The following is a 55,125-nucleotide window of genomic DNA, read 5'->3' on the forward strand; positions in this document are numbered from 1 at the left end:
GGCGCGGGCGGACACGATGGCGCGGGGGTCGCGGGGAGCGGGCGGCTGCGGCATCCGGGTCATGCGTCGATGCTGGCACGCGCCGCCGACAGGGCGTGATGCCCCGCCGAGGACCGCGGAGCGCGGCATCCGCCGTGTCCGCGTCGGCGCCCCGTGCGAAGCTGGAGGGGTGACCGCTGTCGCCGCCGCCCCCTCCGAGGTGCGCACCCACCCGATCGCACTCGTCCCTGCCGTACTCGTGTGCTCGGCCGCGGTGCTGCTGTTCGGGTTCCAGTTGCGCCTGCCGGGGTACGCGATGCTCGTCGTCGGCCTGTTCGTGGCATGGCTCGTCGACCGGTCCGGCCGGACGGAGCGACTGCTGCCCGACCTGGCGCTCATCGCGATCGGGCAGGCGATCATCTCGACCATGTCGCTCGAGGCGCAGCTCTCGGACGAGGCGATGCTGCGCTTCACGGTCGTGCTGGGCGCGGCGGTCGTGGTGCCGTTCGCGATCTCGCGGTTCCTCTACCGCGAGCGGACCATCCGCTTCCCATGGCGCACGGGCCGGCGGTGGACGCGCACGCAGTGGCTCTACCTGATCTTCGTGACCTTCGCCGGCTGGCTCATCCTGCCGTTCTACTTCATCACCTCGGGCGTCTACCAGAACTGGCCGACCGTGACCGAGCCGAACGAGATCGCGCGCCTCTTCGTCGGCGTGAACGCCGTCGGCACGTGGGACGAGCTGTTCTTCATCTGCACCGTGTTCGCGCTGCTGCGACGGCACTTCCCGACGTGGCAGGCGAACCTGCTGCAGGCGATCGTCTTCGTCTCGTTCCTCTGGGAGCTGGGCTACCAGTCGTGGGGTCCGCTGCTGACGATCCCGTTCGTCCTGATCCAGGGCTACACGTTCAAGCTCACCAAGTCCCTGACGTACGTGCTCGTCGTGCACCTGCTGTTCGACGCGATCGTGTTCTGCGTGATCGTGTACGCGCACAACGGCTGGCCGGCGATCTTCCCGCTGGTACCTGCCGGGTAGTGCGCCTGCCGGTTCGGGCCCGTGCGCCGATGACGGATGACGCGGCGAGGCTGCCCGAACCGGCTCATGCCCGCCGCCGCGACGGTGCGACGGCGCGCACCGAGCCCGCTCCGAGCGCCATCGCGCCGGCGACGGCGGACGCGCACACCGCCCACTCGAGCGGACCGGGGGCGTCGGGCGGCGTCTCGAACACGTCACCGGCGGCGCTGCGATAGAGCGCGGCATCCGCCCCGACCGCGAGGTCGTCGCTGCGCACGTCGGCGGTGGTCCCATCGGGCAGTTCGACGACGACGTACCGGAACGGCGCGAAGCGGCTTCCCCGCCGGTCGGCGACGAGGCGCTCCTCCGTGTACTCGCCGACCACGGTCGCCGCGACCGGGGAGGTCGAGGTGATCGCGCGCGACGTGGTCTCACCCGTGGCGATGATCGCGGCGATCGCGAGCGCGACCGCTCCGATCGCGAGCACCGCCGCCGTGAGCAGGCGCGGCGGAACGCCCGTTCGCTCGTCGCTTCGTCGTGGGATGTCCGCCATCGGATCGCGACCTCCGGCTCGCTCCGGACCACTCGAATTCCATGGTCGCACGTCCGCTTCCCACCGTCGCCGTCCCGGACTCGGTCGTCCGCGCCCTCGCGGTCCCGGCAGCCTGCCCGGCGGATAGGATCGCGCCATGCGCGCGGTGCGGTACGAGCGGTACGGCGGGCCCGAGCGGCTGCGGCTGGTCGACGCACCCGCCCCGCTGCCCGGGCCCGGGCAGGTGCTCGTGAAGGTCGTCGCATCGTCGGTCAACTCGTGGGACTGGGACCTGCTCCGAGGCGGGGTGCTGTCGCGCATCGTCGCGCCGTGGCGGCCGGCGCATCCGGTGCTGGGGGCGGATGTCTCGGGCGAGGTCGTCGGGATCGGGCCCGGTGGCCCGGTCGGGCGTGGCGGCGACGCAGCCGGGTTCGCCGTCGGCGACGGGGTCTGGGGCGATCTCTCTGCGGCGGGCTGGGGCGGGTTCGCCGAGTTCGTCGCGACGGATGCCGCGGCGCTCCGCCGCCGCCCCGCAGGCATCGATCCCGTCGCTGCGGCGGCGATCCCGCAGGCGGGCGGGCTGGCCTGGCAGGCGCTCGTCGACGTGGCGGCGCTGCGTGCGGGTGAGCGCGTGCTCATCATCGGGGCCGGGGGAGGTGCGGGCACGATCGCCGTGCTGCTCGCTCGGCACCTCGGGGCGGGCGAGATCGTCGGGGTCGATCGGGCCGCGAAGCTCGACCTGGTTCGCGACGTGGGCGCGACCGAGGCGGTCGAGGCGGATGACGCGGACCGACTGTTCGCCGAGGGGGTCGAACCGCCTTCCGGGCGATTCGACGTGATCATCGACCTCATCGCGGGTCGTCCGCTCGCCGACTACCGTCGCGCGCTGCGGCCCAGCGGACGGTTCGTCATCGTCGGCGGGCGCCTGCGGGCGATCGCCCGGATCGCGGCGACGGCCGGGCGCCCGGATGCCGAGGGCCGCACGTTCCGGCTGCTCGCGGCGACGCCGAACGGCGGCCTCGACGAACTCGGCGAGCTCGTGGCATCCGGTGCGCTCGCCCCGGTGATCGAGGAGGTGCTGCCGCTCGAGCGCGTGCCCGAGGCGCTCGCGCGCATCGGGGCGGGGTCGGTGCGGGGCAAGCTCGTGATCGCGCCGTAGCTCGGGTCGGCGATGGCGCGCCGCGACCCGCGTGGCTGACGCCGACCACCGAGGAGCGGTGGACCCACCGACATCGGTCCCGCATCGAAGACGCTGGTCGCGTCTGTATTCCTGCACGGCGTACCGAGTACGGGACGGCGCGACCACCCGACCGATCGCTCGGCACGGCCCCGGAGCCATCCGCCTCAGCGCTCGATGTCGGCTCCGTGCTCGCCGAGCCAGTCGCGCAGCACCGCGGCATGGTTGCGCACCGCATCGCGCGCGCCGTACAGCAGCGTCACGCGCTCGTGTTCGCCGGCCAGTCCCAGCAGTGCGCGCGCCGCCGGATTCCCGTCGAGCTCGGCCCGGTAGCGCGCGGCGTACTCGTCGAACCGATCGGCGTCGGCGTGGTGCCACTCGGTGCGCAGTTCGGGGGAGGGCGCGGCATCCTTCGCCCAGTCGTCGAGCTCGGCGCGTTCCTTCGAGATCCCGCGCGGCCACAGTCGGTCGACGAGGACCCTGACGCCGTCGGATGCCTCGGGGGCGTCGTGGATGCGCTTGATCACGATGACCATGCGGCCAGTGTCCTCCCGCGCGGTCACCTGGGCAACGGCGGGCATGCGCCGACTAGGCCGCGACCGCCGGCCTGCGCTCCAGCATGATCTGCTGGACGACCGCCCGCCCGGCGCGGTTCGCGCCGACGGTCGACTGCGACGGTCCGTAGCCGATGAGGAAGAGCCGCGGGTCGTCGAGCGATCGGGTGTCGGCGACGCGGAAGCCGCCGTCGCGGGTCCGAAGGCCGAGCGGCGCGAGGTGGTCGAGCGCCGGCCGGAACCCGGTGGCCCAGAGGATGACGTCGGCCGGGCGGAACGATCCGTCGGGCATGCGCACGCCGTCCTCCTCGATCGAGGCGAACATCGGATGCCGCACCAGCACGCCGCGCGCCTCGGCGGCGCGCGCCCACGGTGTCCAGTGCATGCCGGTCACCGCGATGACGCTCCGGGGAGGGAGGCCCTCGCGGACCCGCGCCTCGACGCCGGCGATCGCCGCGGTGCGGGCGGGCAGGTCGAAGTCGTCGTCGATCCAGTTCGGCTCGCGCCGGGTCATCCAGGTCGTCTCGGCGACGTGCGAGATCTCATCCAGCAGTTGCACGGCCGAGACGCCCGCGCCCACGATGATCACGCGTCGACCGGCGAACTCGTCGGCCGAGACGTAGTCGGCGACGTGCAGCTGCCGGCCGCGGAAGCGCCCGATTCCGGGGTAGTACGGCCGGAACGGACGCGTCCACGTCCCGGTCGCATTGATGACGTACCGTGCCGCCCAGGTGCCGCGATCGGTCTCGACGAGGAGACGGCCGTGCGGGTCGTCGTCGTCGCGGCGCACGGCGCGCACGCCGACCGGGCGCTGCACGTCGAGGTCGAACCGGCGCTCGTACTCGGCGAAGTAGGGCGGCAGCACCTCGCGGCTCGGCGCCGACGGGTCGGCCGGAGGCACGGGGTGACCGGGCAACGCGTGGATGCCGTTCACCGTTCCCATGCGCAGCGACGCCCAGCGGTGCTGCCACGCCCCGCCGGGATCGGGGTTCGCGTCGAGCACGACGAACGTGTCGGCGGCGGCGGGGTCGAGCCCGGCGGGCACGAAGCCGCGCCGACGGAGGTGATGGGCGGCCGAGAGACCGGCCTGCCCGGCGCCGATCACGGCGACATCCACCTCTACGTCGTCCACGGGCACTGCATCCACGCTTGCCGGAACCACGCGGGCCGCCCAGGTATTCCGCCGCGTCGGGCGGGCGACGTGCGCTGCGATCCCGCTCAGTCCGGCGCACGTGCGACCAGGAACGTCCCGTCCGCGTGCCACTCGGCGACGAGCAGGTCGGTGTCGATGCCGTCCGCGGCGAGGCCGTCGCCGGGCACCCCGCCGGCCACGAGTCCGACGGGTACCCGCGTCCGGAGCACGAGTCCGTCGGTGGCGAGCATGCGGAGCGCCGTGCACTTCGCCGCCATGCCGGCGCTCCCGATGCGGGCGACCAGGCAGCCGACCCGATCCGGGGTGGAGATCGCGTAGACCGCGACGCCCGCGATCGGTCCGTCCGCGTCGAGGACGATGGCCGCGCGAGCGGATGGGTAGGCCGCGTCGAGCAGGCCGTCGCGCACCTCCGGCACGAGGTCCGGATCGTGGAAGGCGGCCATGGTGCCGAGGCCGCGTACACGGTCGGCGGTCCCGGCGATCGCGCCGCCGGCGGGCGGTGCCGCCGGAACCACCTGGACCGTCACCGAGGGCTCGACAGTTCCCGGAGCAGGCAGGTCGTCGGACGTCGTCGGAGCCGGAGCCGGTGCGAGTGCCGGAGCCGGAGCGAGCGCGAGCGCGATCGCACCGGCTGCGGCGAGCGATCCCACGACCACGATGGTCGCGACCCACGCGCGACGACGCCGATGGACGCCGGCGCGGTCGTCGCGCGGTGGCGTCGCGATGGCCGGCGCCGGCCTGTTCGACGCCGCCTCACGCGACGACCCGCCCCTCGATCCGGATTCCTCGCCGCCCACGTGGGACTCGGTGGACGGCGCTGCCGGGCCGGATGCGCGATCGAGTTCGAGCAGTCGCCACTCGCTGTCGCTGACGAGCACCGTCCGCCCGCTCACCGGGTCGACGCGCTCCACCCGCGGGTCGGCGGCTCCGGCGCGGGAGTAGACCCACGCCTCGAGCGCTGCGCGGTCGTCCTGCGTGGCCATGCTCGAGCTTCCCGTCAGCCTCACTCTAGACCTGAGGATGCCTCGACGCCCGACGAGACGAGCGTGCCCGCGGGCAAGGTCGTCCCGCCGGGCACGACATCAGGTCGGTCGACGCGAGCGGCCGGTCGACGTCACCGGGCTTCGCGAGCGATGCGGAACGTCCCGTCGGCGTGCCATTCGGCCACCAGGACGTCGGTGACCGCCGCGTCGCCGGAGACCCCGTCGCCGTCGGGATCGTCGCCCGACCCGAGGCTCGCCGGGATCGGGGTCCGCATCACCAGCCCGTCGGATACGAGCGTGTCCACGGCGGTGCAGTCCCACACCATCCGCTTCGCCTCGATCCGCACGATCAGGCACGCGACCTGGCCGGTCGTCGTGACGGCGTACACGCCGACGGCCGGGATCGGTCCGTCCGGTCCGAGCACCTGCGCGACCCTGGACGAGGGGAACGTCGCCTCGAGCCAGCCCGGCAACGAACCGCGGCTCCGTTCCGGATCCTGGAACACGGCCATCGCGCCCCGTCCGCGCGCGGGCTCGCCGGCCCCGATGCGGGCGGCGGCCTGGGCCGGCACCGGGGCGCGCGGAGCGATCGAGAGCTCGACCACCGCGTCCGCGGGCACCGTCGCCGAGCGCGACGACCACCAGCCCCAGGCGGCCGACGTCGCGGTGACGGCCAGGCCGGCGGCGATCGACGCGACGACCACGGCGCGCCGGCGCCGTCGAAGACCGGGCGCCTGCGGGGCGAGTCCGGAGCGGCCGGCACACGGGTCGGCGAGCGAGGCGCTGCCGGCGGGCGAACCCGCCGGAGCGGCCACCTCGACGCCGCCGTCCGACGGACGCGCTCCGCGACCCTCGAGTTCGAGCAGCTCCCACTCGCTGTCGCTCGCCCAGCGGGGTTCTCCCGTCGCCGGATCCACGTGCTCGGTGCGCGGCTCGTCCTGTCCGGTGCGGGAATACACCCGTGCCAGGAGCTGGTTCCGTCGTTCGTCATCCGACGCCATGACCGATCCGATCCGTGCAGCACGATACTCCCGCGACGGGTGGCGAGGTATCCCGCCGACGGGGGTGATCCGACGCGCGCGATGGCGGGCCTCAGCACCTGGGGGAGTGCCCCCTCCGTCAGCCCCGGGGCATCCGCTCTGCTAGACTCTTGAGGTTGCCGTGAAACGGCCGCGCATCAAGAGAGCCCAGGCATCAGGCCCCGGGCAGCGCGCAACGAGAAGAAGGGATCCCATCTATGGCACTGGATGCAGACATCAAGAAGGCGATCATCGAAGAGTACGCGACTCACCCCGGTGACACTGGATCCCCCGAGGTCCAGATCGCGATCCTCACCAAGCGGATCAAGGACCTCACCGAGCACCTCAAGGAGCACAAGCACGACCACCACTCGCGTCGTGGCCTGCTGCTCCTCGTCGGTCAGCGTCGTCGTCTGCTCGGCTACCTCGCCGACGTCGACATCAACCGCTACCGCTCGCTCATCGAGCGTCTCGGGCTGCGCCGCTAAGCGCACCCGGCCACCGCACGGTGGCCCGCGCGGCTCTCGACGACACCGCGAACTTCTTGCGAAGGCCCCCGCCCGGCTCACCACGAGCCGGCCGGGGGCCTTCGTCGTCTCGCGTGCCGAGGTCGCACGAGCGGATGCCGCGGCATCCGCTCGGCGAGCCCGGGCGCGCACGGCCCGCCGCCCTCCCGCGGGTCGGAAGGCCCGGCCGCGGGAGCGCTCGACCGCTAGCCTCCGACCGACCGCGGGCACGGCCGCCCGCGGCCGCCCGAGGAGGACCGCGATGACCGGATCGACCCCAGTCCCCTTCACCGCCGACGACTTCGCCGCGCGCCTGCGCCGTGCCGCGCGCTCGGCGGCCGACGCGGGTTTCGAGGGACTCGTCGTCACGCCCGGTCCAGACCTCCGCTACCTCACCGGATATCTCCCCGTCGCCATCACCGAACGCCTCACGATGCTCGTGGTACCGGTCGAGGGCGATCCGTCGCTCGTCGTCCCGAAGCTCGAACGACCCGATGCCGAGCGTGCCACCGCCGCCCCCGTGCTGCGGTTCGTCGACTGGATGGACGGCGAGGACCCGTACGCCGCGGCCGCGACGCTCATCGCGCCGGGGCGCTATGCGATGTCGGACTCCGCGTGGGCGATGCACCTCCTCGGCCTCCAGGATCGGCTCGCGACCACGTCGTACGTGTCGATGACGACCGCGCTGCCGATGCTCCGAGCCGTGAAGGACGACGACGAACTCGAACGGCTCGCCGCAGCCGCTGCGGCCGCCGACGCGGCGTACGGCGAGATCCTCGACGTGCGGTTCGCAGGCCGGACCGAGGCGGAGGTCGCCGCGGACCTCGCGGCTTCGCTCATCGCGCACGGGCACTCGCAGGTCGACTTCACGGTCGTCGGCTCGGGGCCGAACGGCGCGAATCCCCATCACGAGCAGGGCGATCGCGTGATCGAGGACGGCGACATGGTCGTGCTCGACTTCGGCGGGCTGAAGCACGGATACGGCTCCGACACGACCCGCACGGTCCACGTCGGCGAGCCGACCGACGAGGAGCGGGCGGTGCACGAGTTGGTGGTCCGCGCCCAGCAGGCGGGGTTCGAAGCGGTACGGCCCGGCGTGCCGTGCCAGGAGATCGACCGCGTCGCGCGCGCGGTGATCGCGGAGGCCGGGTACGGCGAGTACTTCATCCATCGCGTCGGCCACGGCATCGGGCTCACGACCCACGAGCCGCCGTACATGGTGGAGGGCGAGGCGACGCCGCTCGAACCCGGCATGTGCTTCTCGATCGAGCCGGGCGTCTACCTGCCGGGCCGCTTCGGCGTGCGCATCGAGGACATCGTCACCGTCACCGCCGACGGCGGGCGCCGCCTGAACACCACGCCGCAGGCGATGGCCATCGTGCACTGAAGGCGATCGGGCCGCCCCGTCGCGCGGCCCTCAGTCGGCGCTCCGCGCCCGGTACGCGCGGGTCGCCATGCGGTTGCCGCAGCGCGTGCTGCAGTAGCGCTTCGACGCGTTCTTCGAGAGGTCGACGAACACGCCCGTGCAGTCGTCTGCCTGGCAGCGCGCGAGTCGATCGATGCCGTCGGCGCGGATCACGTCGACGAGCGCCATCGCGGCCTCGACGAGCATGCGCTCCGCGAGCGGCCGGTCCTGCGAGACGGCGTGGATGTGCCAGTCGAGCGCGTCGTGCCGTACGAGGCGCGGGATCGCGTGGGCCTCCTCGAGGATGGCGTTCACGGCGCCCGCCATCGGGTCGCGCTCGAGGGTCCAGACCTCGCGCAGCCGCTCGCGGACGGCGCGCACCTCCTCGAGCTCCCGACGGTCGCCGTCCCGTCGTCCGGAGAACCCCCACACGTCGAGCAGGCCGGCGAGCTGACCCGTCGTGGCGAGCTCGTCGTCGCCGGATTCGGACGCGCCGGGCACGGTGTCGGCGACCGCGGCCATGAACCCGAGGGCCGCGACCGTGTCATCGGTGAAAATCATTTGACTCCTGACATCCGCTCGACTACTGTCACGAGCATAACGGCGTTCGGTCCTCACAGGGCCGACCGCGTGCGGACTGTGGAGGAGGCGGCCGTGCGTGCATCACGGGGGATCGTCGGCATCGCGCTCGGGCTCGCTGCCGGGTTGGCGTTCGGCGCAGGCGGGGTGTTCGTGAAGCCCCTGCTCGAGGCGGGCTGGTCTCCGGGTGCGGCGGTGCTCGCGCGCATCTCGATCGCGGCGGCGATCCTCGTCGTCCCCGCCCTCATCGCCCTGCGATTCGACCTCAGGCCGCTCTGGCGCGCCCGCTGGACCGTGCTGCTGTACGGCGTCGTGGCCGTCGCGGGCGTCCAGTTCGCGTTCTACGCCTCCCTCGAGCGCATCCCGGTGTCGATGACCCTGCTCATCGAGTACCTCGCGCCGATCGCGCTCGTCCTCTTCGCCTGGGTGACCACGAGGCGGATGCCGCAACTCATCGTGCTCGGCGGCTCGGCCCTCGCGCTCGTCGGCCTCTGGCTCGTGATCGGGCCCGGCGGAGGCGACCTCGATCCGCTGGGCCTCGTGTTCGCCGCGATCGCGATGATCGGCGTCTGCGTCTACTACGCGATCGGGGAGCGCGCGACCGAGCACCTGCCGCCCGTCGCGCTCATCGCCGCCGGGTTCGTGGTCGGTGCGGTCGCGCTCGGCGTCGCGGGGCTGCTCGGCCTCATGCCGATGCAGGCGGCGCTCGTCGACGTCGACTTCCTCGGCGGTACCGCGCCGTGGTGGGTCCCGCTCCTCACGGTCGGTGCGGTCTCCACGGCCTTCGCCTACTCGGCGGGCATCGCCGCCATCCGCCTGCTGGGCTCGCGCGTGTCCTCCTTCCTCGGGCTCTCCGAGGTGATCTTCGCCGGCATCGTCGGCTGGGCGCTCCTCGGCGAGGCGCTCGGGCCGCTGCAGATGCTCGGCGGCGCGCTGATCCTGGGCGGCATCGTGCTCGTCAAGCTCGAGCGCACGCCGCGGGACGCGGCCACGCTGGTCGCCGACCCGGACGTGCTCCCGGTTCCGGCCGACGCGTCGATCGATCCGCCCGTCGGGCCCTCCGCGGACTCGCGTGCGGGGCTGCCGACGGGCCCGATCTCGACCTCGGCGTAGGCTCGGGCCATGCGATTCGGCCTCGTCATCCTGCCCCAGTACGACTGGCCGGAGGCGGCGCGGCGCTGGCGGCAGGCCGAGGAGCTCGGCTTCGACCACGCCTGGACCTACGACCACCTCTCCTGGCGAGGGCTGGCGGGGGAGCGGTGGCATGCGACGGTGCCCACCCTCACGGCCGCCGCGATGGTCACCGAGCGGATCCGGCTCGGCACGTTCGTCGCGAGCCCCAACTACCGGCACCCCGTGCCGTTCGCGAAGGACGTCGCGACGCTCGACCAGGTCTCCGGCGGACGCCTGATCCTCGGCCTCGGCTCCGGCGGCACCGGGTTCGATGCCTACGTCCTCGGGCAGTCCGAGCTCTCGGCCCGCGACCGGTTCGACCGGTTCCGCGAGTTCACCGAGGCGCTCGACGTGCTGCTGCGATTCGAGCGTGGTTCCGGAACGGGCATCTCGTACTCGGGCGACCACTTCTCCGCGGTCGCCGCGCGGATGGTCGGCGAGCCCTCTCAGCAACCGCGCATGCCGTTCCTCATGGCCGCGAACGGCCCGCGCGCGATGCGACTCGCCGCACGATACGGCTCGGGCTGGGTGACCACCGGGGGCGACCTCGAGACGGATGCCGCGTGGTGGGCGCAGCTCGCCGGTCGCGTCGCGCGGCTCGAGGACGCCCTGGCGGTCGAGGATCGGGCATCCGACGAGTTCGACCGGGTGCTCTCGCTCGACAGCGACGCGCGGTACTCCATGGCGAGCGTCGCGGCGTTCGAGGACGCCGTCGGGCGCGCTCGCGAACTGGGCTTCACCGACGTGGTGTCGCACCGACCGCGCGAGCACGGTCTGTACGCGGGCAGTGAGGCGGTGCTCGAGGAGATCGGGGCGAGGCTGCCGGCGCTCAGGTGAGCCGCCTCGGGGCCCCGCGTCTGCGCGCCCGGTAGCCTGTCGGGGTGCCCGCGCCCCGCTTCGTCTCCCCGCTCCGCTGGGAGCCCCTGCCGTACCTCGTCCTCGTGGCGCTACTGCTGCTCACCGGCGTCATCCGGCCGGACAGCGGCGGATGGCTCGTCGCCCTCGTGGTCGCGATCGCACTGACCGCCGCGTGGGGCGTCGTCGCGTTCGTCCGCGAGCGACGGATGCGCAATCCCGATCCCATGGGCGACCTCACGAGCCTCGACGGCATCGAGGTCGTCGACGCCGCGCCGGTCGCCGCCGACGTGCGGACGGTCGTCCCCGTCGTCGACGTCCACCGGCACCAGCCGGCCATCGACCTCGCCCGCCTGCACGGCGGCGAGACGCAGCGGGCGATCCTGGTGCCGCGGGCGCGCCGCTGGCTCTCGCCGCGGTACCGCATCGGCGTCCAGCTGGTCGGCGGCGACCGACCGCGCCATGCGGGCTTCCTCGGCGACGCCGCCGACGCGGGCTGGCGCGACGTGCTCGACGCGTTGCGGGTCGAGCACGGCCGCTACGCCAGCGTGCCGGCGCTCATCGAGGGCACCGGCCGGCCGTATCGGGTCGACCTCGATCTCAGCGGACTCGGGGCGATCACGGGCAACGGCGGTGGGGCACCCGAGGACGACCGATCCTGAGGAATCGTCGATGGCTTAGTCGGAGGTCTCCGCGAAGTCAAGACTGTTACCTCCCGCGTCCGGGCACGTAGTCTCTCGCGGGAGGGGCGTCGACGAGGACGCCCTCCGAATAGGAGAGACGATGTATCGAACTACGAGGCTTTCCCGCCGCGCCGCCGTGCTCGCGACCAGCACAGCGGCGGTCGCGGCGTTGGCGCTGGTTCCCGCCGGCGCCGCACTGGGGGCTCCGGCCGCCAAGGGTTGCGAGAACCGGAACAATACGACGATCTCGAGCCTGCTCGCGTGCGTCGACGCCGACGGTGCAATGGAGCACCTGCAGGAGTTGCAGGACATCGCGGATGCCAACGGCGGCAACCGCGCAGCGGGCACCGAGGGCTACGAGGACAGCGTCGAGTACGTGGTCGAGACGCTCGAGGCCGCCGGCTGGGACGTGTCGATCGACGACTTCGACTTCACGTACGTCGGTCCGGCGGAGCTGCAGCAGATCAGCCCGTTCAGTGCCGTGTACGAGACCGGTGCGTACACCGGCAGCGGCGCCGGCGACGTCACGGCGACGGTGTCGCCGGTCGACCTGCAGCTCGGTCTCGGCAACACGAGCTCGAGCGGCTGCGAGGCGGCCGACTTCGCCGGCTTCCAGGCCGGCAACATCGCGCTGATCCAGCGCGGCGCGTGCAGCTTCGCGATCAAGGCGCTGAATGCCGAGGCTGCAGGCGCGTCTGGCGTGATCATCTTCAACCAGGGCAACACGACGGGCGACGACCGCCAGGGCCTCATCGTCGGTACGCTCGGCGGCTCGGACGTGGTCGGAATCCCGGTCGTCGGCGCCAGCTACGAGCAGGGCCTCGCCCTCGCCGAACCCGGGTCGAGCGCCCGAGTCGCGGTACCGGCGCCCGAGCTGCGCCCGCAGAAGAACATCATCGCGGAGAAGACCGGCCTGAACGACGACAACGTCGTGATGGCCGGTGCGCACCTCGACTCGGTCCAGCGCGGCCCGGGCATCAACGACAACGGCAGCGGCTCGGCGTCGCTGCTCGAGCTCGCGCAGAACCTCTCCAAGCTCGAGCCGCAGAACACCATCCGGCTCGCGTGGTGGGGCGCCGAGGAGGCGGGACTGCTCGGCTCCGAAGCGTACGTCGCCGGGCTCAGCCAGGAGGAGCAGGACCGCATCGCGCTGTACCTGAACTTCGACATGGTCGCCTCGCCCAACTACATCTTCATGGTGTACGACGGTGACGAGTCCGGTTGGCTCGCGCCCGCGGGCGTGCCGATCCCCGACGGCTCGATCGCCATCGAGAAGCTCTTCGAGAGCTACTACACGTCGGTCGGCGAGCCGTACGACGACGCGCAGTTCAGCGGTCGCAGCGACTACGACGCCTTCATCCGCGTCGGCATCCCTGCCGGTGGCCTCTTCACGGGCGCCGAGGTCGTCAAGACCGAGGAGCAGGCGTCCATCTGGGGCGGCACCGCCGGTGCGTCGTACGACCCGTGCTACCACCAGGCCTGCGACACGATCGACAACGTGAACGAGCACGCGCTCGACGTCAACATCGATGCGATCGCCACCGCGGTGCTCGCGTACTCGTACTCGACCGAGTCGGTGAACGGCGTGAAGGGCGTGAAGGTGCCCGGCGGCCTCAAGCTGCCCGCACCCGCCGGACCCGAGGGCACGATCGGCGGCAACGCCGGTGGCCTCGACCCCGACCTCGTGGGCGGACACGACCACGAGCACGGACCGACCGAGACCGAGTAGTCCTCCTCGATCCGATCAGCGGGGCCCGTCGCGACGCGACGGGCCCCGCGTCCGTGGGCGAAACTGGGGCGGTGCAGACGATCCTCAAGCGACGGGACGACGCCCCCGACGGGTTCTTCGAGGCCGAGGCGGCCGGGCTCGCGTGGCTCGCGGCGGCTCGCGGCGCTCGAGTCGCCGGCGTCTCGGCCGTCGGACCCGGATGGATCGAGCTCGAGCGCATCGACGAGGTGCGACCCTCCCACGGCGCGGCCGCCGCGTTCGGCGCGGCCCTCGCACGCACCCACGACGCCGGTGCCGGGTCGTTCGGGGCCCGCCCCGCCGGATGGCACGGCTCGCTGTTCATCGGGCGCCGCTCGATGCCCGCTGCCGCCGAGGCCTCCTGGGGGACCTTCTACGCGCGCGACCGCGTGCTGCCGTTCGTGCCGGTCGCCGAGGACGCCGGGAACCTGACGGCCGCAGAGGCCGCGCTCGTCCGGCGGGCGTGCGACGCCGTTGCGGCGGGCGCGTTCGACGACGGCGAGCCGCCCGCGCGCCTGCACGGCGACCTCTGGAACGGCAACGTGCTGTGGTCGGCCGACGGCGTCGTCCTCATCGACCCGGCCGCGCACGGCGGTCATCGCGAGACCGACCTCGCGATGCTCGCGCTCTTCGGGTGCCCGTTCCTCGACGAGGTCCTCGCGGCGTACGACGGGGTCGCTCCGCTGCGGCACGGATGGCGGGAGCGCATCCCGCTGCACCAGCTGCATCCGCTCGCCGTCCACGCCGCCGGGCACGGCCGCGCCTACGGGATCGCGCTCGCGGAAGCGGCGCAGGCCGTGCTCGACCTGGCCGGATGACGTCGGGAATACTTCGACCGGGTCATCCGTTCTGGTCAATTGCATGCAAAAGCATGGAACGAGAGAAGGAGCCCAGGAGGGCGACATGCAGTTCGGAATCTTCACCGTCAGCGACATCACGCAGGACCCCACGACCGGCCGCACCCCGAGCGAGGCCGAGCGGATCCAGGCGACGCTGACCATCGCCAAGCACGCGGAGGAGGTCGGTCTCGACGTCTTCGCGCTCGGTGAGCACCACAACCCGCCGTTCTGGTCGTCCTCGCCCACCACGACGCTCGCCTACATCGCCGGGCAGACCAGCACGCTGCAGCTCTCGACGGCGACCACGCTCATCACCACCAACGACCCGGTGAAGCTGGCCGAGGACTACGCGATGCTCCAGCACGTGTCGAACGGTCGGGCCGACCTGATGCTCGGCCGCGGCAACACCGGCCCGGTCTACCCCTGGTTCGGCAAGGACATCCGCCAGGGCCTGCCCATCGCGATCGAGAGCTACGAGCTCCTCCACCGCCTCTGGCGCGAGGACGTCGTCGACTGGGAGGGCAAGTTCCGCACGCCCCTCCAGGGCTTCACGGCGACGCCGCGTCCGCTCGACGGGGTGCCTCCCTTCGTCTGGCACGGCTCGATCCGCACGCCCGAGGTCGCCGAGCAGGCCGCCTTCTACGGCGACGGGTTCTTCGCGAACCACATCTTCTGGCCGGCGTCCCACACGCAGCGCATGATCGCGCTCTACCGCCAGCGCTACGAGCACCACGGCCACGGCACCGCCGCGCAGGCGATCGTGGGCCTCGGCGGCCAGGTGTTCATGCGCAGGAACTCGCAGGACGCCGTGAACGAGTTCCGCCCGTACTTCGACAACGCGCCGGTGTACGGCCACGGCCCGAGCATGGAGGAGTTCACGCAGCAGACCCCGCTGACGGTCGGCAGCCCGCAGGAGGTCATCGACCGCACCCTCGGCTTCCGCGACTACGTCGGCGACTACCAGCGCCAGATGTGGCTGATCGACCACGCCGGCCTGCCGCTGAAGACCGTGCTCGAGCAGCTCGACCTGCTCGGCGAGGAGGTCGTGCCGGTGCTCCGCCGCGAGTTCGCGAAGGACCGGCCGGCCGACGTGCCCGACGCGCCCACCCACGCCTCGCTCGTGCAGGCGAAGTACGGGGACGGCGCACCGCGCCAGGCGACCCCCAACGCCAACCGCGGAGACAACCTCACGCTCGGCTCGCCGTACCAGGACGGACCGGCCCCGGTGGCAGTCGGCGGTTCGGCCTTCGGCCCGGCCGCGACCCGGACGGCAGGTGCACGATGACCACCAGGAAGATCGTCGTCGTCTCGGCGGGGCTCTCCACCCCGAGCTCCAGCCGCCAGCTCGCCGATCGGCTCCTCGCCGACAGCGCCGGCCTCCTGCAGGAGCGCGGCGTCGTGGTCGAGGCGAAGGTGTTCGAGCTGCGCGACCTCGCGCACGACATCACGAACCACCTGCTCATGGGCTTCGCCCCGCCCAAGCTCGAGGAGGCGCTCGACGCGGTCGCCTCGGCCGACGGCCTCATCGTCGTCACGCCGATCTTCACGACGAGCTACGCCGGGCTGTTCAAGTCGTTCATCGACGTGATCGACCCCCAGGCGCTGACCGACCTGCCGGTGCTCATCGGCGCCACGGGCGGCACCCCGCGCCACTCGCTCGCGATCGACTACTCGATCCGCCCGCTGTTCACCTACCTGCACGCGATCCCCGCGACGACCGGCGTCTTCGCCGCGACGGGCGACTGGGGCGGCGGCGGCGACGGCGTCCGTTCGCTGCCCGACCGCATCTTCCGCGGCGCGACCGAGTTCGCCGACCTCGTCGAGCGGACCGACCGCAGCGAGATGGTGAGCGACCCGTTCGCACTCGATCGCCCGATGGGGCACCTGCTGGGCGGGCTCGCGGGCGAGTAGGGGCAAGCGCTCCAGGCGAGCGGATGCCGCGGCCGGACCTGTTCCGGACGCGGCATCCGCTTCGTCGTGCGCGCAAGGTTCATCGGCCGCGACGCACGGAGACGAGGCGGATCGCGGCGTCGACCGCGAGTCCGAGCACGGTCGCCGCAGCGACGGAGACACCGATCGCGACCAGCGGCCGGTCGCCGAGCACGGCGCCGACGTCGGCGAACTCGAGCGGGCCCCATCCAGGGGGGGCGAACCCGCCGCGCGACGCGGGCGATCGGCGGCAGGTATGCTCGCTTCCGCGTGCCCGGGCCCGACCGCGCCGCAGATCGACGGAGACCCTGTGCGCCCTCGCCGCCCCCGCCTGCCGACCGCGCTCGCCGCGGCTCTCGCCATCGTCCTCGCACAGCCCGTGCTCGCGCCGGCGCACGCGGGGGAGCCGGAGCTCGGCCTCGTGCAGGGCACCGTCGCCGGGCCTGACGGGCAGCCGCTCCCGGAGGGACAGTACGCGACGGTGTCGGTCAAGACCGCCTCGTTCGCCAACACCGGCGGTCTGGCCGTCGGGAGCACCCGGAGCGACGGCGCGGGTGCGTTCTCGTTCCAACTTCCGCCGGGCGAGTACCACCTCAGCTTCACCCACTACGGTTCGGACGACCTGCTCAACGAGTGGTGGGGGGGCTCGCACCGCCGAAGCGGGTCCGAGCTGGTCGTCGTCGAACCTGGCGGCACGGTGACAACGGACGTGCGGTTCGACCGCGGAGTCGATCTCCACGGCACGATCACCGGTGTCGACGGCCCCGTCGGTGCTGCGTACATCTACATGGACGACTACATCGAGTGCTGCAACAATGCGCTGAACATCCCGCACGTGACGGTCTCGCCGGATGGAACGTGGCGCGCGCTCTCGGTCGCCCCGGGCGAGTACGGCATGCGGTTCTCCGCGGGTCCGAAGTGGAGGTCCGAGAACCACAACGGTCTCGCAGCGGGCGACCCCGGATACCCGGGGCAGCTGCTGCTGCTCCGCGAAGGTGATTCCGTCGCCCTCGACATCGTGCTGGAGCGAACCACGGCGATCGAGGGTATCGCGCGGGTGCACGCTCCGGAGGGTGAACGACCCTTCCAGGGCGATGTCACCATCTGGAAGGTGGGGAACCCGTACCAGGCAGCCGGGTTCGATCGAGTGCGTGAGGAAGACCGCGGCGCGTGGGAATTTCATGCCGTCGAGCCGGGCGAGTACACCATCGGCTTCGCGCCGACCCTGCTCGACCGCTGGACCATCGGCGGTCGCTGGACCCCCGAAGGCGTCGGGCCGACGGGCGCAGTGATCACGGTCGCCGACGGCGAGGTGCTATCCGGCATCGACGCGCTGCTGCAGACGGGCGGTCGCGTCGGCGGCAGGGTGCTCGTCGAGGAGCCCGGCGTCGGACCGGCGCCGACCGCCGGGCAGGTCACGCTCCTGAGACTCGACGCCGACTCCGGTGCGTACCTCCCGGTCCGCGAATGGCCGTACTCGACGGCGGATGACGGAACCTTCGACGTCGGACCCGTCCCCCCGGGCGAGTATGCGGTGCACTTCACCGTCGATCGCGACGAGATCGGCGACGAGTACTGGCAGGATGCCCGCTACTTCGCCGCGCGCACCGACATCGTGATCCAGGAAGGCATCCGTGCCGAGCTCGGCGACGTCACGCTCGAACCCCGCTACTTCGATGTCGGGCGGCTCGGCGGAGCCGACCGGTTCGCCACGGCCGTCGAGATATCGAAGGCCGCGATCGAGGACGGCGGGCGTGCGCCGGTCGTCTATGTCGCCAACGCCTACAACTTCCCCGACGCGCTCGCCGCGGGCCCCGCGGCGATTCACAAGGGAGGCGTGGTGCTGACGGTTCCCGCCGACCGGATCCCGGCGGTGGTCGCCGCCGAACTGAGACGGATCCGGCCCGAGCGGATCGTCGTGGCGGGGGGAACCGGATCGGTGTCCGACGTCGTGTTCCGGCAGCTCGCGAGCTACGTCGACGAGCCCGACGACCTCGTCCGTCTCGGGGGCCCGACCCGGTACGAGACCGCTCGGATGATCGTGCGCGACGCGTTCGGGGCGTCGGGCGCCGCCTCGGCGTTCCTCGCGACTGGGGGCAACTTCCCCGACGCGCTGGCGGCGGGGCCGGCCGCGGGCGCCCTCGGCGGACCGGTCCTGCTCGTCGACGGTTCGGCGACCTCGGTCGATGCCCAGACGGCCGCACTCGTCGACGACCTCGGCGTCGACGAGCTCTTCATCGCGGGAGGCACCGGTTCGATCAGCCCCGGCATCGAGGCATCCTTCGCGAAGCTCATCGGTGGCGAGGACCGGGTCGTGCGCCTCGCCGGCCCGGATCGCTACTCGACCGCCGCAGCGGTGAACGGGACAGTGTTCGCGAACGCGGAGTTCGCGCTGATCGCCTCTGGTTCTGGCTTTCCCGACGCCCTTGCGGGAGGCCCACTCGCCGGACTGCTCGGAGCGCCGATCCACCTCTCTCCCGGGGCCTGCATCCCATCATCTGCGGCGGCGGGCATCGTGGAAAGCGGCGTGCTCGGCGTCATCCTGCTCGGCGGTCCCGGTGCGCTCGGCGCGACGGTCGAGGCCCTCGAGGTCTGCGGCTGATCAGGCGAGGCGAGCCGACGACGCCGTCGGGGTGGGAGGCAGCACCTCTCACCCCGACGGCGCCCGGTCAGTCGTCGAGCACGAACGTCACCTCGAGGGTGACCGACCACTCGACGACGCTGCCGCCCTCGACCTTGACCTTCTGCTCCTTCACCCAAGCGCCCCTGACGCCGCGGAGCGTCTCGACGGATCGGGCGATGCCGACCGCGACGGCGTCCTCGAAGCTCTTCTCGGAGAAGGCGGTGATGGTGGTGACACGTGCGACCGATGACATGGCGTTCCCCCTCGAACGATCCCGGACGCACCGGAGCGCGCGCCCGGCTCCATCATGCGCCCGCCCGGCGGGCGCCGCGAGGGGTTGACCCGTTCACGACCGGCGCGCGAACGGCATCCGTCGGCTCGGTGAACCCTCGGCGGACGACGTCGTCCCGGTTCGTGTCGCACGCGCCGTCGCACCCATGCTGGCGGCGTGAGAGTCGCACTGCTCGCCGAGTCGTTCCTCCCGCACATGAACGGCGTCACCCACTCCCTGCTGCAGGTGCTCCGCCACCTCGAGCGGCAGGGCCACGAGGCACTCGTCCTCGCTCCCCGCTCCGGCCCCGTCGAGCACGGCCTGCACGGCGCGCGCGCGGAGTTCCTCCGGTCCGTTCCGATGCCCGGCTACCCGGAGGTGCGGGTGACCTTCGCCGGCGCCCGTCGCCTCGCCGCGACGCTCGCCGACTTCGCGCCGGACGTCGTCCACCTCGCCTCGCCGTTCGTGCTGGGATGGCAGGGTGTCCTGGCGGCTGAGCGCATCGGCGCGCCGAGCGTCGCGGTCTACCAGACGGACGTGCCGGCCTACGCCGAGCGGTACCGCTTCCCCGGAGCGGCCCCCGCGCTCGCGAACCACGTCGGTCGCCTCCACCGCCGCGCGACCCTCACGCTCGCGCCCTCCTCAGCGGCGATCGCGCAGCTCGAGGGGTACGGCGTCGAGCGCCTGCGGCGCTGGGCGCGCGGGGTCGACACCGACCGGTTCCGCCCCGAGCGGCGGTCGCGCGAGTGGCGACGACGCTTCGCCGCCGACCGCGAGGTGCTCGTCGGGTACGTGGGCCGGCTCGCTCCGGAGAAGCAGGTCGAGGACCTCCGGGCGCTGTCGGCCGTCGACGGAGTGCGCCTGGTCGTGATCGGCGACGGCCCATCGCGGCCGGCGCTCGAGGCGATGCTCCCGGATGCCGCGTTCACCGGCTTCCTCGGCGGCGACGCACTGGCCGAGGCCATGGCGAGCCTCGACGTGTTCGTCCACCCGGGTGAGAGCGAGACGTTCTGCCAGACCGTCCAGGAGGCGCTCGCGAGCGGTGTGCCGGTCGTCGCCACCGGGCGAGGCGGTCCGCTCGACCTCGTGAGCTCCAGTCGCGACGGATGGCTCTACCGGCCGGGCGACATGGACGAGCTCGCAGCCCGCGTGCGCGACCTGGCGGGCGACGGCGCCAAGCGCCGTGCGTTCGGGCGAGCCGCGCGCGCGGGCGTCGCGGGCCGGAGCTGGTCGGCGCTCGGCGACGAGCTCCTCGGACACTACGAGCACGCGCGTGCACTGCGGCGCGGGGGCGGGCATCCCGGCAGGTCGGTCGGCGTCGCGGCGCCGATGCCGGACCGGGTCCGTTCCGCGCCATCCGTGGCCCCCGCGACGGGTGCGGGCGACGTCGCGCGGGCCTCGAGCGTCGAGGGCGACGAGCGGATGTCGCCGCGCGAACCGAACGGACCCCGGTCCGCTCCGCCGTGGCGGCGGTTCGTCGCCGTCGGCGACTCGGTCACCGAGGGCCTCTGCGACTCGTCGAGGATGGCCGCGGGGGAGTACCGCGGATGGGCGGACCGCCTCGCGATGCTGCTCGCGCAGTCGGGCGACGGCATCGGGTACGGCAATCTCGCGGTCCGCAGCCGGCGCATCGGCGATGCGATCGACGTCCAGTTGCCCCGCGCCCGCGAGCTCGGGGCCGACCTCGTCACGGTGCTCATCGGCGGCAACGACCTCGTCCGCGTCGGTGCCCGGGCCGACATGCTGGCCGACCGCGTGGGCGACGCCGTCGACGGACTCCGGGCCTCCGGATGCGACGTGCTCGTCGTGACGCCGTTCCTTCCCGCGCACGCGCGGCTCGGCACGGTGCGGCTCGCGTTCGAGCGCTTCGCCGATCGGCTCGTCGCGCGGGCCGGCGACGCCGGGGCGATGGTCCTGGATGCCTCGACGCACGCCGGTCTCACGGCCCGCGGAATGTGGGCGGAGGATCGCGTGCACCTCAACCCGTCGGGCCACCGCGCGCTGGCCTACGCGGCGGCCGATGTGTTGGGCGTGCCGGATGCCGCGGCGCTCGCCGGCCTCGACGCCGTGCTGCACGGCGACGCGGACGAGCCCGACGCGCCGCCACTGCCGAACGCCGAATGGCTGCTCCGCCACGCGATGCCCTGGGCCGGCCGACGACTGCTCGGCCGTACGGCGGGCGACGGGCGCGTCGCCAAGCACGACTCGATCGTCCATCTCCGGGGCCGGAGCGACGGGCGCGATCGACGTGGAATCCGCGCGTGATCGGGCCGTGCTGCGGCATCCGTGCGTCCGTCCGCTGGGTCCCGGCTAGGTCGCGACACGCCGGGCTGATAGGCTCGCTGAGGATGCCCGAGCGGCATCCGCTCAATTCAACATGAGCTTGCGCCCGCATCGGGCGCACTGGAGCAGGCCGGCAGGAAGCTGGTCCCCTGTGGTGGCTTACCAATCGAGAGCTTGGTGGACTTCTACTGGTGGCCAGCGCTGGCGGCATCACGCGATGTCCTGAGATCTGCCTGTTCCTGCTCCTTGTTCACCTCGCGCGCCACACGGGCGTGCGAGCCGAAACAAAGGAGAGAGACCTCTTGGAAGGTCCTGAGATCACGTTCGCCGAGACGATCATCGACAACGGTCGATTCGGCACCCGCACCGTCCGATTCGAGACGGGGCGCCTCGCCCAGCAGGCGCAGGGCTCCGCGGCGGCATACATCGACGACGAGACCATGCTGCTCTCGGCCACGTCGGTGTCGAAGCAGCCCAAGGAGCACTTCGACTTCTTCCCGCTCACGATCGACGTCGAGGAGCGCATGTACGCCGCGGGTCGGATCCCCGGCTCGTTCTTCCGCCGTGAGGGCCGCCCCTCGACCGAGGCGATCCTCACCTGCCGCCTGATCGACCGCCCGCTGCGTCCCTCGTTCGTCGAGGGCCTCCGCAACGAGGTGCAGGTCGTCGTCACGGTGCTCGCGATCGAGCCCGACGAGCTCTACGACGTGCTCGCCATCAACGCCGCGTCGCTCTCGACGCAGCTGTCCGGCCTGCCGTTCTCCGGCCCGGTCGGCGGCGTGCGCGTCGCGCTCATCGACGGCCAGTGGGTCGCGTTCCCCAAGCACTCGCAGCTCGAGGACGCGGTCTTCAGCATGGTCGTCGCCGGCCGGGTCGTGACCGAGGCCGACGGCTCGCAGGATGTCGCGATCATGATGATCGAGGCCGAGGCCACCGACAACGCGTGGAACCTCATCCAGGCCGGCGCCGTGAAGCCCGACGAGACCGTCATCGCTGAGGGCATCGAGGCGTCCAAGCCGTTCATCAAGCAGCTCGTCGAGGCCCAGCAGTCGGTCGCGAAGACCGCCGCGAAGCCCACCGCCGACTACCCGACGTTCCCGCCGTACCAGAGCGAGACCTACGACGCCGTCGCCGCCCTCGCCTACGACGAGCTGAAGGGCATCTACCAGATCGCCGGCAAGGTCGAGCGCCAGGACGCCGACGACGCACTGAAGGCGCGCGTCAAGGAGGCCATCGCCGCCAAGGTCGAGGCGGGCGAGCTGCCCGAGTCGGCCAACGGTGAGGTGTCGGCCGCCTACAAGTCGGTCACCAAGCTCGTGGTCCGCTCGCGCGTGCTCTCCGAGGGCGTGCGCATCGACGGTCGCGGTCTCGCCGACATCCGCCCGCTCGACGCCGAGGTGCAGGTCATCCCGCGCGTGCACGGTTCCGCGATCTTCCAGCGCGGCGAGACCCAGATCCTGGGCGTCACCACGCTGAACATGCTGAAGCTCGAGCAGCAGATCGACTCGCTGAGCCCGGTCACCAAGAAGCGCTACATGCACAACTACAACTTCCCGCCCTACTCGACGGGTGAGACGGGTCGTGTGGGTTCGCCCAAGCGCCGCGAGATCGGCCACGGCGCGCTCGCCGAGCGTGCGCTCGTGCCCGTGCTGCCGACGCGCGAGGAGTTCCCGTACGCCATCCGCCAGGTCTCCGAGGCGCTCGGCTCGAACGGGTCGACGTCGATGGGCTCGGTCTGCGCCTCGACCCTGTCGCTGCTCAACGCCGGCGTGCCGCTGCGCGCCCCGGTCGCCGGCATCGCGATGGGCCTCATCTCCGACACCGTCGACGGTGAGACCCGCTACGCGGCCCTCACCGACATCCTCGGTGCCGAGGACGCGCTCGGCGACATGGACTTCAAGGTCGCCGGCACGTCGGAGTTCGTCACGGCGATCCAGCTCGACACGAAGCTCGACGGCATCCCCGCCTCGGTGCTCGCGGGTGCGCTGACCCAGGCCAAGGAGGCGCGCACCACGATCCTGCAGGTGCTGAACGCCGCCATCGACGGCCCCGACGAGATGGCGCCCACCGCGCCGCGCGTCATCAGCGTGCAGATCCCGGTCGACAAGATCGGCGAGCTGATCGGCCCGAAGGGCAAGACGATCAACGGCATCCAGGACGACACCGGCGCCGACATCTCGATCGAGGAGGACGGCACCGTCTACATCGGCGCGACCGACGGCCCCTCGGCCGAGGCCGCCCGTGCCGCCGTGAACGCGATCGCCAACCCGACCAACCCCGAGGTCGGCGAGCAGTTCCTCGGCACCGTCGTGAAGATCGCCGCCTTCGGCGCCTTCATCTCGCTGCTGCCCGGCAAGGACGGCCTGCTGCACATCTCCGAGGTGCGCAAGCTCGCCGGCGGCAAGCGCGTCGAGAACGTCGAGGACGTGCTCGGCGTCGGCCAGAAGATCCTCGTCGAGATCACCAAGGTCGACGACCGCGGCAAGCTCTCGCTGGCTCCCGTCATCGCGGAGGAGGCCGACACCGACGGCCGCGCCGCGACCGGCGAGCACGCCGAGGCGCCTGCCGAGGGCGTCGACGCGTAGTCGATCCGCTCGCTCCACCGGATGCCCGTCCCGACCTCGTCGGGGCGGGCATCCGTCGTCCGTCGTCCGGCACCCGTCGTCCGGGCGGCGGCCGCTACCCGCGCGTGTCGGCCGCCGCCGAGACGATGCCGCGCATGACGTTCCAGTAGCCGACGGGCGCGACGCGCGTGACCAGGTCGCTGAGCCGCGAGTCCCGGCCGATGAAGACCCGGGGGCGGCGGCGGACGATGCCGTCGACGATGCGCTCAGCGGCCTGGGCGGGCGTCGTTCGGTAGAGGGCCGCCTGGGCGTCGGCCGCGCGGGCGGCGGCACCGGGCGCGACGGCGGCGGCGACGCGGGCGTGGTGGATGATGCCGGTCTGCACGCCGCCCGGGTAGATCGCCGAGACCGAGACATCCGTCGTCTCGAGCTCGTGGCGGAGCGCGTCGGTGAACCCGCGCACGGCGAATTTCGACGTGACATACGGGACCCGGCCCGCCGGCGCGGCGAGGCCGTACAGGCTCGACACGTTGGCGATGTGCGCGTCGCCGGCGGCGATGAGAGCCGGCAGGAACGCCTTCGTCATCGCGACCGTGCCCCACAGGTTGATGTCGACCACCCAGCGGAACTCCTCGAGCGTGGCCTGCTCGAAGCTGCCGAGCATCGACACGCCCGCGCAGTTGAGGAGGACGCTCGGCGCGCGATCGTGGTCCGCCTCGACCGCGTCGGGCAGCGCGGCGACCGCGGCGAGGTCGGCGAGGTCGATCGCGTGGACGCTGAGGGTCGTCCCGCCGGCGCGCAGCGTGCTCGCGAGCGCCTCCATGGCGGCGGCGTCGCGGTCGACGAGCGCGAGCGCGCACCCTCGAGCCGCGAGCAGTTCGGCCGATGCCCGCCCCATCCCGCTGCCGGCGCCGGTGACGACGGCGAGCCGACCGTCGAGCTGCAGGGGACGTCGGCGGATCATGGCGCTCCTTCGCGGGGTGGATCGGGCAGTACACCCTGACATGCCATCGGCGCTGGACCAAACCCGAGCGGTGCACGCGATACGCGCGCACCGCGCGGGCCGTCCTACATGAGCATCAGGCGCGCCGCGGAGTGGACCCGCGCGTTGGCCTCGGTCGCGTCGCGCGCCGCCGACCGCTCGGCGATGGCCCGCAGCATCCGCTCGCGATCGGTGCGGCGGATGGTGCGCCGGCGACCCCATCTCGCGAGGGCCAGCCCCGCGCGCACGGCCAGGTCGGAGGCCCGGCCGGATGCGGGGGAGACGGTGAGCGTGTTCATGGCTGTTCCGTTCCGTCGGAGTCGGGTGCCTGCCCGCGAACCAGCGGGAAGGCGTTGATGTGGATCTGCACCGGGCGCGATCCGGGCGACGGCGTGCGCTTGTACGCGTCGATGTACCGCTTCAGCACGGCGTCGATGTCGGCCACGAGCCCGTGCAGCTGGTCGGGGGTCAGCTTCAGGTTGATGGTGTCGGATGTCGCGATGTCGAGCCAGTCGCTGCCGAACACCTCCTCGCCCGTGGCGAGGAACTCGCGGAAGTTCTGATCCCGCGAGCGGAACCACTCGTCCTCCACGAGCTTGACCGCGAGCCGTTCGGCGCTGCCCGGAGGGAGGTTTCGCGCGTCGGGGATCGCGATCGACCCCGGCCGGCGCTCCCACCAGCGTTCGCGACCCTTGCCGCGGCCGGTCACCTCCTGCACGAGTCCCGCCTTCGCGAGCTGCCGGAGGTGGTAGCTCGTCGCCCCGCTCGACTCGCCGAGCCGCTCGGCGAGGCCGCTCGCGGTGAACGGGCCGTACGTCGAGAGCTCGTCGTAGATCTGCACCCGCAGCGGATGCGCGAGGCTCTTCAGGCTCTCGGTCGAGAGCACGTGATCGATGCCGGGGTGCCGGGTGCTGCTCGGCTGCGCTTCGATGTCGTCGGTCGGATCGGCCATGATGCAAAGATATCCTTGCAAAGAACTGTTTGCAAGGGTTTCTTTGCATCGCGTGGCGGAGGCGACCCGAGGAAGCTCCGGTGGACTCTTGCCGCCTCGCGTGTGCGGTGCTACAACGGGCGTCAGTCGGCGTCTCGGGGGGCGTCATCCGACGACTCGTCAGGCGTCAGTCGGCGCGCGCATGCGGCCGACGTGCATGGTGGAAGAAGAGATGAACAAGACACTCGTCGGTGCTGCGGTGTGCGCGGTGCTGGTGCTCGGTTCGGCCAATGCGGCGTTCGCGGGCGAGGTCGGCGGTAGCGGGAAGGACACCCAGGGGCCGAGTCACGCGAATTCCGAATGCTCGTTCTCGGGACTCGAGGACGGCTCGGAGGGCGGCACGGCCGGTCCGGGCAACGTCCAGAACTGGGGCCACACCAAGGACAGCCCGTTCGTGCTCGATGCCCCGCGCGGAGCGTCGGACGTGCTCCTCGTGTTCGGCCAGTCGGGGTGCAACGCGAACCTCCACGGGATGAAGTAGGCCCGAGCGCGCCATCGACGACCCGGCGGGACCGGAATCGGTCCGCGCCGGGCCGTCAGGATGGCAGGTCGGGCGGTGTCCGGGCGCGAGGCCGCGGAGCCTCCCGATGTCCGCGTCCCGTCGAGTTCCCGCCGGACGACCCGGTCAGTTCGCGGCGAGGAGCGGCCCGAGCCGATAGGGAATGAGTTCGCCCATCGCGAGCGAGGTCTCCGTCCGCTCCACGCCCTCGATGGCGAGGATCTCCTCGTCGATGCGGAAGAGGTCGTGCGCGTCGCGGCACACGACCCGCACGAGCAGGTCGACCTGCCCCGAGAGTCCGTGCGCCTGGATCACCTCGGGGATCTCGGCCAGTGCGTCCACGACCTCGGACAGCACCTTCTGCCGCGCGTGCACCGCGACGAACGCCTCGAGCGGATAGCCGAGCGGGCTCGGATCGATGCTCCGCTCGAAGGAGAGGAACGCACCGGACGACTCGAGCCGGGCCATCCTCGCCTGCACGGTGTTCCGACTCATCCGCAGTCGCTCGGCGAGGGCGACGACCGTCGCCCGCGGGTCGGCCGCGAGGGCCGTGAGCAGAGCGCGGTCAACGGTGTCGTAGCCGGTCATACCGCCACACGTTAGCACTGGTATCGGACCCGCCACCATGCAACATGCTCAACGCGATCGTCGTTGCTTGAGCCGAATGCCATATCGTCGTACCCTGCGAGTATCCGGCATCGGCGCCGGTGCGAGGCTGCCCACAAGGCGGCCGAGCCGACACGGAGGTTCGACGATGACCCCTACCGACCGAGAGGCGACCGGGCTGCTCACCCGCCCCGACGACCTCGTCCGACTCCTCGACGCGACCGGCGGTCGCCACGCGAACCCCGAGTTCGATCCGTGGGTCGCCGATGTCGACGTCGACGCCCTGATCGGGCTGCACCGCGACATGGTCGTGGTCCGCCGGCTCGACTCCGAGGCCACCGCCCTGCAGCGTCAGGGCGAGCTCGGCCTGTGGCCGCCGCTCGCGGGGCAGGAGGCCGCGCAGATCGGATCCGCCCGGGCCCTGCACGACGACGACTTCGTGTTCTCCAGCTACCGCGAGCACGCCATCGCCTGGCTGCGCGGCGTCCGCCCCGACGAGCTGCTCAGCGTGTGGCGCGGCTCCGCGGCATCCGGCTGGAACCCGTTCGAGAAGCGGATGGCGATCCCGAACATCATCATCGGGGCGCAGTCGCTCCACGCCGTCGGCTGGGCGATGGGCTCGAAGTGGGACGGCTCGAGCGCCGCCTCGATCGCGTACTTCGGCGACGGTGCGACGAGCGAGGGCGACGTGAACGAGGCCCTCGTGTTCGCCTCGAGCTTCGACGCGCCCGTCGTGTTCTTCTGCCAGAACAACGGCTGGGCGATCTCCGAGCCCGTCGGCCTGCAGTCGAAGCAGCCCCTCGCGCGCCGCGCCGACGGGTTCGCCATGCCCGGCATCCGCGTCGACGGCAACGACGTGCTCGCCGTGCTCGCGGTCACTCGCTGGGCGCTCGAACGCGCCCGCCGCGGCGAGGGGCCCGCGTTCATCGAGGCCGTCACCTATCGCATGGGCCCGCACACCACGGCCGACGACCCGAAGCGCTACCGCACCGACGACGACCTCGCCGAGTGGCGCGAGCGCGACCCCATCACGCGGCTGCACGCGTTCCTGGCGGCATCCGGTGCCGACATGGAGGCGGTCGACGCCGACGCGAAGGCCGCGGCCGACCGGGCCGCTGCGGAGCTGCGCGCCGGGCTCACCGCGATCCCCGACCCCGAGCCGATGAGCGTGTTCGACCACGTGTACGCCGAACCGAACAGCCACCTCGAGCGCCAGCGCGAGCGCTATTCGCGCTACCTGGCGATGTTCGACGAGGAGGGGGAGCGATGACCACCATCACCTTCGGCAAGGCCATCAACGAGGGGCTCCGCCGCGCACTCGCCGACGACGACAAGGTCGTGCTCATGGGCGAGGACATCGGCACCCTCGGCGGGGTGTTCCGCATCACCGACGGCCTCAAGGCCGAGTTCGGCGAGCACCGGGTCGTCGACACCCCGCTCTCCGAGGCCGGCATCGTGGGCACCGCGGTGGGCCTGGCGTACCGCGGGTTCCGCCCCGTCCTCGAGATCCAGTTCGACGGATTCGTCTACCCCGCGTTCGACCAGATCGTCGCCCAGGTCGCGAAGCTCCACTACCGCTCTCGCGGGACCGTGCGCATGCCGATGGTGATCCGCATCCCGTTCGGCGGCGGCATCGGCGCCGCCGAGCACCACTCCGAGTCGCCGGAGGCGTACTTCACGCACACCGCCGGCCTCCGCGTCGTCGCTTGCTCGAACCCGGCCGACGCCTACGTGATGATCCAGCAGGCGATCGCGAGCGACGACCCCGTGATCTTCCTCGAGCCGAAGCGCCGCTACCACGTCAAGGGCGAGGTCGACCTCGACGCGAACCTGGCCGACGCCCGCCCCATGGGCGTCGCGACGACGGTCGCCACGGGCGACGACGTCACGCTCGTCACCTACGGCGCCCTCGTGCAGACCGCGAAGGATGCCGCGACCGCCGCCGCGGAGGACGGCGTGTCGATCGAGGTCATCGACCTGCGCTCGCTCGCGCCCGTCGACTACGCGACGATCGAGGCCTCCGTCCGCCGCACCGGTCGCCTCGTCGTCGCCCACGAGGCCGGTGAGCAGGGCGGCTTGGGCGCCGAGATCGCCGCGTCGATCACCGAGCGCTGCTTCGACTACCTCGAGGCCGCGCCCGTCCGCGTCACCGGGCACGACATCCCGTACCCGCCGGCGAAGCTGGAGCAGTACCACCTGCCCGACCTCGACCGGATCCTCGACGGCGTCGACCGCGCCCTCGGTCGGCCGAACTCGCTCTCGGAGGTCGACGCGTGAGCACCATCCGCGACTTCGCACTTCCCGATCTCGGCGAGGGGCTGACCGAGTCCGAGATCGTCGCCTGGCGCGTCCGGGTCGGCGATCACGTCGAACTCAACCAGATCATCGCCGACGTCGAGACCGCCAAGGCCGTCGTCGAGCTGCCGTCGCCGTTCGAGGGGACCGTGACCGCGCTGCACGCCGCCGAGGGCGAGACCGTGAACGTCGGCGAGAAGCTGTTCTCGTGCGATACCGGCGGGCCGGTCGATGCGCCCGCGGCCGCGACGCCGGTCGAGGCGGATGCCGCGTCGGCGTCGGCCGAGGACGCGCACGCCGCCGCGGCCCCTGCCTCGAGCGAGCCCGTCGAGGTGCGTGAACCCACGCTCGTCGGCTACGGCGCGGGCGCCGAGCGCGGCCCGAAGCGCCGGCCGCGCCGGCTCGGCGCGGCCGCGCTCAGGGAGGACCTCGTCCCTGCGCCGCCCGAGCACGACCGCATCGAACCCGACACGGCGACGCATCCGCGGGGCGTGGGCGATGGGGCGGGCCGCGGCGAGCGGCCGCGATCGACCCCGCCCGTGCGCAAGCTCGCACGCGACCTCGGGGTCGACCTCGAGGCGGTCGTCGGCACGGGCGAGCGCGGACTCATCACGCGATCCGACGTCGAGGCCGCGGCATCCGCGACCACGGGCGCGCCGCCGCAGACCGTGTCGCAGCCCACTTCCGTTGCCCGCGATGCTGCGCCGACCGAAACGCGCATCCCGATCAAGGGCGTCCGCAAGCACACCGCGGCCGCGATGGTCCGGAGCGCCTTCACCGCGCCGCACGTGACGGAATTCCTCACGGTCGACGTGACCGCGACCATGGAGCTGCTCGCCGGCATCCGCGCCGACCGCGCCTATGCCGGCCACAAGGTGACGCCGCTCACGGTGGTCGCCAAGGCGCTGTGCATCGCCGCCGGCCGCACGCCCGAGGTGAACTCGCGGTGGGACGAGGAGGCGCAGGAGATCGTGCGCTTCGGCCACGTGAACCTCGGCATCGCCGCGGCGACCGAGCGGGGGCTCGTCGTGCCGAACGTCGCGGGCGCCGAGCGGATGACGCTCATCGAGTTGGCGGATGCGATCGCCTCGCTCGCCGAGACCGCGCGCGCCGGGCGGACCGCGCCGTCCGACCTCACGGGCGGCACGATCTCGATCACGAACATCGGCGTGTTCGGGATCGACGCCGGCACGCCGATCCTGAACCCGGGGGAGGCGGCGATCCTGGCGATGGGCGCCGTGCGCCGCACTCCGTGGGAGCACCGCGGCGAGATCGCGCTCCGCGACGTCATGACGCTCTCGCTCTCGTTCGACCACCGCCTGGTCGACGGCGAGCAGGGCTCGCGGTTCCTGGCCGACATCGGCCGGATCCTCCGCGACCCCGGGCTCGCGCTCACGATGGCCTGAGTCGCACGGGAGGCCTGAGTCGAACGGGAGGCCTGTGTCGCACGGGAGGAACTTCCGGGTCCCGCGCGGACGATGGCCTGTATCGCACGGGAGGAACTTCCGGGTCCCGCACGGCGTGTCGCGGCGCGACACGCCGCGCTGCGGCCGGAAGTTCCTCCCGTTCCCGTTAACGTTCCACTCCCGGTCGCCCGGTTGCGGTTGCCGGTGCCGGCTTCCGGTACCCCCGGTGGCGGCGCGTTCGGCCGGCGGGCACGATGTCCGCATGGACGAACGCAGGCCACTCTCCCGCGCGGATGTCGCGGCCGAACTCGAGCGCACGGGATTCCGACACGATGGCGAACGTCTGTTCGCGGAATTCCGCACGCCGGATTTCGCGGGCGCGGTGCGGCTCCTCGACGCGGTGGCGGTCGAGGCGGATGCGATGAATCACCACCCCGACGTGCGTCTGGGGTGGGGGCGGATCGAATTCGACCTCGTCTCGCACGACGTCGGCGGCGTCACGATGAGGGACGTCGCGCTCGCGCGACGGATCACCGAGATCGCGGCCCGCCAGGGTGCGTCGGCGGGGTGATCCGATGGCAGGAGCGGTGGGTCCGCGTCGGGCGCACCGACGTCAGCCGCGACGTCGCGTCGCCAGGCCGGGAACGCCGGCGACCGCATTCCGCCCGCACGACCAGCGGTGAATTCCCGCGAATGTCAATGGGGCGTCGAATTGTCCACATCTGACCGGAATTCACGCAATTCCAATCGACGCGAATTTATGATCGGAATAGCCCGTTCCCAGAGAATCCAGCGGCCCCACCGCAGAAACGGAAGTGCACAATGGCAAAGCGCGTGGTCGAGACGCTCATCGACGACCTCGACGGCAGCGACGCCGACCGGACCCTGTCGTTCGCGTTCGACGGCGACCAGTACTCGATCGACCTCTCGTCGGCGAACGTCGACAAGCTCGAAGCGGCACTGGCGCCCTACATCGGGGCGGCGCGCAAGACCGCCGGGCGCGGCGGGGCGGCCCGTCGTCGTGGCGGCGCCCCCGCGGGCGGTGACACGAAGGACGCGCGCGAGTGGCTGCGCGCCAACGGGCACCAGGTGTCCGACCGTGGTCGGATCCCCGCACCGCTCATGGAGCTCTACCGCAACCGCTGACCAGGGCGGGGGCCCGTACGCCGTCGCCGGCCGGATCCGACCGGTCGGCGCCTCACCGCAGTTCGAGCACGACCTCGTCGATCTCGGCGCCGCGGGCGTTCGCGTAGCCGCGGTCGCGACCGACCTCGACGAACCCGAGCTTGCCGAGCACGGCGACGGAGGCCGCGTTGTCGGCGGCGGCTCGCGCGCGCACGGGTCGCGGCTGCGTGTCGAGGAACAGCCGCATGGCACGCGTGGCGATACCGCGACCCCACTGCTCGCGGTCGATCCAGTACGTGACCTCGGGCAGGTGCGTCTCGTCGTCGACCCACCGGCCGACGCTGCCGACGATCCGTCCGTCGCAGCGGACGGTGCGCGCGTCGACGTCCTCGCGGGCGAACAGTTTCGCCCAGTGCGCGTCGAACGCCGTGCGATCCGCCGGATCGGAGGCCGTGAAGGCCGCTATGCGGTTCGCCTCGGGATCGAGTTGGATGCGGAACAACTCGTCGAGATCGCCGGCGCGGGTCGCGCGCAGGGTCACGACGTGAGGCTCGACCATGCCATGTCCTCCAGGATGCTGCGAACGACTCTGTCCGCGGGTCGGCGCCCATGGATGCGGGCGCTGTGGGGGGTCGAGTTGATCAGTCCGAAGGCGGCGTGTGCCCGGATGCGCAACTCGGATTCGGCCCGGTCGGGCCTCAGGCGGGCGAGCACGCCCACCCACAGTTCGACGTAGGAGCGCTGCAGGCGCCGGACCTCGTGAGCATCGCCGTCGCCGAGGCTGTCGAGATCGCGGTCCTGCACGCGGATGACGTCGGCGTTCGCGAGCGCGAAGTCGACGTGGAAGCGGATGAGTCCGCGGAGCGCCTCGTCGGGTGCGGCGAGTTCCTCCACGGTGCGACGGCCGCCGTCGAGGAGCCCACGGCTGGCGTCGACGAGGATGGCCGCGAGGACCGCGGCCTTTCCGGGGAAGTGGCGGTAGACCGCGGGCCCCGACACGCCCGCGGCCTGGCCGAGCTCCTCGAGCGTCACGCCCGGGTACCCCCGCTCGGCGAACAGCCGCGCGGCTGCGGCGAGCAGCGCGGCGCGACGGTCGGCCTTGGCTCGACCGCGCTCGGTGAGCGTCTCGGTCAGGGTGCACCTCCCGGGGCATTCGGTGAATGAACACTAACCGAACGGTCGACGGGTGGCAAGCAGGTGGGTCCGCGCGGGTCTCAGCGCGCCGCCGCGGCGGCCGCCTCGCGGACGAGCCGGACCGCCTCGGCGGCGCCACGGTTCCAGGGCGTGCCGTGGCCCGGCAGCACCCACGTGGCATCCGTCGCCGCCAGCCGATCGAGCGAGTCGAGCGCGGTGTCGGGTGCATCCGTGAACGGCGCGGGCTGCGGGCCGCGTCGCCCCGTGAGCACGTGGCGAGTGGTGAGCGCGTCGCCGAGGGCGACCGCGTCGAGCGCGGGGGAGTGGACCGCGATGCTGCCCGGGGAGTGGCCGGGCATCGCGATGATCTCGGGCGAGCCGGGGAGGTCGGCGAGCTGTTCCCCGCCCTCGAGCGTACGGGCGTCGGTGAGGTATTCGGTCTTCGCGCCACCCTTGCCGAGGGCGTAGGCGAAGAAGCGCGCGACGGGCCAGGGGCGGATGCCGCGGCCGAGCTTGGTCGCGGGCTTGTCGCCGCCCTTCGCGCGATCGAGGTCGGCGGCGTGCACGTAGACGGGCACGCCGTGGTCGCGGCGGAGGCGCTCGGCGAAGCCGAGGTGGTCGGTGTCGCCGTGCGTGAGGATGATCGCGCGCACGTCGTCGATCGCGAGGCCGGCGTCGGCGAGCTCGGCCAGCAGGTCGCGGTGGTTGCCGGCGAGGCCGGCGTCGACGATCGTGACGCCGCGGTCGTCGATGAACAGGTAGGACGCGACGATCTCGTTGCCGACACGACGGATTCCGGGTGCGAGTTGCATGATGGCTACGATACATAGCTATGATGGCTAGTGTCAATAGCCATGAGGAGGCGGCCATGCCGGCACCCGCGAAGGTCACGCCCGAAGCGCTCCGCGCCACGGCGCGCGCGATCCTGGAGCGAGAGGGGCAACCTGGCCTCACCATGCAGGCCGTCGCCGCCGAACTCGGCGTGCGCGCGCCCTCGCTCTACAAGCACCTGCGCGACCGAGACGCGCTCGTGCGCCTCGTCGCGGAGGACGTCGCCGCCGAGATCGGCGCGCGCATGGACCGGGTGCTCGCCACCGAGGCGGAAGCGGCCGGCGCGGTGCGCGCGATCGCGGCATCCGCTCGCCGCTACGCGCACGAGCACCCGCACGGCTACGGACTGATCTTCGGGCCCCTGCCCGAATCGGCGAGAGCGCGCGGCTCGGCGATGGAACGGTCGAGCACCGCGATCCTGGAGGCGGCGCGACGGCTCTCGGGCGAGGCGCGCGCGCTCGATTCGGCGCGCACCATCACGGCGTGGATGCACGGGTTCGTCAGCATGGAGATCGCGGGCGCGTTCCGCCTCGGCGGGTCGGTCGACGACGCGTGGGAGTACGGGCTCGACCACCTGGTCCGGGGGCTCGCCGCGCCCGACTGAGGCCGCGGTTGCGAAGTTCGGTGAATGATCGCTAACATGAATCCCGGTTAGCGGGCGTTCACCGAACTGCTCGCGCACACGCCACGACGGAGAGGCGGAACGGGAGCGGATGCACACCATCACGAGCGCGGTCGATGCGGCCTCCGACGCCGCCCGCGCGAACGCCGACGCCCACGCCGCATTGGCCGACGAGCTGCGCGAGAAGCTGCGCGTCGCCGCCCTCGGCGGACCCGAGTCCTCTCGCGACCGCCACGTCGCCCGCGGCAAGCTGCTGCCTCGCGACCGCGTCGAGCGCCTGCTCGACGAGGGCAGCCCGTTCCTCGAGCTCGCCCCGCTCGCCGCCGCCGACCTCTACGACGACGACACCCCGGCCGCGGGCGTGATCGCCGGCGTCGGCCTCGTGCACGGCCGGCCCGTCATGGTCGTCTGCAACGACGCGACGGTCAAGGGCGGCACCTACTACCCGATGACGGTCAAGAAGCACCTCCGCGCGCAGGAGGTCGCCCTCGAGAACCGCCTCCCGTGCATCTACCTCGTCGACTCCGGAGGCGCGTTCCTCCCGAAGCAGGACGAGGTCTTCCCCGACCGCGACCACTTCGGCCGCATCTTCTACAACCAGGCGAACCTCTCCGCCCGGCGCATCCCGCAGATCGCCGCCGTGATGGGCTCGTGCACCGCCGGGGGCGCCTACGTCCCGGCGATGAGCGACGAGACGGTCATCGTGCGCGACCAGGGCACGATCTTCCTCGGCGGGCCGCCCCTCGTGAAGGCCGCGATCGGCGAGGTCGTCACGCCCGAGGAGCTCGGCGGCGGCGAGCTGCACGCGCGCACCTCCGGCGTCACCGACCACCTCGCGGAGGACGACGAGCATGCGCTCGAGCTCGTCCGCGACATCCTCACGACCCTCCCCGCCCTGCCCGAACGGGCCTGGGCCGTGCGCGAGCCGCGCGAGCCCGTCGTCGACCCCGCGACGCTCACGGCGGCCGTGCCCGTCGACGTGCAGCAGCCCTACGACGTGCGCGAGGTCATCGCCCGACTCGTCGACGGCAGCGAGTTCCACGAGTTCAAGAAGGAGTACGGCGACACGCTCGTCACCGGCTTCGCCTGGATCGACGGCCATCCCATCGGCATCGTCGCGAACAACGGCGTGCTCTTCAGCGAGTCGGCCATGAAGGGCGCGCACTTCATCGAGCTGTGCGACCAGCGCGGCGTGCCCCTGGTGTTCCTCCAGAACATCTCGGGGTTCATGGTCGGCCGCGACGCCGAGGCCGGCGGCATCGCCAAGCACGGCGCCAAGATGGTCACCGCCGTTGCCACGACCCGCGTGCCGAAGTTCACGGTCGTGATCGGCGGCTCCTTCGGCGCCGGCAACTACTCGATGTGCGGCCGCGCCTACTCGCCGCGGTTCCTCTGGATGTGGCCGAATGCGCGCATCTCCGTGATGGGCGGCGAGCAGGCGGCATCCGTGCTCTCGACGGTCAAGCGCGACCAGATGGCCGTGCGCGGCGAGGAGTGGTCGTCCGAGGCCGAGGAGGCGTTCAAGTCGCCCGTGCGCGCGCAGTACGAGGCGCAGGGCAGCCCGTACCACTCGACCTCGCGGCTGTGGGACGACGGGGTCATCGAGCCCGGCGACACCCGCACGGTACTCGCCCTCGCCCTCGAGCTCGCCAGCCGCACGCCGCTGCCCGAGCCCCGCTTCGGCCTGTTCAGGATGTGATGGGAATGTTCGAACGTGTCCTCGTCGCCAACCGCGGTGAGATCGCCGTCCGGGTCATCCGGACCCTGAAGCGCCTCGGCATCCGCGCGATCGCGGTCTACTCCGATGCCGACGCCGGAGCGCCCCACGTCGCGCTGGCCGACGAGGCCGCGCGGATCGGCCCCGCCGCGGCGTCCGAGAGCTACCTCGACTCCGCGCGCATCGTGCGCGCCGCGCTCGAGACGGGCGCCCAGGCCGTCCACCCTGGCTACGGCTTCCTCAGCGAGAACGCGGCATTCGGCCGTGCGTGCGCCGAGGCCGGCATCGTGTTCGTGGGGCCAGGAACGCTGGCCCTCGAGGTCATGGGCGACAAGATCCGCGCGAAGCGGCACGTCGAGGCGTCCGGCGTGCCCGTCGTGCCCGGCGTCAGCGAGCCCGAGGCGACGGATGACGAACTGCTCGACGCCGCACCGCACGTCGGGTTCCCGATCCTCGTCAAGCCGTCGGCGGGCGGCGGCGGCAAGGGCATGCAGGTCGCGCGCGACCAGTCCGAGCTCGAGCACGCGCTGCCCGCGGCCCGCCGCGTCGCCCGAGCGGCGTTCGGCGACGACACGCTCCTGCTCGAGCGGTTCGTCGAGCGCCCGCGCCACATCGAGGTGCAGGTGCTCGCCGACGCGCACGGGAACGTGATCCACCTGGGCGAGCGCGAGTGCTCGCTGCAGCGTCGTCACCAGAAGGTCGTCGAGGAGGCGCCGTCGCCGCTGCTCGACGCCGCGACCCGCGAGCGCATCGGCGCGGCGGCGTGCGAGGCGGCCCGCAGCGTCGATTACCTCGGCGCCGGCACCGTCGAGTTCCTGGTCTCGGATGCCGCGCCCGACGAGTTCTTCTTCATCGAGATGAATACGCGCCTGCAGGTCGAGCACCCGGTGACCGAGCTCGTGACGGGCGTCGACCTGGTGGAGCAGCAGCTCCGCATCGCGGCGGGGGAGCCGCTCGCGATCGCGCAGGGCGACGTGCGGATGACCGGCCACGCGATCGAGGCGCGCGTCTACGCCGAGAGCCCCGAGCGCGGCTTCCTGCCGTCGACGGGCGACGTGCTCGCCTGGCGAGTCCCTGCGGGAGAGGGCGTGCGCGTCGACGCCGGCATCCGCGAGGGCCAGCGCATCACCGCCGACTACGACCCGATGATCGCGAAGGTCATCGCGCACGGCGCCGACCGGGCGGAGGCCATCGATCGGCTCGACGCTGCGCTCGCCGACACCGTGCTGCTCGGCGTCGAGACGAACGTCGCGTTCCTCCGGACCCTGCTCGCACACCCCGACGTGCGCGACGGGCACCTCGACACCGGGCTGATCGACCGGCTCCCCGCAGCGGCATCCGCGGCGTCGGCGGGCGCGCCGGGGGCGGCGCATTCCTCGGCCGTCGCCGACCCCTCCGATCCGGCTGCCATGGACGCCCCGGGCTCGTCGCCCGACCCGCTCGGGCAGGTCGCGGACGCCGTGCGAGAGCGCGACGCGCGCGCCGCCGCGGCGGGCGACCACGCCTGGCGCAGCGCCCGGGGCTGGCGAATCGGCTCAGATGCGAGCGTCACGCCGGCGGCCGGAGCGGCCGATCGGCCCTCCGACCTCGACCGGGCCACGGTGGCGACCGCGACCGACGGCACGGTGTGGGTGCACCTCGACGGCCGCACGAGGGCGTTCGCGCGGCCGGATCGCCGCGTCGCGCTCGAGGCGCGCCTCGCCCTGCTGGAGCGCGGCGGCAGCGCCGACCCCGCTCTCCGCGCGCCGATGCCCGGCAGCGTCACGACGATCCTCGTGGGCGACGGCGACTCCGTCGAGCCCGGGCAGGCCGTGCTCGCGATCGAGGCGATGAAGATGGAGCACCGCGTCACCGCGACCGTCGCCGGCGTTGCGCGCCTTCGCGTCGCCGTGGGCGACCAGGTCGCGCGCGACCAGGTCGTCGCTCGCGTCGAGCCCGCGACGGTGCATGCCGAGGCCGGACCCGCGGCATCCGATGACCGACCCCGGGCCGGCGCCCACGACGCCGCCGTCCCGAACGCATCCCACCAGGAATGAGGAGCACCATGCACGACCTGACCGATGAGGAACAGCAGCTCTACGACATGGTCTGCGAGTTCGCCGACACCGTCGTCGCCCCGCAGGCGTACGAGGCCGACCGCACCCACGAGCTGTCGATGGACGTCGTGGCGCAGATGGGCGAGCTCGGACTCTTCGGCCTGCCCTTCCCCGAGGAGGTCGGAGGGCAGGGCGGCGACTACATGGCGCTGTGCCTCGCGATCGAGGCGCTCGCCCGCGTCGACCAGTCGATCGCCATCACCCTCGAGGCCGGCGTGGGCCTCGGGGCCATGCCGATCTACCGTCACGGCACCGACGAGCAGAAGGCGCAGTTCCTGCCCGACCTCGTGGCCGGTCGCGCGCTCGCCGGATTCGGACTCACCGAACCCGAGGCCGGATCCGACGCGGGCGCCACCCGGACGACGGCCGTGCTCGACGGCGACGAATGGGTCGTGAACGGCTCCAAGCAGTTCATCACCAACTCTGGCACCCCGATCACCTCGTTCGTCACGGTCACGGCGGTCACGGGGGAGCGCACGCGCCCCGACGGCTCCACCGCGAAGGAGCTCTCCACGATCATCGTGCCGAACGGCACCCCCGGGTTCACCGTGGGGCCCGGCTACGACAAGTCCGGATGGCGCGCCTCGGACACCCATCCGCTGACCTTCGACGACGTCCGGGTGCCGGCCGCGAACCTGCTCGGCGAGCGCGGGCGCGGCTTCGCGAACTTCCTGCAGGCGCTCGACGAGGGCCGCATCGCCATCGCCGCGCTCGCGACGGGTGCGGCGCAGGGCTGCCTCGACGAGGCCATGGCCTACGCGAAGACCCGCAACGTCTTCGGCGTGCCCATCGCCAGCCACCAGTACATCGCCTTCACCATCGCCGGCATGCAGGCCCGCGTGCACACCGCCCGCCTCGCCTGGCACGACGCGGCGCGGCGCGCCGACGCCGGGCTGCCGTTCAAGAAGGAGGCGGCCATCGCGAAGCTCGTCGCCAGCGACGCGGCCATGCTGAACGCCCGCGACGCGACGCAGATCTTCGGTGGCATGGGCTTCATGAACGAGACGACGGTGGCCCGCCACTACCGTGACTCGAAGATCCTCGAGATCGGCGAGGGCACCAACGAGGTGCAGCTCATGGTCATCGCCCGCGAGCTCGGGCTGGCGGCGTAGGGCGGCTCGGCCGCCGGGGAGGAGGGAGCGTCATGTCGGATGCCGAGATGCGCGAAATCGTGCAGCGCGGGCTCTGGTTCGATGAGTTCGAGGAGGGCGTGCGCTACCTGCACCGACCCGGCCGCACCGTGACCGAGGCCGACAACGTCCTGTTCACGACGCTGACCATGAACCCGCAGCCGCTGCACCTCGACGCCGCGTGGTCGGCCCGCCAGCCGTTCGGCCGCGTCCTGGTCAACTCGCTCTTCACCCTGTCGACCCTCGTCGGCCAGTCGGTGGGACAGCTCACGCAGGGCACGCTCGTCGCCAACCTCGGCTTCGGTGCGGTCGCCTTCCCGAACCCCGTGTTCGTGGGCGACACCCTGTACGGCGAGAGCGTCGTGGAGTCGAAGCGGCGGTCGTCGTCGCGGCCCGGCGAGGGCATCGTGGTGCTCGGGCACACCGCGCGCAACCAGGACGGCGAGGTGGTCGCCACGGCGTCGCGCACCATGCTCGTCTGGACCCGCGAGGCGGGCGAACGGGCCTCGCGCGGCCACGACGAGGTGAGCGGATGACGCACCCGCCGTTCCCGTTCGGGCCCGCGCTGCTGTTCTGTCCTGCGGACCGGCCCGACCGGTACGCCAAGGCGGCCGAGCGTGCCGACGCGGTGATCCTCGACCTCGAGGACGCCGTGGCCGAGTCGGGGAAGTCGGCGGCGCGCGAGTCGCTCGTGGCCAACCCGATCGATCCCGCGCGCGTCATCGTGCGGGTGAACCCGGCGTCCACCCCGCACCTCGCCGACGACCTCGCCGCGGTGCGGCGCACCGGCTACCGCACGCTCATGCTCGCCAAGTGCGAGGGCACGGCCGATCTCGTGGCCCTCGAGGACTTCGACGTGATCGCGCTGTGCGAGACCGCGCGCGGCGTGCTCGCCGCGGCCGACATCGCGTCGGTGCCGATCGTCTCCGCGCTCATGTGGGGCGCGGAGGACCTCGTCGCCTCGCTCGGCGGCGACTCGAGCCGTCACCCCGACGGCCGATACCGCGACGTCGCGCGGCACGCCAGGTCCCAGGTGCTGCTCGCGGCCGGTGCGCACGGCGTGGCGGCGATCGATGCGGTCCACCTCGACCTCGCCGACGCGGACGGCCTCCGCGCTGAGGCAGAGGATGCGAGCGCACTCGGCTTCGCCGCCACGGCCTGCGTGCACCCGGGCCAGGTCGAGGTCGTCCGGGCCGCGTACGCGCCGAGCGCCGGGAAACTGGAGTGGGCGCGCGCTATGCTCGCCGAGGCCGGCGGCCGCGAGGGCGACGGCGTGTTCGCCTTCCGCGGGCAGATGGTCGACGCACCACTCCTGCGGCAGGCCGAGGCGGTCGTGCGGCGGGATCGTTCCCGGGGCGGGTTCGAAGAAGGGACTGGAGCCTGATGAAGATCATCGTCCTCGTGAAGGAGGTCCCCGACACGTACGGCGAGCGCAAGCTCGACCTCGAGACGGGGCTCGCCGATCGCGCCGCGAGTGAGGCGGTGCTCGACGAGATCGGCGAGCGCGCGCTCGAGGTGGCGCTCGCCCACGCCGACGCGCACGCCGGCACCGAGGTGATCGTCATGTCGATGGCGCCGGAGAGCGCCGCGACGACCATCCGCAAGGGCCTGGCGATGGGCGCCGGCTCGGCCGTGCACATCGCCGATCCGGGCCTGGCCGGCGCAGACCTCGGCCTCACCGCGCGCACCCTCGCCGCGGCGATCCGCCGCACCGGGTTCGACCTCGTCATCACGGGGAACCTCTCGACCGACGGCAGCGGCGGCGTGATGCCCGCCATGCTCGCGGAGTTGCTCGAGGTGCCGAACGCGACGGCGCTCACCTCCGTGGAACTCGCCGACGACTCGGTCTCCGGGACCCGCACCGTCGACGGTGGCACCATGCGCGTACGCGCGCCGCTGCCCGCGGTCATCTCGATCACCGAGGCGCTGCCCGACGCCCGCTTCCCGAACTTCAAGGGCATCATGGCGGCGAAGAAGAAGCCGTTCGAGACGCTGACGGCCTCCGACCTGGGCGTCGAGCCCGAGGACCTCTCGGTCCCCGTGTCGATCATGACCGCCGTCGCCGAGAAGCCGCCGCGCACCGCGGGGACGAAGATCACGGACGAGGGCGACGGGGGCACTCGCATCGCGGAGTTCCTGATCGAGAACCGGCTGGTCTGAGAGGACGATGATGACCGACTATCCCACCGATGCCGTCCTCGTCGTGCTCGAGACGAGCCCGAACGGAGAGCTCGCAGGCAGCGCCGCCGGCCTCCTGGCCGCCGCCTCCGGGATCGGCACGCCCGTCGGCCTCGCCGTCACGGTGCCGGGTGCAGCGCAGGCGCTCGCCGAGCAGGCGGCCGCCCTCGGGGCCGAGCGGGTGCTGGCCGTCGAGAGCCCCTCGGCGCAGTCCGAGCTCACGATCCCGCAGGTCGACGCGCTCGCGGCGGCAGCAGCGAGCGTCGCGCCCGCCGCCGTGCTCATCTCGAACTCGATCGAGGGCCGTGACGTCGCCGGCCGATTCGCGGCCCGCACGGGCGCCGCCATCGCCGTGGACGCGATCGGCGTGTCCCGCGACGACGAGGGCGTCCTCGCCCGTCACTCCGTGTACGGGGCCGCCTACACCGTGGATTCCGCGGCGACGTTCGGCCCCCTCGTCGTCACGGTTCGCCAGGGCGCCGTCGATGCTCGCGCCGACGCCCGGCCGGTCGTCCTCGAACCGTTCGACGTCCCGGCATCCGGGGCGGCGTCCGCCGTCATCGAGTCGGTCGAGGCCGTGACCGAGACCTCGAGCCGCCCCGAGCTCCGAGGCGCGAAGCGCGTCGTCTCCGGGGGTCGCGGCCTGGGCTCCGCCGAGAAGTTCGCACTCGTCGAGGAACTCGCCGACGCGCTCGGCGCCGCCGTCGGCGCGTCGCGTGCGGCGGTCGACGCCGGCTACATCCCGGCCAGCCACCAGGTCGGGCAGACCGGCGTCGCGGTGTCTCCGCAGCTGTACATCGCCCTCGGCATCTCGGGCGCGATCCAGCACCGCGCCGGCATGCAGACGGCCAAGAACATCGTCGCCGTCAACAAGGATCCCGACGCGCCGATCTTCGACGTCGCCGACTTCGGCGTCGTCGGCGACGTCTTCACCGTCGTCCCACAGCTGATCAGCGCCCTCGCCGAGCGGAAGCGGTGACCCGTGGCCGCTGCAGCGAACCTGCGCAGGGGGCTGCCTCGTCGCCGCGGCGGTGAACCCTGGCCTCCCGCCGGCGAGGTGACGGGCGGCCACGCCCACCTGCCCGTCGGCGCTCCGGCCGCGTCTTCGGAGTCCGCGGCGACGATCAGCGCGACACCCGTGGAATCGGCGGCAGCGGCGCCCTCCGGCCCGACGCCGGCAGCGTCGGCAGCGCCGGCCGCCGGTGTCGCACCGGGTGCCGGTCCGGCCACCGCGCCGTCGACGGTGCGGCTCCGCAGCGGCCTTCCGCGCGTGCGCGGCGGCCGGCCGTGGCCCGATGCCGGTGACATTCGCGGTGCAGCGCAGTCCGGCGCGACGGATGCCGACGCCACGGCCCCTCGACCCGCATCGGCAGAACCCGTCGTCGCCGCCGAGCAGGCCGCCGCCGAAGCGGTGCCGGTCCACGCGGCCGCCGTCGAACCCGTCGGGGTCGCCGAGCCCGGCGCCATGCCGACGTCGGCGACCGGTTCCGTCCCCGCCGCTCCGTCGAGCGGCGCCGCTCTGCGCCGCGGGCTTCCCCGGGTCGCCGGCGGAGACCCCTGGCCGCCGGTCACCATCGCCCCTACCACGGCCGCACCCGTGCCGGTCGCGACGCCGGAGCGCGTCGTGGCCGAGCCCGAGCGGGCCGCCGCGTCGGTGCCGCCGGCGCCCGTTGCGGTGTCGGTCCCGGCCGACTCCGGCGCTCCGCGGTCGGCGGCACCATCCGCACCGGCCGCCGCGGTCGAAACCCCGGCTCAGCCCACGGCGAGATCCGAGGTGGCGGCACCCGACGCGGCGGCCCCCGACCGTGCGTCACCGCCCGCACCGCCCACCCTGGCGGCAGCGCCGGCGTCGAGCGCCTCGTCGCAGGCGGGCCCGAAGCGGTACGGCGCCCTGACGCCGAAGCAGTGGGTCGGGGCATCCGTCGTCGGCGTCCTCGCGATCATCGGCGCCGCGACCATCGTCGTTCAGCTCACGAGGTGGTTCCTCGGGCTGGAGTCCATGCAGGACTTCCTCGCGACGTATCCCGGCGAGACCCCGCTGCCCGAGGGCGCGCCCATCGGGTTCCCGGCGTGGCTCGGCTGGCAGCACTTCTTCAACGTCTTCCTCATCGTGCTCATCATCCGTTCGGGCCTGCAGGTGCGAACCGAGCGGCGACCACCGGCGTCCTGGACGCCGCGCTGGGCCAAGGACGGCCAGGGGCGGATCAGCCTCACCCTGTGGTTCCACCAGTCGCTCGACATCCTGTGGCTGGTGAACGGACTCGTCTTTGTCGTGCTCCTGTTCGCGACGGGCCAGTGGATGCGCGTCGTGCCGACCAGCTGGGAGGTCGTCCCGAACGCGATCTCGGCCGGTCTGCAGTACCTCTCGCTGGACTGGCCGCTCGAGGACGGCTGGGTCAACTACAACAGCCTCCAGGTGCTCGCGTACTTCGCGACGATCTTCATCGCGGCCCCGCTCGCCGCGATCACCGGCGTGCGGATGTCGGGCCTCTGGCCGAAGGGCGCCGCGCGGCTGAACCGGATCTACCCGGTCGAGTGGGCTCGCGCCGTGCACTTCCCCGTCATGCTCTACTTCGTCGGGTTCATCGTCGTGCACGTCGCACTGGTCTTCCTGACCGGGGCGCTGCGCAACCTCAACCACATGTACGCGGCGCAGGACGCCGACGGCTGGCTGGGCTTCTGGATCTTCGTCGCCTCGATCGTCGTCATCGCGGCGGCGTGGATCGCCGCCCGGCCGAGCCTGCTCGCGCCGATCGCCGGGGTGTTCGGCAGGGTCGGCCGCTAGGCGGGGGCCCGACGCGGTCGACGAGGACCGGGCGACCCGGATGCCGCGGCGTCGCGCCCGCGAACGGTCGCGCGCCGCGGCATCCGCCCGTCGTCACACCGCGACGTCGCGGCGCCGGAACACCACCCAGCCGACGAGGAGCAGCACGGCGATGGCGGCGTAGTTCAGCCAGATCATGCCGTTCCAGCCGTTGAGCATCGGCGAGTCGCCGTACGCCCAGCTGTACGGCGACCAGTCGTGCAACCATGCGAGGTCGGCGCTCTGGTTGCCGAGGGCGTTGAGCGCGTAGGCGTACACGGCCACTCCGGCACCGGCACTGACCGCCCAGGACCGGCGACCCGTGACGGCGCCGACGCCGATCGCCACGGCCGCCGGGAGCGACACCAGCCCGAAGAAGGCGACGGCGGTCGCGACCAGGTGGCCGAACTCGATGCCGAGCTCGGCGGGCTCGTTCAGGACCATCACGACCACGACGCTCACGACCGCCAGCCACAGCAGCTTGACGAGCACGGCTGCCGCGCGCTCGGCGAGGACCTGGCCGCGGAGCACGCCATGCGCGAGGGTGAGTTCGAGCTGCCCGTTCTCCTCGTCGCTCGCGATCGCCTCGGTGCCCCACCCCACGGCCGCGATCGTGAGGAGCAGGAACCCGATGAGTCCGAAGAAGGTGGCCTGCGCGTAACCCGGCCCGGACGCGATCTGGTCGTAGTTCAGCGACCTGACCAGCTCCGGCGGGAGCGTGTCGATCATCTGCTGCATCTGGCCGTTGCCCCCGAACGACGGGTAGAGCGGCAGGTAGAGGAACAGCGCCGCGAGGATGCCGACGGTCCAGCCGATGACGCCGCGCCAGCCGTCGAGGATCGAGCGGCGGAAGAGGGGGAGCATGCGGGTCATCGCTTCGCCGCCTTCCGGTCGTCGACGGGTTCCGCTGTCGACGAGACATCGGTGCCGTAGTACGACAGCACCATCTCCTCCAGGTCGGGTTCCTCGATCGTCAGGTCGACGAGGTCGAGGCCGGCGACCGCCTTGACGAACGCGTCGACGTGCGAGTCGAGCGTCGCGGTGAGTGCGACCGTGCCCGGGCCGTTGGTCGCCGACTCGAGATCGGCCACCCCGAGGAGGGCGTCGAGCGTCGAACGTGCGGATGCGGCATCCGCCTCGGCCACCACGACCTTGACGTGGTGCCGCGCGTTCTCACGCAGCTCGGCGATGGACGACCGCTCGACGATGCGCCCCTCTTTCAGGATCGCGATCTCGTGCGCGGTCTGCTGCACCTCGCTCAGCACGTGCGAGCTGAGGAACACGGTCTGCCCCTTCGCCTTCGCCTCGTGCAGCATCGCGTGGAACTCCTGCTGCACGAGCGGGTCGAGCCCGCTCGTGGGCTCGTCGAGCACGAGCAGTTCGGGCTCGTGCATGAACGCCTGGATGAGCCCGATCTTCTGCTTGTTGCCCTTCGACAGGCTCCGCACGGGTCGGCCGAGGTCGACGCCGAGGCGGTCGGCGAGGTCGTCGACCGCGCCCCGGCGCACGGGGCCGGAGATCTCGGCGTAGTGCGCGAGGAACTCGCGTCCTTTGACGCGGGTGCCGAGGTGCAGTTCGCCGGGCAGGTAGCCGATGCGTCGCCGGAGCTCCGCCCCGCCGTCGCGCGGAGTCCGACCGAGTACGGTGAGCTCGCCGGCGGTGGGTCGGATGATGTCGAGCAGCAGTCGCATGGTGGTCGTCTTGCCCGCCCCGTTGGGCCCGATCATCCCGAACACGCTTCCGCGGGGGATGTCGAGGTCGAGGCCGTGGAGGGCGGTCGTCGCGCCGTAGCGCTTGGTGAGGCCGCGCGTGCTGACGGCGGCCGCGGAGTCGGTGGTCATGTGGATCCTCTCGTCGATCGGTCGATGGGTGGGATGCCGCGGCGCGTCACGCACTCGCGGAATCCCCGACCGGGGGATCCGGATCCTGCACGGGATTGCCCGGTCCCTTGTCGGAGCGCACCCGCGGCGCCGGGTCTTCGCGGCGCGGTTCGGGGGACTGGTCGCCGGATGCGGCGCCGACCGCCGCATGCGCGGCATCCAGGAGCCGCGTGTCGGCGTAGAGGCCCTGGGTGTAGAACTCGAGGGTCGGCAGCGTCATCCGGCGCACCACGGCGGGGGAGTCGAGGGGCGCGCCGAGCACGCGCGCGAGCTGCCCGCGGAGGAGCAGCGGCGCGAGCCCGTACGCGGTGATGAGCACGGCGCGCAGCTCGGGGTCGCTCGAGCCGTTCATGCTGCCGTCGGCCACGCCGCGTTCGAGCATGGCGGTCGTCTCGGCGAGGAGGAGGTCGAAGAGGCGGTCGGCGCCCGGGGAATCGTCGGAGAGCATCGCCGCGAAGTAGGCGATCGAGGCGCTGAACCGGGCCGGGTCGTCGAGCCATTCGCGGATCGTCGCGGCGACCGAGGTCTCGCCGAGTCGATCCTTCTCGCCCATGAGCTCGTGCACCAGCCAGTCGTCGCACGCTCGTCGGAGGCCGTCCTTCGAGCCGAAGTGGTGGATCACGAGCGGCGCGCTCACCCCGGCGTCGGCGGCGACCTCGCGAAGGCTGGTGCCGGCATAGCCGTGCGCGCCGAACCGGGCGATCGCGGCGTCGCGGATGCGGGCGGCGGTCGTGGCATCCTGGGGACGCACTGAACGCATGTTCAGCATACTAAACACTCGTTCAACGCGCGGCAAGACCGGAAGTCCCGGACGTTGCGGGACGTCCCGTGGCCCGACGTCACCCGCCGTTCACCAACGGTTTCGTAACGCTTCGTTGTCATGTTCAACCACACCGTTCATTCCTGACATACGCTCGACTCCAATCCTGGGGAGGAGGAGCGCGTGGCACGACGACACGCACTGCACGGAGGCAGGCGCGCAGCAGGCACGGCGACCGTCGGGGGCGAGCCGGAGTCGGTTCCGGCACGCACCGGGGAGGACGTCCGCGAGACCGGAGGCGAGCCGACGGCGGTGGGCATCGCACTGCCGACCGAGCAGGTCGCGACGAACCCCGACTCGGGACCGATCACCGTGCCCCGTCGCGTGAGCATCGGGGACACCGGGTTCGAGGTGCATCCGCTCGCGCTCGGTGCGAGCACGTTCGGCTGGACCCTCGACGCCGAGGCGAGCGGCGACATCCTCGACCGGTTCGTCGCCCTCGGAGGCATGCTGGTCGACACCGCCGACAGCTACGCCGCCGGGCGCAGCGAGACGATCATCGGCGAGTGGCTGGCCTCGCGGGGCACGCGCGACCGGGTGCGGATCGTCACGAGGGTCGGTCGCCACCCCGATCACTCCGGTCTCGCGCCGGACTCGATCACCAGGGCGGTCGACGCCTCGCTCGAACGCCTCGGCACCGACCGGATCGACCTCCTCTGCTTCCACGGCGACGACCCCGGGGTCCCCCTCGAGGAGAGCCTCGGGGCCGTCGACGCGCTCATCGCGGCCGGCAAGGTGCTGGCGGTCGGCGCCTCCGATCTCTCTCCCGAGCGCCTCATCGAGGCGCGCGTGCTCGCCGCGAACGGCCTGCCCAGGTTCCAGGCGCTGACCACGCGGTACAACCTGATGGAGCGCCGGGCGTTCGAGGGCGCCACGGAGCTCGTCGCGCACGCCCAGGGCCTGCCCGTGCTGCCGGACTTCGCGCTCGCAGACGGGTTCCTCGGCGGCGGGATCCGACGTCGGGCCGACCTCCGACGCGATGCACGGGGCGAGCGCCAGGCGCGCCACCTCGGTCGCCGGGGCCTCCGAGTGCTCCGCGCACTCGACGAGGTCGCGGCCGCGCACGGCACGGTACCCGCGGCCGTCGCCATCGCCTGGCTGCTCGCGCGACCCACGGTCGTCGCACCGGTCACCGGGGTGAGCCGGCCCGAGCAGGTGGATGCGCTGCTCGCCGCGGCCTCGCTCGAACTGCATCGGTCCGAGCTCGTCGAGCTCGACCGCGCATCGGCGTAGCCTCGCCGCGCGGAGGCGGACGGGCTCGCCGAACGCAGGGCGTGGCATAGGCTGGGAGGCGTGAACGGCGCCGTCGAACTCCCGCTCGGTGAGCCCGAACTGGCCTTCCACGCCGCCGGCGACACGCTCGTACGTCGATCGGTGCTCCCGTCCGGCATCCGCATCCTCACCGAACAGGTGCCCGGAAGCCGGAGCACGACGATCGGCTTCTGGGTCGCGGTCGGCTCGCGAGACGAGCATCCCGCCGGAAGCGGCCATCCCGCGACCTTCGGATCGACGCACTTCCTGGAGCACCTGCTGTTCAAGGGCACCGCGACCCGGAGCGCGCTCGACATCGCCGTCGCGTTCGACGCCGTCGGCGGCGAGCACAACGCCGTCACCGCGAAGGAGTACACCTGCTACTACGCCAAGGTGCAGGATCGCGACCTGCCCATGGCGATCGAGGTGCTCGCCGACATGTTCACCTCGTCCGTCCTCGATCCCGAGGACTTCGAGAGCGAGCGCCGAGTCATCCTCGAAGAGCTCGCGATGGCCGGCGACGACCCGGCGGATGTCGCGAACGAACGCTTCTTCGAGGCCGTGCTCGGCACGCACCCCCTGGCCCGCCCGATCGGCGGCGACCCCGAGACGATCGGCGCCGCGACCCGCGACGCGGTCCTCGAGCATTACCGCGCGAGCTACCGCCCGCGCGACCTCGTGGTCACCGCGGCCGGGGCGGTCGACCACGACGCCCTCGTCGCGGGGCTGACCGACGCCCTCGAGGCGGCCGACTGGGACCTGTCGGCGACGGCAGCGCCGGTCGATCGGCGTCCGTCCGGACTCGCGCTCGTCGACGGCCGCTCGGCCCTCACGGTCATCGAGCGTCCGGGCGAGCAGGTCAACCTGGTCCTCGGAGTGCCCGGCCTCGTCGCGACGGACGATCGCCGCGCGGTCCTCAGCGTACTCAACACCGTCTTCGGCGGCGGCATGTCGTCGCGACTGTTCCAGCAGGTCCGGGAACGGCGCGGTCTCGCGTACGCCGTCTACTCGTTCGCGCCGGGATACTCCGACGCGGGGGTGTTCGGCATGTACGCCGGCTGCGCACCGAAGAACGCCGCGACCGTCGCCGCGCTCATGCGCACCGAGCTCGAGCGGGTCGCCCACCACGGCGTCACCGATGACGAGCTCACCCGCGCGATCGGCTACCTCGGCGGCGCCTCGGCGCTCGCGCTCGAGGATTCCGACACGCGGATGTCGCGACTCGGCCGAGCCGAGCTCGCACTGGGGGAATTCGCCGACCTCGACGAGGCGCTGCGCCGCGTCGGACGCGTCACCGCCGACGACGTCCGGGCGCTCGCCGGAGAGCTGGCCGACCGGCCGTTCTCGCTCGTCGCGGTCGGTCCCGTCGACGAGCACGCCTTCCGCTCGATCGTCGACCAGCCCGCAACCCGACCCGACGTCGCCTAGCGGCGTCCGACCACAGGACCCGACGTGCCCCACCACCTCTACCTCGTCCGCCACGGCGAGCAGCTCGACGCCGAGCACGGCCTCCCCGACGGCCCGCTCTCCCCACGCGGACGCCGGCAGGCCGAACTGCTCGCCGAACGCGTGGGCGGCATCCCGTTCGACGCCGCCTACCACTCGCCCCTCCAACGAGCCGCCGAGACGGCCGACATCATCGCGTCGAAGCTGCCGTCGCTGAAGCCCGAGCCCTCGCCGCTGCTCTTCGACTGCGTTCCGTCCGGCCCCGCTCCCGAGACGCCGGCCGCCTATGCGCCGTTCTTCGGCTCGTTCACCGAGCTCGACTTCGAAGCCGGCCGCGCGCAGATGGCCGACGCGAACGCCGAGTTCCTCCGCTCGCATCGCGAGGACCGCCACGACCTGCTCATCACCCACAACTTCGTGATCGGATGGTTCGTGCGCGAGGTGCTCGGCGCACCCGAGTGGCGCTGGGCGACGATCAACCAGGCCAACTGCGGCCTCACGGTCCTCACGCAGCGTGCACCCGGCAGGCCGTGGAACCTCGTCGTGCACAACGACCTCGCGCACCTGCCGCCCGAGATGCGGACCGGCCTGCCCGAGCCGTTCGCGCTCTGAGCGCGCTGGGGCCGGTGCGCGGGACGAGCCCGGCTCAGCCGGCTCGCGCGACGCGCTTGCCGTACCAGTTCGTCGCGTTCGGGTTGTCGTTGTACGGCTCGATGCCGACGTAGCCGCTCGCGGCGTAGAGCCCCCCGGCGGCGGCGAGGCTCGCATTGGTGTCGAGCACGAGCTCCTCCGCGCCGAACGCGACCGCGCGGCGCTCGAGCTCGTCCAGGAGGGCGCGCCCGCCGCCACGGCCGCGCATCGACGGTGCGAGCCACAGGTGCTTCACCTCGTAGCGCACGAGCCCGTCCTCCGAGCGCGGGATGCGGCGCACCCCGCCGCATCCGACCGCCTCGCCGGCCTCGTCCTCGACGACGACGAAGACGCCCGCCGGGGGAGTGAACTGCGCGGCATCCGGCCAGGTCGGACGGTACTCGCCCTGCTCACGCGGGAAGCCCGCTGCGCGCTCGGCGAAGTAGTCGCCGATCAGCCGGTTCGCGTCGGCATCGGTCACGGCGGCATCGCGGAAGCGGAGCATGCGCCCAAGCCTACGGCGCGGCCACCGGCTCGTGGCGCCGGCCCCGGTTGCTAGGGTGAACGACGTGACGATCACGGTGGCGGTCGCGGGCGCGACGGGGAAGATGGGGCGCCTCGCGACCCGGTTGATCGACGAGGCCGACGACCTCGAACTGCACGCCGGCCTCGACTCGAAATCGAGCCTCGACGAGCTGGCGGGGGCCGACGTCGTGCTCGACGTGACCCACCCCGCGGCCAGCGCCGCCATCGTCGAGGCGGCGATCGAGGCGGGCGCCGCGGTCGTGGTCGGCACCTCCGGCTGGTCGCGCGAGCGCATCGCCGAGATCGAGACGCGGCTGCGCGAGGCCGACGCCACCGCCGGCGTGATCTTCGTCCCGAACTTCTCGATCGGCAGCGTGCTCGGCTCGGCGTTCGCCGCCTTCGCGGCGCGCCACTTCGACTCGATCGAGATCGTCGAGGCCCATCACGCCGCCAAGGTCGATTCGCCGTCGGGGACGGCGGTCCGCACGGCCGAGCTCATCGCCGCCTCGCGCGGGGAACTCGGTCCGGTCTCGGCGCCGCACGCCGACCAGCGCGCGCGAGGCCAGCTCGTCTCCGGCGTCCCGATCCACAGCCTCCGGATGGACGGCATCCTCGCCGACCAGCGCGTCGTGCTCGGCGGGCCGGGGGAGAGCCTCCAGATCACGCACTCGACGATCGCCTCGACGGCGTACGAGGCCGGCATCCTGCTCGCCCTCCGTCGTGCGGTCACGGCCGACGGCGTCACCGTGGGCCTCGACGCCCTGCTCGGGCTCGAACTGCCCGACGGCCGATGAGCGGCGCCAAGCTCGGCGCCGTCGTCATGGCGGTGCTGCTCGTGCTCTACGTCGCACTGGTGGGGTGGCGAGCGGTGCAGTTCGTCCTCACCGGTGAACCCGTCGCGGTCGCCATGGGCGTCGCGCTCATCGTGCTGCCGATCGTCGCCGTCTGGGCGATCTGGCGGGAGCTCGCGTTCGGCATCCGCTCCCAGCGGCTCGTGGAGCGGCTCGAGTCCGAAGGCGCGCTCGACCTCGGCATCCCGGTTCGACCGAGCGGGCGTCCCGAGCGCGCCGAAGCGGATGCGGCGTTCCCCGAGTTCCGCGCCGCCGTCGAGGCCGATCCCGACTCGTGGCGCGCATGGCTCCGCCTCGGCCTCGCATACGACGCGGCCGGCGATCGGCGGCGCGCGCGCCGTTCGGTGCGTCGGGCTATCGAACTGGAGCGGGCTCGGGACTGAGCATCGCGTCGATGGCCGACTCGATGGTCGGATGCCGGAATCGGTAGCCGTCGTCGATGAGACGCTGCGGTCGCACCTTCTGGCTCGACAGCAGCAGGTCGTCGGCGGCCTTGCCGAGCGCCGCCTCGAGCAGCTTCTCGGGCACCGGGATCACGTAGGGCCGATGCATCCGCTCCGCGAGCGCCGCCATCACGCGGTCGGCGGTCGCGGGAGTCGGCCCGACGAGGTTCACCGCGCCCGAGAGATGCGAGTCGAGCAGGTGCACGATCGCGTCGACCTCGTCGTCCAGGGCGATCCACGGCCAGTGCTGGCCGCCCGTGCCGAGGCGTCCCGACACGCCGAACGTCGTCAGCGCCCGGATCCGTTGCATCGCGCCGCCACGGCCGACGACGATGCCGGTCCGGAAGACGACGGTCCGGGTCTCCGGCGGCGCGAGCTTCGCTGCCGCCTCCCAGCGGGCGACGACCTCGGCGAGGAATCCGGTGCCGGCGGCGGAGTGCTCCGTGAGGAGTTCGCCCGGCCGGTCGCCGTAGTACCCGACCGCCGACGCGCTGAGGAACGTCGCCGGGGGAGTCCGGGCCTTGCGCATCGCATCGGCGAGGGTCCGGGTCGCGGCGATCCGCGATTCGAGGATCTCGTCGCGATACCGCCGCGTCCACGGCAACCGCGCGAGCGAGGCTCCCGAGAGGTTCAGGACGGCGTCGACCCGGTCCATGACCGTGAAGTCGATGATGCCCGACGACGGCGACCAGCTGACCTCGTCGGCGGACTGGGCGCGTCGGCGCACGAGCCGCACGACGTCATGGCCGTGGGCCGCGAGCCGGTCGCGGACGGCGGTGCCGATGAAGCCGGAGGCGCCGGCGACGAGGACGCGCACCGCTATGCGAGCTCCGCCTCGATCGTGATCGGGACGCCGGTCAGCGCCTTCGAGATCGGGCAGTTCGCCTTGGCATCGTCGGCGAACGCCTCGAACTCCGCCTCGGTGATCCCCGGCACGCGTGCGCTCACGAGCAGGTGGCTTCCGGTCACGCCATCACCGGGCTGGAAGGTCACGGCGGCGGTGGTCTGGATGCTCTCCGGAGCATGACCCGCCTTGGTGAGGATGTTCGAGAGGGCCATCGAGAAGCAGGCCGAGTGCGCCGCGCCGAGCAGTTCCTCGGGGTTCGTGGTTCCGGCTTCGCCCTCGGCGCGCGCCTTCCAGTTGACCGGGAACTCGGCCACCTTCGAGGAGTCCAGCCGCGTCGTGCCGGATCCCTCCAGGAGGCTTCCCGCCCAGACCGTGGTCGCTTCGCTCGTCAGTGCCAATTGGTCCTCCTCCTCGAGCCGGGCTCCCAGCCTAGCGAGCGGATGCCGCGTACGGCAGTCGCGGCGGCTGGCGCGTCACCCGGATCCGCTCACGCGGTCCGGATCACCCGGGCGCGGACGAGCAGCAGGTACAGCCGGCATCCGAGGCAGTAGCCGAACGCCGCGTTGAGGAACGCGGCGAAGAACGCGGCGGCGGCCGCGATCGGCACCGCGACGCCGATGCCCAGGAGTCCGAGCACCACGCCGGTCGCGGTCACGACGAGGCCGACGAGCTGGGCGAACGTCGGCGGGCGCGGGTCCTCGAGTTCATCCGGCGGCGCGAGCCGTGGCCGGACGAAGCCGCGGTACAGCAGTCCGAACGGGTGTCGCGCGACCCCGGCGAACGCGCCCCAGGCGAACAGGAGCGCGAGGAGCACCAGCAGTGCGAGCGCCGCGGCGTCGAGCCCGCCGACGGCGAGCACGACCACGGCGAGCAGCAGGACCGAGGTGATCGCGGCCGAGAAACGCGGCCCGCGCGGGTCGATGCCGGCGCGCTGCGCGGGGCCGGCGACGGGCTCAGGCGTGGTGGCGGACACGGGGCCTCCCGGTGGTGGTGTCGAGTTCGGCGCGGAGGTCGTCGAGCCGGGGCACGCCGGCCGCACGCGCGGTCGCGCGTCCGTCGGCGGCGAGGACGAGGACGGTCGGCGTCTGCGTGACGTGGAACGCCTGGGCGAGGTCGCGCCGATGCGTGAGGTCGACGTCGACGTGCCGGACGTCGTCGTACTCGGAGGCGAGCTCGGAGAGCGCACGCGCCGTGCCGGGGCAGCGGCTGCAGAACTCCGTCGAGAACTGCACGATGGTCGCCCCCGTCCCGAGCGCGTCGACATCGAGACCCAGTCGCTCGGCATCGGTCGCCGGTGCCGTGGCTCCGGGACGGATCGCCGAGGCCGCCGCCGCCGGGACGCCGACCGGCCGGTCGACGTGCCGCATGCGCCCGTCGCGCGCCCGCCAGATCAGGCCGGCCGCGAGCGCGACCGCGGGCAGCGCGAGGCCGACGACGAGGGCGGGCGCGAGGTCCATGTCCCGCAGGCTACGTCCGTCGTGCCGGTGCGGTCACGCCGTGTGACGTCGGGTGACGGGCTCGGGATCACTCGAGGCATCCGCCCCGCCTGTCATGCCGGCTCCGTCGCCGGGTCGGCGTAGCCTTGACGACGTGGCCAGCGCGATCCCGACCCCGTACGAAGACCTCCTCCGCGACGTGCTCGAGCACGGCACTCCGAAGGCCGACCGCACCGGCACCGGAACGCGGAGCGTGTTCGGCCGGCAGATCCGGTTCGACCTGTCGAAGGGCTTCCCGCTCGTCACGACCAAGCGCGTGCACTTCAAGTCCATCGCCTACGAGCTGCTGTGGTTCCTCCGGGGAGAGTCGAACGTCGGCTGGCTGCAGGAGCACGGCGTCACGATCTGGGACGAGTGGGCGGATGCCTCGGGCGAGCTCGGCCCCGTCTACGGCGTGCAGTGGCGCAGCTGGCCGACCCCGTCGGGCGAACAGGTCGACCAGGTCGCGCAGGTGATCGAGCAGATCCGGTCGAACCCCGACTCGCGACGGCTCATCGTCTCGGCGTGGAACCCGGCCGACATCCCCGACATGGCGCTCGCTCCCTGCCACGCGCTGTTCCAGTTCCACGTCGCCGACGGGCGCCTGTCGTGCCAGCTGTACCAGCGCAGCGCCGACCTCTTCCTCGGCGTGCCGTTCAACATCGCCTCGTAC

General features: G+C 72.5%; 58 protein-coding genes (2 of these 58 cut by a window edge). 35 read left to right on the forward strand and 23 right to left on the reverse strand.

Features of this window, described 5'->3' with window-relative positions; translation table 11 throughout:
• A protein-coding gene (locus tag ACSJD1_RS16065; protein ID WP_438856401.1) for a M4 family metallopeptidase crosses the window boundary here: on the reverse strand, nt 1-54 show its beginning. 1,110 nt of this gene lie to the left of the window's left edge; only the first 54 of its 1,164 coding nucleotides appear in the window; its start codon is at nt 52-54; its stop codon lies off the left edge, out of view.
• A 115-nt stretch (nt 55-169) separates the two neighbouring features.
• Here ACSJD1_RS16065 and ACSJD1_RS16070 point away from each other — a divergent pair, with 115 nt between their 5' ends.
• A complete protein-coding gene (locus ACSJD1_RS16070; RefSeq protein ID WP_438856292.1) occupies nt 170-1,015 on the forward strand; it encodes a CPBP family glutamic-type intramembrane protease in 846 nt (281 codons plus the stop codon).
• Between the two features lie 64 nt (nt 1,016-1,079).
• Here ACSJD1_RS16070 and ACSJD1_RS16075 read toward each other — a convergent pair whose 3' ends face one another.
• Nucleotides 1,080-1,547 carry a hypothetical protein gene (locus tag ACSJD1_RS16075; RefSeq protein WP_438856293.1) on the reverse strand — a complete coding sequence of 156 codons (468 nt, stop codon included), beginning with the start codon at nt 1,545-1,547 and terminating at the stop codon, nt 1,080-1,082.
• Between the two features lie 136 nt (nt 1,548-1,683).
• Between ACSJD1_RS16075 and ACSJD1_RS16080 the strand changes: the two genes are divergently transcribed.
• On the forward strand, nt 1,684-2,685 hold the full coding sequence (locus tag ACSJD1_RS16080; RefSeq protein ID WP_438856294.1) for an NAD(P)-dependent alcohol dehydrogenase: 1,002 nt from the start codon (nt 1,684-1,686) through the stop codon (nt 2,683-2,685).
• Nucleotides 2,686-2,870: 185 nt separating this feature from the next.
• On the opposite strand, the gene ACSJD1_RS16085 is transcribed toward ACSJD1_RS16080, so the two are convergent.
• The 4 genes from ACSJD1_RS16085 to ACSJD1_RS16100 all read right to left on the reverse strand — a co-directional run bounded on the left by ACSJD1_RS16085 (nt 2,871) and on the right by ACSJD1_RS16100 (nt 6,394).
• Nucleotides 2,871-3,239, reverse strand: a complete 369-nt coding sequence (locus ACSJD1_RS16085) for a DUF488 domain-containing protein (protein ID WP_438856295.1) — start codon at nt 3,237-3,239, stop codon at nt 2,871-2,873.
• Between the two features lie 52 nt (nt 3,240-3,291).
• Nucleotides 3,292-4,389 carry an NAD(P)-binding domain-containing protein gene (locus ACSJD1_RS16090; RefSeq protein ID WP_438856296.1) on the reverse strand — a complete coding sequence of 366 codons (1,098 nt, stop codon included), beginning with the start codon at nt 4,387-4,389 and terminating at the stop codon, nt 3,292-3,294.
• An 86-nt stretch (nt 4,390-4,475) separates the two neighbouring features.
• Nucleotides 4,476-5,393, reverse strand: a complete 918-nt coding sequence (locus tag ACSJD1_RS16095; protein WP_438856297.1) for a hypothetical protein — start codon at nt 5,391-5,393, stop codon at nt 4,476-4,478.
• A gap of 131 nt (nt 5,394-5,524) precedes the next feature.
• Nucleotides 5,525-6,394, reverse strand: coding sequence for a hypothetical protein (locus ACSJD1_RS16100; protein WP_438856298.1), 870 nt, complete (start codon nt 6,392-6,394; stop codon nt 5,525-5,527).
• Nucleotides 6,395-6,630: 236 nt separating this feature from the next.
• Between ACSJD1_RS16100 and rpsO the strand changes: the two genes are divergently transcribed.
• The gene (gene rpsO / locus ACSJD1_RS16105) at nt 6,631-6,900 is read left to right on the forward strand and encodes a 30S ribosomal protein S15 (RefSeq protein ID WP_127793104.1); all 270 of its coding nucleotides are present in this window, start codon (nt 6,631-6,633) and stop codon (nt 6,898-6,900) included.
• A gap of 280 nt (nt 6,901-7,180) precedes the next feature.
• Complete coding sequence (locus ACSJD1_RS16110) at nt 7,181-8,305, forward strand: M24 family metallopeptidase (protein WP_438856299.1); 1,125 nt, start codon at nt 7,181-7,183, stop codon at nt 8,303-8,305.
• A gap of 30 nt (nt 8,306-8,335) precedes the next feature.
• Here ACSJD1_RS16110 and ACSJD1_RS16115 read toward each other — a convergent pair whose 3' ends face one another.
• A complete protein-coding gene (locus ACSJD1_RS16115) occupies nt 8,336-8,884 on the reverse strand; it encodes a CGNR zinc finger domain-containing protein (protein ID WP_438856300.1) in 549 nt (182 codons plus the stop codon).
• 93 nt (nt 8,885-8,977) lie between these two features.
• Here ACSJD1_RS16115 and ACSJD1_RS16120 point away from each other — a divergent pair, with 93 nt between their 5' ends.
• From ACSJD1_RS16120 to ACSJD1_RS16155, 8 genes are all read left to right on the forward strand, one after another.
• Nucleotides 8,978-10,015 carry an EamA family transporter gene (locus ACSJD1_RS16120; protein WP_438856301.1) on the forward strand — a complete coding sequence of 346 codons (1,038 nt, stop codon included), beginning with the start codon at nt 8,978-8,980 and terminating at the stop codon, nt 10,013-10,015.
• Nucleotides 10,016-10,024: 9 nt separating this feature from the next.
• Entirely contained in the window at nt 10,025-10,912 is an 888-nt protein-coding gene (locus tag ACSJD1_RS16125) for an LLM class flavin-dependent oxidoreductase (protein WP_438856302.1), read from the forward strand.
• 44 nt (nt 10,913-10,956) lie between these two features.
• Nucleotides 10,957-11,592, forward strand: a complete 636-nt coding sequence (locus tag ACSJD1_RS16130) for a hypothetical protein (protein WP_438856303.1) — start codon at nt 10,957-10,959, stop codon at nt 11,590-11,592.
• A gap of 121 nt (nt 11,593-11,713) precedes the next feature.
• Nucleotides 11,714-13,342 (forward strand): M28 family metallopeptidase, encoded by a 1,629-nt coding sequence (locus ACSJD1_RS16135; protein WP_438856304.1) that lies wholly within the window; start codon nt 11,714-11,716, stop codon nt 13,340-13,342.
• 80 nt (nt 13,343-13,422) lie between these two features.
• Nucleotides 13,423-14,178, forward strand: coding sequence for a fructosamine kinase family protein (locus ACSJD1_RS16140; RefSeq protein ID WP_438856402.1), 756 nt, complete (start codon nt 13,423-13,425; stop codon nt 14,176-14,178).
• Between the two features lie 85 nt (nt 14,179-14,263).
• Entirely contained in the window at nt 14,264-15,484 is a 1,221-nt protein-coding gene (locus tag ACSJD1_RS16145; protein WP_438856305.1) for an LLM class flavin-dependent oxidoreductase, read from the forward strand.
• Nucleotides 15,481-16,110: a CE1759 family FMN reductase gene (locus ACSJD1_RS16150; protein ID WP_438856306.1), complete on the forward strand. Its 630-nt coding sequence runs from the start codon at nt 15,481-15,483 to the stop codon at nt 16,108-16,110. The genes ACSJD1_RS16145 and ACSJD1_RS16150 overlap by 4 nt, the downstream gene beginning before the upstream one ends.
• A 328-nt stretch (nt 16,111-16,438) precedes the next feature.
• On the forward strand, nt 16,439-18,730 hold the full coding sequence (locus ACSJD1_RS16155; RefSeq protein WP_438856307.1) for a cell wall-binding repeat-containing protein: 2,292 nt from the start codon (nt 16,439-16,441) through the stop codon (nt 18,728-18,730).
• A 67-nt stretch (nt 18,731-18,797) separates the two neighbouring features.
• Here the strand turns inward: ACSJD1_RS16155 and ACSJD1_RS16160 are convergent, their stop codons facing one another.
• Complete coding sequence (locus ACSJD1_RS16160) at nt 18,798-19,004, reverse strand: dodecin family protein (protein WP_438856308.1); 207 nt, start codon at nt 19,002-19,004, stop codon at nt 18,798-18,800.
• A gap of 195 nt (nt 19,005-19,199) precedes the next feature.
• Here ACSJD1_RS16160 and ACSJD1_RS16165 point away from each other — a divergent pair, with 195 nt between their 5' ends.
• Both ACSJD1_RS16165 and ACSJD1_RS16170 read left to right on the forward strand, forming a co-directional pair.
• Entirely contained in the window at nt 19,200-21,287 is a 2,088-nt protein-coding gene (locus ACSJD1_RS16165; RefSeq protein ID WP_438856309.1) for a glycosyltransferase, read from the forward strand.
• Between the two features lie 320 nt (nt 21,288-21,607).
• A complete protein-coding gene (locus ACSJD1_RS16170) occupies nt 21,608-23,890 on the forward strand; it encodes a polyribonucleotide nucleotidyltransferase (protein ID WP_438856310.1) in 2,283 nt (760 codons plus the stop codon).
• A 94-nt stretch (nt 23,891-23,984) separates the two neighbouring features.
• Here ACSJD1_RS16170 and ACSJD1_RS16175 read toward each other — a convergent pair whose 3' ends face one another.
• The 3 genes from ACSJD1_RS16175 to ACSJD1_RS16185 form a co-directional block, all read right to left on the reverse strand.
• Nucleotides 23,985-24,833: an SDR family NAD(P)-dependent oxidoreductase gene (locus ACSJD1_RS16175; protein ID WP_438856311.1), complete on the reverse strand. Its 849-nt coding sequence runs from the start codon at nt 24,831-24,833 to the stop codon at nt 23,985-23,987.
• A 104-nt stretch (nt 24,834-24,937) separates the two neighbouring features.
• Nucleotides 24,938-25,150, reverse strand: coding sequence for a hypothetical protein (locus tag ACSJD1_RS16180; protein WP_438856312.1), 213 nt, complete (start codon nt 25,148-25,150; stop codon nt 24,938-24,940).
• Nucleotides 25,147-25,803 carry an ArsR/SmtB family transcription factor gene (locus tag ACSJD1_RS16185; protein WP_438856313.1) on the reverse strand — a complete coding sequence of 219 codons (657 nt, stop codon included), beginning with the start codon at nt 25,801-25,803 and terminating at the stop codon, nt 25,147-25,149. Before ACSJD1_RS16185 ends, ACSJD1_RS16180 begins: the two co-directional genes overlap by 4 nt.
• A gap of 211 nt (nt 25,804-26,014) precedes the next feature.
• Between ACSJD1_RS16185 and ACSJD1_RS16190 the strand changes: the two genes are divergently transcribed.
• The gene (locus ACSJD1_RS16190) at nt 26,015-26,323 is read left to right on the forward strand and encodes a hypothetical protein (RefSeq protein ID WP_438856314.1); all 309 of its coding nucleotides are present in this window, start codon (nt 26,015-26,017) and stop codon (nt 26,321-26,323) included.
• A 144-nt stretch (nt 26,324-26,467) separates the two neighbouring features.
• Here the strand turns inward: ACSJD1_RS16190 and ACSJD1_RS16195 are convergent, their stop codons facing one another.
• Nucleotides 26,468-26,929, reverse strand: a complete 462-nt coding sequence (locus ACSJD1_RS16195) for an Lrp/AsnC family transcriptional regulator (RefSeq protein ID WP_438856315.1) — start codon at nt 26,927-26,929, stop codon at nt 26,468-26,470.
• 166 nt (nt 26,930-27,095) lie between these two features.
• Here ACSJD1_RS16195 and pdhA point away from each other — a divergent pair, with 166 nt between their 5' ends.
• The 5 genes from pdhA (at nt 27,096) to ACSJD1_RS16220 (ending at nt 31,794) form a co-directional block, all read left to right on the forward strand.
• Nucleotides 27,096-28,217 (forward strand): pyruvate dehydrogenase (acetyl-transferring) E1 component subunit alpha, encoded by a 1,122-nt coding sequence (gene pdhA, locus ACSJD1_RS16200; protein ID WP_438856316.1) that lies wholly within the window; start codon nt 27,096-27,098, stop codon nt 28,215-28,217.
• Entirely contained in the window at nt 28,214-29,224 is a 1,011-nt protein-coding gene (locus ACSJD1_RS16205) for an alpha-ketoacid dehydrogenase subunit beta (protein ID WP_438856317.1), read from the forward strand. The genes pdhA and ACSJD1_RS16205 overlap by 4 nt, the downstream gene beginning before the upstream one ends.
• Complete coding sequence (locus tag ACSJD1_RS16210; RefSeq protein WP_438856318.1) at nt 29,221-30,648, forward strand: dihydrolipoamide acetyltransferase family protein; 1,428 nt, start codon at nt 29,221-29,223, stop codon at nt 30,646-30,648. Before ACSJD1_RS16205 ends, ACSJD1_RS16210 begins: the two co-directional genes overlap by 4 nt.
• A 262-nt stretch (nt 30,649-30,910) precedes the next feature.
• Nucleotides 30,911-31,219 carry a 4a-hydroxytetrahydrobiopterin dehydratase gene (locus ACSJD1_RS16215; protein ID WP_438856319.1) on the forward strand — a complete coding sequence of 103 codons (309 nt, stop codon included), beginning with the start codon at nt 30,911-30,913 and terminating at the stop codon, nt 31,217-31,219.
• Nucleotides 31,220-31,470: 251 nt separating this feature from the next.
• Entirely contained in the window at nt 31,471-31,794 is a 324-nt protein-coding gene (locus tag ACSJD1_RS16220) for a histone-like nucleoid-structuring protein Lsr2 (RefSeq protein WP_438856320.1), read from the forward strand.
• A 52-nt stretch (nt 31,795-31,846) separates the two neighbouring features.
• On the opposite strand, the gene ACSJD1_RS16225 is transcribed toward ACSJD1_RS16220, so the two are convergent.
• From ACSJD1_RS16225 to ACSJD1_RS16235, 3 genes are all read right to left on the reverse strand, one after another.
• Nucleotides 31,847-32,332, reverse strand: a complete 486-nt coding sequence (locus ACSJD1_RS16225; RefSeq protein ID WP_438856321.1) for a GNAT family N-acetyltransferase — start codon at nt 32,330-32,332, stop codon at nt 31,847-31,849.
• Nucleotides 32,311-32,907: an SACE_7040 family transcriptional regulator gene (locus ACSJD1_RS16230; RefSeq protein WP_438856403.1), complete on the reverse strand. Its 597-nt coding sequence runs from the start codon at nt 32,905-32,907 to the stop codon at nt 32,311-32,313. Before ACSJD1_RS16230 ends, ACSJD1_RS16225 begins: the two co-directional genes overlap by 22 nt.
• A gap of 80 nt (nt 32,908-32,987) precedes the next feature.
• Nucleotides 32,988-33,719: an MBL fold metallo-hydrolase gene (locus ACSJD1_RS16235; protein WP_438856322.1), complete on the reverse strand. Its 732-nt coding sequence runs from the start codon at nt 33,717-33,719 to the stop codon at nt 32,988-32,990.
• Nucleotides 33,720-33,775: 56 nt separating this feature from the next.
• Between ACSJD1_RS16235 and ACSJD1_RS16240 the strand changes: the two genes are divergently transcribed.
• From ACSJD1_RS16240 to ACSJD1_RS16280, 9 genes are all read left to right on the forward strand, one after another.
• Nucleotides 33,776-34,342, forward strand: coding sequence for a TetR/AcrR family transcriptional regulator (locus ACSJD1_RS16240; RefSeq protein ID WP_438856323.1), 567 nt, complete (start codon nt 33,776-33,778; stop codon nt 34,340-34,342).
• Between the two features lie 109 nt (nt 34,343-34,451).
• Complete coding sequence (locus ACSJD1_RS16245; protein ID WP_438856324.1) at nt 34,452-36,059, forward strand: carboxyl transferase domain-containing protein; 1,608 nt, start codon at nt 34,452-34,454, stop codon at nt 36,057-36,059.
• 5 nt (nt 36,060-36,064) lie between these two features.
• Nucleotides 36,065-38,113 (forward strand): acetyl/propionyl/methylcrotonyl-CoA carboxylase subunit alpha, encoded by a 2,049-nt coding sequence (locus ACSJD1_RS16250; RefSeq protein ID WP_438856325.1) that lies wholly within the window; start codon nt 36,065-36,067, stop codon nt 38,111-38,113.
• Between the two features lie 8 nt (nt 38,114-38,121).
• Nucleotides 38,122-39,285, forward strand: a complete 1,164-nt coding sequence (locus ACSJD1_RS16255; protein WP_438856326.1) for an acyl-CoA dehydrogenase family protein — start codon at nt 38,122-38,124, stop codon at nt 39,283-39,285.
• Nucleotides 39,286-39,317: 32 nt separating this feature from the next.
• Nucleotides 39,318-39,839, forward strand: coding sequence for a MaoC family dehydratase (locus tag ACSJD1_RS16260; RefSeq protein WP_438856327.1), 522 nt, complete (start codon nt 39,318-39,320; stop codon nt 39,837-39,839).
• A complete protein-coding gene (locus ACSJD1_RS16265; protein ID WP_438856328.1) occupies nt 39,836-40,687 on the forward strand; it encodes an HpcH/HpaI aldolase/citrate lyase family protein in 852 nt (283 codons plus the stop codon). Before ACSJD1_RS16260 ends, ACSJD1_RS16265 begins: the two co-directional genes overlap by 4 nt.
• Nucleotides 40,687-41,463 (forward strand): electron transfer flavoprotein subunit beta/FixA family protein, encoded by a 777-nt coding sequence (locus ACSJD1_RS16270; protein WP_438856329.1) that lies wholly within the window; start codon nt 40,687-40,689, stop codon nt 41,461-41,463. The genes ACSJD1_RS16265 and ACSJD1_RS16270 overlap by 1 nt, the downstream gene beginning before the upstream one ends.
• A gap of 10 nt (nt 41,464-41,473) precedes the next feature.
• Entirely contained in the window at nt 41,474-42,460 is a 987-nt protein-coding gene (locus ACSJD1_RS16275) for an electron transfer flavoprotein subunit alpha/FixB family protein (RefSeq protein ID WP_438856330.1), read from the forward strand.
• A 3-nt stretch (nt 42,461-42,463) separates the two neighbouring features.
• On the forward strand, nt 42,464-44,266 hold the full coding sequence (locus tag ACSJD1_RS16280; RefSeq protein WP_438856331.1) for a cytochrome b/b6 domain-containing protein: 1,803 nt from the start codon (nt 42,464-42,466) through the stop codon (nt 44,264-44,266).
• 93 nt (nt 44,267-44,359) lie between these two features.
• On the opposite strand, the gene ACSJD1_RS16285 is transcribed toward ACSJD1_RS16280, so the two are convergent.
• From ACSJD1_RS16285 to ACSJD1_RS16295, 3 genes are read right to left on the reverse strand one after another with little or no spacing between them, the layout of a single operon-like run.
• Nucleotides 44,360-45,157 carry an ABC transporter permease subunit gene (locus tag ACSJD1_RS16285; protein WP_438856332.1) on the reverse strand — a complete coding sequence of 266 codons (798 nt, stop codon included), beginning with the start codon at nt 45,155-45,157 and terminating at the stop codon, nt 44,360-44,362.
• Nucleotides 45,154-46,125 carry an ABC transporter ATP-binding protein gene (locus ACSJD1_RS16290; protein WP_438856333.1) on the reverse strand — a complete coding sequence of 324 codons (972 nt, stop codon included), beginning with the start codon at nt 46,123-46,125 and terminating at the stop codon, nt 45,154-45,156. Before ACSJD1_RS16290 ends, ACSJD1_RS16285 begins: the two co-directional genes overlap by 4 nt.
• Before the next feature lie 46 nt (nt 46,126-46,171).
• Nucleotides 46,172-46,924: a TetR family transcriptional regulator gene (locus tag ACSJD1_RS16295; RefSeq protein ID WP_438856334.1), complete on the reverse strand. Its 753-nt coding sequence runs from the start codon at nt 46,922-46,924 to the stop codon at nt 46,172-46,174.
• Between the two features lie 183 nt (nt 46,925-47,107).
• On the opposite strand from ACSJD1_RS16295, the gene ACSJD1_RS16300 reads away from it, so the two are divergent.
• The 3 genes from ACSJD1_RS16300 to ACSJD1_RS16310 are packed head-to-tail and all read left to right on the forward strand — an operon-like array spanning nt 47,108 to nt 50,293.
• Nucleotides 47,108-48,217 carry an aldo/keto reductase gene (locus ACSJD1_RS16300; RefSeq protein ID WP_438856335.1) on the forward strand — a complete coding sequence of 370 codons (1,110 nt, stop codon included), beginning with the start codon at nt 47,108-47,110 and terminating at the stop codon, nt 48,215-48,217.
• Nucleotides 48,218-48,277: 60 nt separating this feature from the next.
• On the forward strand, nt 48,278-49,663 hold the full coding sequence (locus tag ACSJD1_RS16305) for a M16 family metallopeptidase (protein WP_438856336.1): 1,386 nt from the start codon (nt 48,278-48,280) through the stop codon (nt 49,661-49,663).
• Nucleotides 49,664-49,687: 24 nt separating this feature from the next.
• Nucleotides 49,688-50,293 (forward strand): histidine phosphatase family protein, encoded by a 606-nt coding sequence (locus ACSJD1_RS16310; RefSeq protein WP_438856337.1) that lies wholly within the window; start codon nt 49,688-49,690, stop codon nt 50,291-50,293.
• A gap of 34 nt (nt 50,294-50,327) precedes the next feature.
• On the opposite strand, the gene ACSJD1_RS16315 is transcribed toward ACSJD1_RS16310, so the two are convergent.
• On the reverse strand, nt 50,328-50,816 hold the full coding sequence (locus ACSJD1_RS16315) for a GNAT family N-acetyltransferase (protein ID WP_438856338.1): 489 nt from the start codon (nt 50,814-50,816) through the stop codon (nt 50,328-50,330).
• Between the two features lie 64 nt (nt 50,817-50,880).
• On the opposite strand from ACSJD1_RS16315, the gene dapB reads away from it, so the two are divergent.
• Both dapB and ACSJD1_RS16325 read left to right on the forward strand, forming a co-directional pair.
• Nucleotides 50,881-51,630: a 4-hydroxy-tetrahydrodipicolinate reductase gene (gene dapB, locus ACSJD1_RS16320; protein ID WP_438856339.1), complete on the forward strand. Its 750-nt coding sequence runs from the start codon at nt 50,881-50,883 to the stop codon at nt 51,628-51,630.
• Entirely contained in the window at nt 51,627-52,070 is a 444-nt protein-coding gene (locus ACSJD1_RS16325) for a hypothetical protein (protein ID WP_438856340.1), read from the forward strand. The genes dapB and ACSJD1_RS16325 overlap by 4 nt, the downstream gene beginning before the upstream one ends.
• Here the strand turns inward: ACSJD1_RS16325 and ACSJD1_RS16330 are convergent.
• The 4 genes from ACSJD1_RS16330 to ACSJD1_RS16345 form a co-directional block, all read right to left on the reverse strand.
• Nucleotides 52,042-52,947: a TIGR01777 family oxidoreductase gene (locus ACSJD1_RS16330; protein ID WP_438856341.1), complete on the reverse strand. Its 906-nt coding sequence runs from the start codon at nt 52,945-52,947 to the stop codon at nt 52,042-52,044. The genes ACSJD1_RS16325 and ACSJD1_RS16330 overlap by 29 nt on opposite strands.
• Before the next feature lie 2 nt (nt 52,948-52,949).
• On the reverse strand, nt 52,950-53,375 hold the full coding sequence (locus ACSJD1_RS16335) for an OsmC family peroxiredoxin (RefSeq protein WP_438856342.1): 426 nt from the start codon (nt 53,373-53,375) through the stop codon (nt 52,950-52,952).
• 89 nt (nt 53,376-53,464) lie between these two features.
• Entirely contained in the window at nt 53,465-53,950 is a 486-nt protein-coding gene (locus ACSJD1_RS16340) for a DUF4395 domain-containing protein (protein WP_438856343.1), read from the reverse strand.
• Entirely contained in the window at nt 53,931-54,434 is a 504-nt protein-coding gene (locus ACSJD1_RS16345) for a thioredoxin family protein (RefSeq protein WP_438856344.1), read from the reverse strand. The genes ACSJD1_RS16340 and ACSJD1_RS16345 overlap by 20 nt, the downstream gene beginning before the upstream one ends.
• A gap of 94 nt (nt 54,435-54,528) precedes the next feature.
• Between ACSJD1_RS16345 and ACSJD1_RS16350 the strand changes: the two genes are divergently transcribed.
• Nucleotides 54,529-55,125, forward strand: the 5' portion of a protein-coding gene (locus ACSJD1_RS16350; protein ID WP_438856345.1) for a thymidylate synthase. It continues 252 nt past the right edge of the window; 597 of the gene's 849 nt are visible here — the first part of the coding sequence; its start codon is at nt 54,529-54,531; its stop codon lies off the right edge, out of view.

The organism is Agromyces excoecariae, from assembly GCF_051715505.1.
Lineage (GTDB): Bacteria > Actinomycetota > Actinomycetes > Actinomycetales > Microbacteriaceae > Agromyces.

Bases quoted from the DNA above. Each gene is read 5' to 3' on its own strand.
- ACSJD1_RS16080 (WP_438856294.1), top strand. From the start codon at position 1,684: ATGCGCGCGGTGCGGTACGAGCGGTACGGCGGGCCCGAGCGGCTGCGG.
- ACSJD1_RS16125 (WP_438856302.1), top strand. From the start codon at position 10,025: ATGCGATTCGGCCTCGTCATCCTGCCCCAGTACGACTGGCCGGAGGCG.
- ACSJD1_RS16270 (WP_438856329.1), top strand. From the start codon at position 40,687: ATGAAGATCATCGTCCTCGTGAAGGAGGTCCCCGACACGTACGGCGAG.
- ACSJD1_RS16205 (WP_438856317.1), top strand. From the start codon at position 28,214: ATGACCACCATCACCTTCGGCAAGGCCATCAACGAGGGGCTCCGCCGC.
- ACSJD1_RS16160 (WP_438856308.1), bottom strand. From the start codon at position 19,004: ATGTCATCGGTCGCACGTGTCACCACCATCACCGCCTTCTCCGAGAAG.
- ACSJD1_RS16225 (WP_438856321.1), bottom strand. From the start codon at position 32,332: ATGGTCGAGCCTCACGTCGTGACCCTGCGCGCGACCCGCGCCGGCGAT.
- ACSJD1_RS16325 (WP_438856340.1), top strand. From the start codon at position 51,627: ATGAGCGGCGCCAAGCTCGGCGCCGTCGTCATGGCGGTGCTGCTCGTG.
- ACSJD1_RS16115 (WP_438856300.1), bottom strand. From the start codon at position 8,884: ATGATTTTCACCGATGACACGGTCGCGGCCCTCGGGTTCATGGCCGCG.
- ACSJD1_RS16290 (WP_438856333.1), bottom strand. From the start codon at position 46,125: ATGACCACCGACTCCGCGGCCGCCGTCAGCACGCGCGGCCTCACCAAG.
- ACSJD1_RS16150 (WP_438856306.1), top strand. From the start codon at position 15,481: ATGACCACCAGGAAGATCGTCGTCGTCTCGGCGGGGCTCTCCACCCCG.
- ACSJD1_RS16250 (WP_438856325.1), top strand. From the start codon at position 36,065: ATGTTCGAACGTGTCCTCGTCGCCAACCGCGGTGAGATCGCCGTCCGG.
- ACSJD1_RS16110 (WP_438856299.1), top strand. From the start codon at position 7,181: ATGACCGGATCGACCCCAGTCCCCTTCACCGCCGACGACTTCGCCGCG.
- ACSJD1_RS16095 (WP_438856297.1), bottom strand. From the start codon at position 5,393: ATGGCCACGCAGGACGACCGCGCAGCGCTCGAGGCGTGGGTCTACTCC.
- ACSJD1_RS16240 (WP_438856323.1), top strand. From the start codon at position 33,776: ATGCCGGCACCCGCGAAGGTCACGCCCGAAGCGCTCCGCGCCACGGCG.
- ACSJD1_RS16220 (WP_438856320.1), top strand. From the start codon at position 31,471: ATGGCAAAGCGCGTGGTCGAGACGCTCATCGACGACCTCGACGGCAGC.
- ACSJD1_RS16235 (WP_438856322.1), bottom strand. From the start codon at position 33,719: ATGCAACTCGCACCCGGAATCCGTCGTGTCGGCAACGAGATCGTCGCG.
- ACSJD1_RS16135 (WP_438856304.1), top strand. From the start codon at position 11,714: ATGTATCGAACTACGAGGCTTTCCCGCCGCGCCGCCGTGCTCGCGACC.
- pdhA (WP_438856316.1), top strand. From the start codon at position 27,096: ATGACCCCTACCGACCGAGAGGCGACCGGGCTGCTCACCCGCCCCGAC.
- ACSJD1_RS16215 (WP_438856319.1), top strand. From the start codon at position 30,911: ATGGACGAACGCAGGCCACTCTCCCGCGCGGATGTCGCGGCCGAACTC.
- ACSJD1_RS16285 (WP_438856332.1), bottom strand. From the start codon at position 45,157: ATGACCCGCATGCTCCCCCTCTTCCGCCGCTCGATCCTCGACGGCTGG.
- ACSJD1_RS16315 (WP_438856338.1), bottom strand. From the start codon at position 50,816: ATGCTCCGCTTCCGCGATGCCGCCGTGACCGATGCCGACGCGAACCGG.
- ACSJD1_RS16180 (WP_438856312.1), bottom strand. From the start codon at position 25,150: ATGAACACGCTCACCGTCTCCCCCGCATCCGGCCGGGCCTCCGACCTG.
- ACSJD1_RS16175 (WP_438856311.1), bottom strand. From the start codon at position 24,833: ATGATCCGCCGACGTCCCCTGCAGCTCGACGGTCGGCTCGCCGTCGTC.
- ACSJD1_RS16275 (WP_438856330.1), top strand. From the start codon at position 41,474: ATGACCGACTATCCCACCGATGCCGTCCTCGTCGTGCTCGAGACGAGC.
- ACSJD1_RS16190 (WP_438856314.1), top strand. From the start codon at position 26,015: ATGAACAAGACACTCGTCGGTGCTGCGGTGTGCGCGGTGCTGGTGCTC.
- ACSJD1_RS16195 (WP_438856315.1), bottom strand. From the start codon at position 26,929: ATGACCGGCTACGACACCGTTGACCGCGCTCTGCTCACGGCCCTCGCG.
- ACSJD1_RS16260 (WP_438856327.1), top strand. From the start codon at position 39,318: ATGTCGGATGCCGAGATGCGCGAAATCGTGCAGCGCGGGCTCTGGTTC.
- ACSJD1_RS16345 (WP_438856344.1), bottom strand. From the start codon at position 54,434: ATGGACCTCGCGCCCGCCCTCGTCGTCGGCCTCGCGCTGCCCGCGGTC.
- ACSJD1_RS16075 (WP_438856293.1), bottom strand. From the start codon at position 1,547: ATGGCGGACATCCCACGACGAAGCGACGAGCGAACGGGCGTTCCGCCG.
- ACSJD1_RS16100 (WP_438856298.1), bottom strand. From the start codon at position 6,394: ATGGCGTCGGATGACGAACGACGGAACCAGCTCCTGGCACGGGTGTAT.
- ACSJD1_RS16185 (WP_438856313.1), bottom strand. From the start codon at position 25,803: ATGGCCGATCCGACCGACGACATCGAAGCGCAGCCGAGCAGCACCCGG.
- ACSJD1_RS16295 (WP_438856334.1), bottom strand. From the start codon at position 46,924: ATGCGTTCAGTGCGTCCCCAGGATGCCACGACCGCCGCCCGCATCCGC.
- ACSJD1_RS16085 (WP_438856295.1), bottom strand. From the start codon at position 3,239: ATGGTCATCGTGATCAAGCGCATCCACGACGCCCCCGAGGCATCCGAC.
- ACSJD1_RS16245 (WP_438856324.1), top strand. From the start codon at position 34,452: ATGCACACCATCACGAGCGCGGTCGATGCGGCCTCCGACGCCGCCCGC.
- ACSJD1_RS16145 (WP_438856305.1), top strand. From the start codon at position 14,264: ATGCAGTTCGGAATCTTCACCGTCAGCGACATCACGCAGGACCCCACG.
- ACSJD1_RS16255 (WP_438856326.1), top strand. From the start codon at position 38,122: ATGCACGACCTGACCGATGAGGAACAGCAGCTCTACGACATGGTCTGC.
- ACSJD1_RS16265 (WP_438856328.1), top strand. From the start codon at position 39,836: ATGACGCACCCGCCGTTCCCGTTCGGGCCCGCGCTGCTGTTCTGTCCT.
- rpsO (WP_127793104.1), top strand. From the start codon at position 6,631: ATGGCACTGGATGCAGACATCAAGAAGGCGATCATCGAAGAGTACGCG.